Below are 53931 nucleotides of genomic sequence, written 5' to 3'. Positions count from 1 at the left end.
GTCCGGCCCCGGTGACGGAACTCACCGACCGGTGGCTCTTCGTCCGGCTCTCCGAGACGGTTGCCGAGGTCACCGCCGCGATGGAGGGCTACCAGTTCGACCGGGCGCTCAGGGCGATCCGGGAGTTCGCCTGGAACACGCTCGCCGACGACTACATCGAGATCGCGAAAGGGCGCCTCTATACGGACGAGGGCGGCAGGGCAAGCGCCTGCAGCGCGCTCCGGACGACGATGGACGTCCTCTGCCGCCTGCTTGCCCCGATCATCCCGCACTTCGCGGAGGAGTGCTACCACAACCTCACCGGCGAGAGCGTGCACAAAGAAGCCTGGCCGGACTTTTCATACGCCGACGACGAAGCGCGGCGCCACGGCGATCTCCTGGTGAAGACGGTCGCCGAACTCCGGCGCTACAAGCACGATAAGGGCATGGCGCTGAACGCCCCGCTCGGCCACGTCATGATCTACGCGCCGGAGCCGGTCGACGATGCCGGAGACACCGGGCGCGCCCTCAATGCCGATGCCTCCTGGAGCACCGGCACGCCCCGGCTCGAGGAGGTCATGAGCGGCGTGGACTTCAACATGGCGGTGATCGGACCGACGCTCAGGAAGCAGGCGCGGGGGTTCATGCAGGCCGTGGAGGCGCTCCCGGCGGAACTGCTCAAGAACCCGCCTGCAACCGTCACGGTCGACGGCGAGGAGATCCCGGTGCCGGCCAATTCCTTCACGCCGAAGGTCGCCTACCGGGTGGCGGGAGAAGAGGTGGACGTCCTCACGCTCGGGGACGTCGTCGTGACGATCGGGCACCAGCCCTGATCTCGTCGGCGATGAACCGGGCGACTTCTTCTTTTGGAAGGAGCGCATCGACGATGACGAACCTTGAAGGGTCGGCCGCCGCAAGGCCCAGGTAGTTCTCCTGCACCCGCGATAAGATTGCGGCGTTCTCGAAATACTCTCTCTTTTTCTCAGGGCCAAGCCGTGAGACGGCATCTTCTATCGGCAGAACCAGGAGGAACGTTCTATCGGGCCGGATCGACCACCCCTCGTGAATCCGGAAGAGCCAGGAGAGCGGGTCGGGGAGGACGCCGTCGAGGACGACCGGCTGGTAGGCGAACCGCGAGTCGGCGTAACGGTCGGAGACGACGAGCCTTCCCTCATCGAGCGCGGGCCGGATCAGGGTATCGATATGCGCGGCGTGGTCGGCGCAGAAGAGCAGGGCCTCGGTGATCGGATCCATCCGCTCGGCGATCGCCCGCCGCACCGACTCGCCGACCCAGGTGGCGCCGGGCTCCCGGGTGAAGAGGGGGTCGAGGTCGGCGAGCAGTTCATGGAGACGGGCAAGAAGCGTGCTCTTGCCGCTCCCGTCGATCCCCTCGATGGTGATCAGCATGGGTGTCCCCTCCGGAGCCACTCGATCGGCACCGTGCCGCGGTGAACGGCCGTCGCTATGATCGCCCCGTCGAACCCGGCGTCGGCGAGGAGACGGATGTCGTCGGTTCCGGCGACCCCGCCCCCGTAGAGGAGGCGGCCGGAGTAGCACGCCCGCAGTTCTTCGAGTTCCTCCCGGTCGAGGCCCCGTTCCGTCCCCACGGCGCCGATGTTGAGGAGGATGCACCCCTCAAACGAGAACGCCGATGCCCGGGCCAGCATCTCCGTCGGGGAGATGCCCCAGGGGAGCACCCGGCCGCCTTTGACGTCGATGCTGAGGTATCCGCCCGGGTAGGCCGCGAGGTCTTCGATTGCCGTTGCGGCCGTCTCGGTGCCGACGACCGGTGTCACGCCGGGTACTGCCGCGCATTCGGCGGGCGACCGGAAGCCCCGGTCGAGGTAGCACCGCTCGACCATGGCGGCACAGCGCCGGACGAGGTCGTCCTGCGGCGCCCTGCCCTGGAGACGCTCGAGGTCGGCGATGTAGAGATACCGGGGCGCGAGCGCGGATAGGTAGGCTTCCGGTTCGGCCGAAGGGGCAAGCCCCCAGGTCAGCGGCCGGTAGCCGGCGCGATCTCCGGACTTTCCGTGCACCACGAGACCGCCTGCCAGATCGACTGCAAGAATCAGTTCCATGTCCTCAACGTAATCACTATTAGGGAGAAGGATCATTAATTTCTATGCAATTACTCGTCAGTCCAAGCAGCATTGAGGAGGCAAGAAGCTCGCTTTCCGCTGACATCATCGACGTAAAGAAACCCTCGGAAGGGTCGCTGGGCGCGAATTTTCCCTGGATCATCCGGGGAATCAAGGAGATCGCCGGCAAGAAGCCTGTCAGCGCTGCAATCGGGGACAATGAGTATAAACCGGGAACCGCAGCTCTTTCTGCATACGGCGCAGCGCACGCCGGTGCCGATTACATCAAAGTCGGCCTGATGTTCGACGGGGACGACCGTGCCCGCGAAGTCATCGAGGCGGTGACCACGGCGGTGAAGCGCGAGTTTCCCGAGAAATACGTCGTCATCGCGGCCTATGCCGATTTTGCGAGGATGGGCACGATCCCGCCGTTCGCGATCAGTTCTCTGGTCGCTGACGCCGGGGCCGACATCGCCATGATCGACACCGGTATTAAGGATGGGAAGAGTCTCTTTGAGTTCATGGACAAGGAGACACTGGACCAGTTCACCGCGCGGAACCGGGAACTCGGGTTGCAGACGGCTCTTGCCGGCTCGCTGAAGTTCGAGGACCTCGATGCCTTAAAGCGGATCGACCCCGAGATCATCGGTGTCCGGGGGATGGTCTGCGGAGGCGATCGCTCAACGGCGGTCAGGGCGGAACTGGTGGAGAAAGCAATGATGATGCTCAGGTGACGTATGTACAGCGAGAAGATGGAGATGGAAACAACATTTACGTTCGACGACGTGCTTCTTGAGCCCGCCGAATCATGGGTCGAGCCCGACGAGGCCGATGTCAGGTCGCGGTTCTCGCGCAATATCCCCCTGAATATCCCTCTCGTGAGCGCCGCCATGGATACCGTGACCGAGTCGGTGATGGCGATAACCATGGCCCGCGAAGGCGGCATCGGTGTCATCCACCGGAATATGCCTGCGGATCGCGAGGCCGCCGAGGTCAGGATCGTCAAGCAGGCCGAAGACCTGATCGAGCGCGAGGTCGTGGCGGTCGATCCCGAGGCCACGGTCACCGACGTGGAGCGGATCATGCGGCAGTACGGTATCGGGGGCGTGCCCGTCATCGAGAACGACAAGGTGATCGGTATCGTCAGCCGCAGGGACATCAGGGCGATCCTCCCGAAACGCGGCGAGGCGAAGATCACCGGCTACATGACGAAGAAACTGATCACGGCTTCCGAGGACATCACGGCGGAGAACGCGCTCGAGACGATGTATGCGAACAAGGTCGAGCGTCTCCCGGTCGTGGACGCGGAAGGGTGCCTGGTCGGCATCATCACGATGCGGGATATCCTCGAAAAGAGGCAGTATCCCCGCGCGAACCGCGATGCCAACGGGAAACTCCGGGTCGCCGCCGCGGTCGGCCCCTTCGACTTCAACCGGGCGATGATGCTCGTCGAGGCGGGGGTCGACGCCCTGGTGGTGGACTGCGCTCACGGCCACAACATGAACGTCGTCAAAGCGGTCGGCGAGATCAAGGCGAGCGTCGCCGTCGACGTGGTGGCCGGGAACATCGCGACGAAGCGGGCGGCCTCGACCCTTGCCGGGATGGTGGACGGGCTGAAGGTCGGTATCGGGCCGGGCTCCATCTGCACGACCCGGATCGTCGCGGGCGTGGGCGTGCCGCAGGTCTCCGCGATAGCAAACGTCGCGGAGGTGGCGCACGAGGCCGACGTTCCAGTGATCGCCGACGGCGGCATCCGCTACTCCGGGGACATCGCGAAGGCGATCGCCGCAGGTGCGGACTGCATCATGGCGGGCAGCCTCTTTGCCGGCACCGACGAGGCGCCGGGGAGGGTCACGACGATCAAGGGCCGGCGCTACAAGCAGTACCGCGGGATGGGATCGCTCGGCGTCATGAGCAGCGGCGAGTCGAGCGACCGCTACTTCCAGAAGAAGGAGATTGGGAGAACCAAGTTCGTCCCCGAGGGCGTCGAGGGGGTCACGCCCTACGTCGGCCGGGTCGCGGACGTCATCTACCAGCTCGTCGGCGGCCTGAAGTCCGCCATGGGCTACACGGGTTCGAAGACGGTGGCGGATCTGAAGAAAAATGGCAGATTCCTCAGGATCACGTCTGCGGGGTACGGCGAGAGCCACCCGCACAACATCATGATCACCGACGAGGCACCGAACTACCGCCTCTTCGAATGATCTTTTTTTATGGTTGAATCACTAACATTTAGTAAATATGCTCGAGGGCAGTGAGGTTTCCCGTCTCCTCGATATCCTGGGAAACCGGAACAGGCGGCGAATAATAGAACTGCTGAGACAGAAACCGTGTTTTGTGACCGAGATCTCCGAGCGGTTGGTGCTCAGTCCGAAAGCGGTGATAGAACACCTGCAGTTGATGGAGCGCGAGCAGATCCTCGTATCCTGCCAGGATGAACGCAGGCGAAAGTATTACTACCTCTCACATGACATCAATGTCATCGTAAACCTGCAGAAGCAGGACGGGGTTACGCTCCCCTCCGTTGAAGAGAACCAGAGAACACGATTTGCAAGAAACCTCGGGGCATTCAGGAGGATGGTTCGGGCCCACGACGAACTTCTGGATAACCTCGAACAACTGGAGCGGGAGATCGAATCGAGGTTCGCCGAGGTCATGCGCATGCGGGGGAACTTCGTCACCGACGACGGGGATATGGAGATCATCCTCGCCCTCTCCCATGCCGACCTGCGCCTCGTGGAACTCAAGGAAGTGAGCAGCCTGTCCACGGATGAGCTGAAACAGAGATTGGGCAACCTCGTACGCAAGGAGGTTGTCGAGCAGATCAACGACCGATACCGGATACGTGGTACACATGGCGAATAACCCATACGACGAAATGTTTCGAGACATCGCGCGGCTGATGGAGAAGATCTTGAGCGAGATGCCGCCCTGCGACCCGAAGATCATCGGGTTCACCATCATCGGCGGAATGCCCGATGGAGCTTCCTACCCCGATTTCGCCGGAGACGGGGAGGGCGAGTCCGACGTCGAGGTGGTCGAAGGGGACGACTGCATCTACATCACCGCGGTGGCGGATGCCCGGGCGGACGGTGCCCCATACGTTACGTTCCAGGAAGACTCCGTGACCCTCTGCACCGGCGGTGACGAGGAGACGGTCATCGATCTCGACTGCGAGATCGACATACTGCACAGTTTCTACAACGTGCAGCACGGCGTGATCGATGCCGTCTGCCGGAAGAAGAGCGCACCGGGCGAGGTCGCCCGGTCCTGATACATCTTACTCTTTTGCAGCGGACACCTGCGGGGCCTTGCCGGGATCCGGTGCTTTGCCAACCCTGACACCGGGTATGGAGCGGGACGGTCGCATACCGGTCGCGACGGACGGAGCGCCCGGAACTTGTCTTGACTTCGCGCTCTTCGCGTGAGGCTGTATCGTTATCTGTACCTGTTTGCTCACGCGAAGCCGCGAAGGGGAGTCGCTCTCGGATAACCGATCTTCGCGCTCTTCGCGGCTTCGCGTTCTTCGCGTGAGACTGTATTATTATCCCCCCTGCAAGTAACTCACGCGAAGAATGACGGATCAGTGAAGCGCTGTATCCACACCGGCATCGCGGAGCGCCTCGATGATTGCCGCCCGGACGCCATCCGTCGTCTCGCCTTCGAGCGCCTTACGAAGCGCTAAAACCGCATCCTCGCCGCCGATGGTGCCGAGCGAGCGGGCTGCGCTCCGTCGAACGAACTCGTTCTCGTCGTCTCGCATCCGCCCGAGCAGCCCGACCGCCCGGGAGTCGCCGAGCAGCCCGAGCCCCTTCGCCGCCATGTAGCGGACGTGATCTTTTTCGTCGTCGAGGGCGGCAACGAGGGGCGCATACGCCTCGCCATCGCCGAGCAGCCCGAGGGCCTCCGCCGCGCGATACCGCACCTTCCAGTCGCCGTCCGATAGCAGGGCAATGCAGGCGGGCACGGCGGGTTTTCCCGTCGCCACGAGCCCGTGCATCGCTTCCGCCCGGACGGTCTTGTCCCGGTCGGAGAGCCGGGAGATCAGGGTCTGCAGGTCCAAACGGTCGTCTCCAGGTTCAGGGGATATGCTATGTGTCATGGTTCCATCACTTCCGCAGCGTGAGCCGGGACGTACATCACACGTTGAGACGGATTTGTAATAAGTGCTTAGGGCCGCCGGGTCCGCTGCAGGCACCGTATCCCTGCGGCCCCCTTCTACCGTCAGGTCAGAAATCTGGAAGCATATATAGCCAGACTTGCCAGAACAAAGAGACCCGTCCCGAGGATGAGCGTCCCCAGAGCGTTGAATAAGGGATCGCTCGCGATCCATTTTCCTTGAACGTGCATGACACCGGATACTGCATCAAGGTATATATATTTTACCTGGAGAATAAAAATAAATCCTACTATATAACCATTCTCAATAACGATACCTGCCGGACTACGAGTTCGAGGATTATTGCGGGTTAAGAGAGGGTTCCCGGTGCGTCCCGGGAGGATGCCGCCCGCCTTCTACGGGAGACGGATCGCTCTGTTGAAACCGGGAAAAGTGAAAGAAAGTGACGCCCAGGACGGAATTCGAATCCGTGTCGACGGCGTGACAGGCCGTCATGATAGGCCACTACACTACCTGGGCACTCAATGTTCGAGGTGATCCCGCCTCCCGGATTCGAACCGGGGACATCGCGGTAGCCGCGCAGTTCGCCCGAGAGCGAAGACCATACTACAGCCGCGCACTCTACCAGTCTGAGTTAAGGCGGGTCTCTGCTCTAATAATGTTAGATCGAGTGGTTATTAAAGATTTCGCAGAATCCACGGGGGACGCTAGAACGCGGACGTTATTCTTTATATACAACCTCGAATAACGAGTAAGTATGAACCCTACAAACGCTGAAGCACGCAGGAACGCTGAAGCGTACTGTCTTCTTCACCGATAGCCGTGCGAACAAGAACGTCACTGTTTTCGACACCACACTGCGCGACGGTGAACAAACACCGGGCATCTCGTTCACGCTCGAAGAGAAACTCGGTATTGCTGAACAGCTCTCCGGAATAGGAGTCCACGCCATCGAAGCGGGCTTTCCCGCATCCTCGGATGCCGAACGCGAGATAGTCCGGGCCATCACGAACCTCGGGCTCTCCGCACAGGTCTGCGGCCTTGCGCGGTCGCTCCGGGCCGATGTGGATGCGTGCATCGACTGCGGCGTCGACATGGTCCACGTCTTCATCCCGACCTCCGACGTCCAGCGCGAGTACACGATCAAAAAGACCCGCGAGCAGGTCCTCGAGTCCACCGGCGACATCATCGCGTATGCGCGCGACCACGTCGACCGGTGCATGTTCTCCGCGATGGATGCCACGAGGACCGACTGGGATTACCTGATAGAGGTATACCGTGTTGCGGTGGACGCCGGAGCGACGATCATCAACGTGCCCGACACGGTCGGCGTGATCACCCCGACGGCCATGAAACGCCTCATTGAGCGGATCGACCGCGAGGTGAACTGTCCGATCGACGTCCACTGCCACAACGACTTCGGGCTTGCGGTGGCGAACACCATCGCGGCGGTCGAGGCCGGCGCCTCCCAGGTGCAGGTGACGGTGAACGGCATCGGCGAGCGGGCGGGCAACGCCGACCTCGCGCAGACGGTGATGGCGCTCTCGTCCATCTACGGTATCGATACCGGTATCCGGACGACCGGCCTCGTCGAGACCTCGCGGCTCGTCGCCCGCTACGCGGGGCTGAGCATCCCGGCAACGTACCCGATCGTCGGCGAGAACGCTTTTGCCCACGAGAGCGGGATCCACTCCCACGGCGTCATCACCCGTTCGGACACGTTCGAGCCGGGGATCATGACGCCGGAGATGGTCGGGCACCGGCGCAGGCTGAAACTCGGCAAACACGCCGGGAGGCATGCGGTCAAGCAGATGCTCGCCGAGGTGCACATGGAGCCCGCCGACGAACAGCTCGACGAGATCGTCCTCCGGGTGAAGGCGATTGCCGGCAAGGGCAAGCGGGTGACGGACGCGGACCTCTACGAGATCGCGGAGAGCGTCATGCAGATCGCGCCCGACGAGAAGACCCTGGAGCTCCGGGACGTCGCCATCATGACCGGCAACCACGCCATCCCGACGGCAAGCGTCAGGGCGACCGTCGATGGGGTCGAGCACATCTTCTCGAGCGTCGGCAACGGCCCGGTGGACGCGGCCGTGCGGGCGATCCTCGGGATCATCCCGGCCCCGGTTCACCTGAAGGAGTTCAGCATCGAGGCGATCTCCGGCGGCACCGATGCTCTCGGGCACGTTACCATCGCCGTCGAGGACGAGCGGGGCCGGGTCTTCGATGCCAGCGCATCGAGCGACGACATCATCCTCGCATCGGTCGAGGCGGTGATCAACGCGATCAACCTCGTCTGCCGGACGCACAAGCACGACCGCGAACAGGAGGAGTGAACGACTCACTCCTTGTTCTGGTCTATCTCCGGATAAGCCCGGTTACCAACAGAGGTCTTTGGATTATCCATACATCGCCAAAGACGAATCATCGGTGATGTGGCCTCGCGCGAAGGCGCGAAGACGCGAAGTCTGGATGGGCATCGACAACCTCCCACACCTCGCACCTTCGGTGCTCGAACTCCGTTCCTCTAGGAACGTCGTTCCTACCGGCGCTCATGCTCCTTCCACTACAGGGAAGTAACACTTCGCTTTCTTCGCGCCTCGGAGCCTGATGGCTTCTCCTGCTCTGTTTCTATCGGAACATCGCACCTCACACCTACGGTGCTCCAACGCCGCTCCGGAGAACGATGTTCTGAAAGAACAGAGTTCGAGAGGACTGCAGGTCTTCGAGGCGTGAGCGATAACGAACGTAAGCAGCGTTAGGTGCGAGGAGCGTCGCTCTTCGCGTGAATCGAGAGAGAATTTCAACAAAGCCCTTTTCAAAAAAAATTGACGGATCAGAGGGAGCCGGGAGGCTGCTGTTTTCCTTCCAGCGCTCCCCTGATCTGCGAGGATAACTGCTCGAACCTGCCCTGCAGCGCCTTCTCCTGCTTCTCAAGCGACTTGATGCGGAGATCGAGCGTCTCGATGCGTTCGTTCAGGGACGCGAGCACCTGCTCCTTGCTCTTCTGCATCATGACGCTGCCGACGTTCATGAAGACCGCCGCATCCTCGGGGACGTCGGCCAGGTCTTCGACCGCGCGCCTTGCTTCGCGGATCGTCATTTCATACTGCGCTTTCTGCGATACCACGGTCTGGAGCTGCTGCTGCATCTGCTGAAGCATCGCCAGCTGGTTCTGCACTTTTGGCGGGATGTTTTCCATATTCATCTACTCCTCAAATGGGATGAAGATCGGTGACAGTATCTCGGGTGGCGGACAGCGGCCTTCCCGGCCCTCTGCCCTTTCTCTACATGATAGGGGCGTGAAGCCTTTAAAATATGAGGGTTCAACGGGGGGATCTTCGGCCTGCGCCCGGCGTCTGCCCCTTTACGGGGACGCACCGGACGGGACGGCAATCTCCCGCATCTCGACTGCTATCGTGATCAGCCGAAGCCAGGTGTTTAAGGCCGCCCTGAGCGCGGGTATATCGGTGGCGCTCACCTCGAGGACGAGCGTATCGTCGTCCGCGAGCCCGACCCGGACGGACGACCGGTCGCCCACGTCGCCCATCTCCTGGCAGACGGAGAGGTAGAGGGCGCGGGCATCGGGGGTCGCGAACCGGAAGACTGCCGTATGCGTCATGGAGCCACCTCCAGGGTGTAGCGCCTTCGTTGCGTCCCGTCAAAGACGATCCGGTGTCCCGTAAGGGACTCCCCGGCAAACACGACGTCGGCGTGATCCTTGAGCGCCTCGTACACGAAGCGATCCGAGACGAAGAGTCCGCGGGCGATCGTTCCGGCCCGCTCCTCGACGGTAAACGACCGGACCCGGATCTCCGCCGCCGGTTCTCCGCCGTCATACACCTGAATCAGAAAAAAAGGGCCGGATTTCGAGACGATCAGAACCGGCCCGTCATGGGAAAAGAGGTCGCCCATGCCCGCTTTGCCGCGGGTGACGTATTCGGCGCCGATCGAGAACGCCATGTCCCGCGCAAGGGTGCGCACCTCGGGAGCCGGTTTACGCGACGTCGTGACGACCGTCATCGAGCCTTCAGATCTTTTATTCCGGCTCCGCGTTCCTTGAAGAGGATGCGGTGCCCACAGTAGGGGCAGCGTATATTGACGTCAATCTCCACTTTTTGTTTACAGCGAGCGCACTTATAGGCAGCCACGACCGGTTACCCCTCCTTCTGCAGCGACCGCTCGATGCTCCGCGCGGCGATGCGCATCGCCGGCGTCTCCGGGACATAGCTGCCGCCTGCAAACTTGAATCCGCACTTGCGGCACGTCCAGATGCCCGTTCCCTCACGCTTGACCGCTACCTGATCGCAGCGGGGGCACGCATGGCTCGCGCGGGAGACCGCCTCGATCTGGTTGACTCTCTTCCGGATAAACCGGCCATACCTCGGGCCGAAACGCCCGGAACTTCCGACTACCCTGCCCTTTGCACTCTGTTTGCGACTTGCCATTTCGCGTACCTCTTGTATGTCCTCTAATTTTTGTGCTGTCGATTAATATAGTTACTCACGACACCCGTTCGACGATCCGGGTCTCCGCATTCCCCTTGGAAACCTTGTTCACCAGGTCGTAGAACTCCTCCTGGATACCCGCTGGAATTCTGACGACCGCGATCCAGGATCCGTCCTTCTGCCACTCATCCCGTTCGAGTGTCCCCGCGGTCGTGATCTCGTACGCCCTTGCGGTATAATCCGCCGGGATCTTCACGGCGATCCGGATCTCCTCGAACCGGATGGGGAGGAGCGGGCGGAGCGCCTTGACCACGTCTTTGACCTGCTCCTCGACGGACTTGAAGGGGTCGATGTTCACCCTCGCCTCTTCCATCGCAAGTTCGATGCGCTGCGGCGGGTGAGGGAACCCTGACTGCGGGTTGACGGCGTTCCTCGATATGAACGTGACGACCCGGTTCCGCTTCTCCGCGATGAGGTGACGGCGCTGCTCCGCCGTAAGGTGGATCTCGCCCTTCTGGATGATCCGGAGCGCTGCCTGCTCGAACTCGGTCGTCTTGAAGACCTTCAGGAGAGCCTCTTCGGAGGCCCGTTCGGCATGGGCGGCGTTCGAAAAGATGGAGTCGGCGGCGACGACATTCTCCAGGTCGATCTCTTCGCCCTGCCGGATGCGCATGGCCTGGTTGGGGTCGACGAGGACCTCGAACCGTTCTCCGTGGCTCTCAAGCCGCGCTACTACTGCCTGGTCGAGAGGAATCATACGGATGACGCTCACTCTTCGAACTGGTCGACGTATGCCTTTACCTCGTCCTTCTCCAGTTTCCGGAACTCCCGGGTCTCGATGGAGACGATGCCGATCTCGATGGCGCCCACGTCGAGCTTGCCCTCCGTCGCGGCGTGCAGGGCCTTGATCCCGAGCCCGATGGCGCCGGCGAAGTCCGCATCCTCCCGGTACTCGTCCTCGAATACCTTCATGACGGCAGGTCTGCCCGTGCCGATGCCGGTCGCCTTGTACTCGAGCAGCGTGCCGCTCGGATCGGTCTCGAAGAGACGGGCCTCCCCGTCGCTGACTCCTGCGATCAGGAGAGCGGTCCCGTAGGGGCGTGCACCGCCGAACTGGGTGTAGGTCTGCATATGGTCGCAGAGCTTTTTCGCGAGGGTCTCGACGTTGATCGGCTCGTTGTAGGAGACACGATTGATCTGTGCCTCGACCCGGGCCCGGTCCACGAGAGACCGCGCATCGCCGACGAGGCCGGAGGACGCAACGCCGATATGCGAGTCAATCTTGAAGATCTTCTCGATGGAGACTGGTTCAAGGAGACGGGACGTCACCCTCTTATCGACGATCAGCACGACGCCTTCGCTGCATTTGATTCCGACGGCCGTCGTGCCTCGTTTCACCGCTTCTCTGGCGTACTCGACCTGGTAAAGCCTTCCGTCCGGGCTGAACACCGTGATCGCCCGGTCATATCCCATCTGATATTGTGGTTGCATTATCGTTCCTCCAAATCGCCTTCGGTGAAAAACAATGACTTCTGATGCTTAATACCTTTTTCAACCAAATCAACCTTTTGACGCGGATAGCGATAGACCGCGAAATAAGTTTCCCCGATCTTCACTTCCCCGTCCCCGGAGAGATGCTGGATCGGTCTCATCCGGCGCCGCAGTGCATGGATCGTCCCCGAGGTGGCGACCGTCCGGAGCGCGATCCGCTCGTCGGCGACCGTGGTGACCGTTGCAAGCGCGACGGCGATATCCTTCTCGGTTCCCCGCCGGCACCGGACGACGACGTATCCCCCTTCGCAGAAGACCACCGCGGGCTGCGCAAGGCCGGAGGCCGCATCGCCAAGGAGCGAGGTCGCGGCCTCGATGACCGCGAGGTAGACCTGTTTCTGGTCTACCTGCACTCCGTAGGGGAGGATCCGCGCCAGGATGTAGCGCCGTTTCGTCCGCATCGCCGGCGGTCTCGGCCTCATTCGACCACTCTCACGGGGCGGTGCGGCTCGACGATCCGGCCGACGGACGAGAACGCTTCGGTCACTTCCGCCCCGGTCATGCCGAAGAGTGCGCAGAGACCGCGGATCTCGCGAACCGATCGCTGTCCGAGTATCGACCGGGCGTCCGACGATATCGTCAGCGGGAAGCCGTATCGGCGCTGCAACGAGAGGATGTCCGCATACCGCTGCAGCGCCCTCTGGCGCTTCGTCCCGCGGAGGTGGATGATGGGAGCCATCGAGATGTCCACCGCCACGCCCTGCTCCGCCGCCGTCCGTGCGGCGACGTGGTCGAAGGCGTTTCTCCGGGTGGCATGGATGCTCCTGACGACATTGACCTCTTTGACGGAGACGACCGCCCGGTTGAAGGAGATATCCCCGGCGTCGACGTAGACGATGTCGGCCCGCCGGACGGCGGGATCGCGCACCCGTTTGAGAACCTCTTTTACGGACGAGGCACCGATCACGGCTCCCCGGAGAACCTCGATGCCGGGAGGCCGATGCGCGGCATCTCCGATAACGACGACGCTATCGAACCCGAGTCCTGCCGCTTCGAGCGCCATGCGCGCAACCGTCGAGTCACCGGCAGGATAGGGATGTATACCGGCATCTGTGATCTTCATCGTGGGTAGGCCGTATGAAAAAAAAGTAGTTATTTGCCGCGGTTCGCGTGAGAACGGATGCTCGGGCGCGTCTTCTCGGTTCCACGCCCGCGCGTCCGCATCCCGCGCCCCTTAATGCCGGCGGAGGTCTTGCCGCGCTCTGCCCGGCCCCGGTGAGCCGGGTTCGCCAGCCATGCGAGGTTGCGGTCGCTCTTGATCGACGGGTGGTGCCCGTCGACCATGATGACCTCGAACCACTTGGAGCGTCCGTCCTCACCGACCCAGTAGGAGTTCAGGGCTTCCATGTTCGGGAACTTGCGGGATGCGCGCTCCTCGGCCATGCGCTGCAGGCTCTTTGCCGGGGTCATCCGGCGCATGCCCATGCGTGCGGTCCTGCGCCCGCGGATGTACCGGGGCTTCCTCCGGCCGCCGCGGCGGACCTTGACCCGCACGACGACGATCCCCTGCTTGGCCTTGTAGCCGAGCGACCGGGCCCGGTCTATCCGGGTCGGGTGCTCCACGCGCACGATACTCCCTTCGCGCCGCCAGGTCTGGAGCCGCTCCCAGAGGAGGGCTTTCACTTCCGACCGGTCGGGCCGCTTCCATGCCTCACGTACGTAGGCATACATCGATTTTGCCATGTTTAGAATCACCTCAGGTTCAGCGTTTCCGCCACATTCCTTTCCGGGACGTATCCCGTGGTTCCTAACAGGTTGACGGGAGCACAAATAAAGGATTCCCCCGGGGTCCCGCGCCCACCGGGGGCTCCGGCATATTGACTCGCCTTATTCTGAGATTTTGCCTCACGCGAAGAGCGACGGATGGGACATCCGGAGTTTGAGAAGACCGAAGGTCTTCGAAGTGCGACGTTCCGCAAGAACGGAGTATGAGCACCGAAGGTGCGAGGTGCGACGTTCCGCAAGAACGGAGCATGAGCACCGAAGGTGCGAGGTGCGAAGGACGCGAAGCCGCGAAGGAAAGTTGCAGCACTCCTCTACCGAACTTCGCGTCCTTCGCGGCTCGCACCTACGGTGCTCAAGCTCGCTGCGCTCGCACTTCGCGTGAGTTAATGGCCTATAAGCGATGATACGGCCTCACGCGAAGAGCGCGAAGCCGCGAAGGAGAGTTTCCGGTAACCCATCTACCGTTCTTCGCGGCTTCGCGTGATACCGGATCCTTCACACAAAGGGGCATGTGGGAAGATCGATTCCGCAGTGCATTACACTCCCTTGCGCTTCTCCACGACGCGGATGGCATCCATCCGGGTGACGGGATACTGCCCGTTCTCGTCTTTCTCCGCCGACTTCACCATGTCCCAGACGGTGAGGAGGGCGACGGAGACGCCGGTGAGCGCTTCCATCTCGACACCCGTCCTCCCGTAGGACTTCACGCGGGCGGTCGCCTCGATGTAGCCGTCGCCCTCCTCGAAGTCGATGGTGATGCCTGCAAGCGGTATGGGGTGGCACATGGGGATGAGGCGCGGCGTATCCTTCACCGCGAGGGTTGCCGCCACCCGTGCGGTCGCTAAAACGTTGCCTTTGACTGTAGTCCCTTCCCGGATGGCGCGGAGCGTCTCGCTCCGGAGGTAGATCCTGCCGCTCGCAACCGCTTCCCGGACGACCTCGGTCTTTCCCGAGATGTCCACCATCTGTGCGCGGTCGTTCTCGATGTGGGTGAAGACCGGGGTCTTACCGTGTTCGCCGGACTCGCTCATGTGTATCGCAGGAGATCTTCTCTTTTTCAGGGGATAAAAGAAGGCGGCTATCGGGAGGTCATTCCGGTGCGGGGGGCCGGAAGAGGATCTCTGGAATGTAGTCAGGCATATCGGTCGCGAGCAGGCCGCTTCCCCGCCCCTCCGCGGCAAGCATGCCGGCCCTGCCGTTCACGTACGCGGCGAGGCAGGCGGCCTCGAACGCGGGAAGATGGCAGAGGAGCGCGCCGGCGATGCCGGCTAAGAGGTCGCCCGTCCCGCCGGCGGTCATGGCGGGGGTGCCGGTCCGGTTGAACCTGACCCGCGAACCGTCGGATACGACGTCGACCGGGCCCTTGAGCAGGATGGTCCCGGTCGTTGCGGCGGCCTTCACGCACCGGCCGCGCGCGACAGGACCCGCCGGGGGCTCCGCCCCGGTCATCCGGGCGAACTCGCCTGCGTGCGGGGTGTAGACCGTCTCTTTCGCCGCCGGTAGGGGGCGGGCGAGCGCATCGGCATCAAAGACCGCCTTCTCCGCCGCCTCCGCGACGGCGAGCACGACGTCGTGGCTCTCCTTCCCGAGGCCCATGCCGCAGACGACGACATCCGCCCGGTCGACGAGGGAGAGGATCGTCTCCAGGTGGTCGACGGTGATCGCCTTCCCCTCCAGCCGCTCGTAGATCAGGTCGGGCATGGGGATGTACGCAGGCGAAGCCACCCGCACGATGTCGGCCCCGGCGCGGAGCGCTCCCATCGCCGCGATGTAGGGCGCCCCCTGGTAGGGCCCGCCCCCGACGACGAGCACCTCGCCGCCGGCGCCCTTGTGGGCCTCCGATCTCCGTGACGGGACAAGCGTGAGGTCTCCCGGGCCGGTGAATACCTCCGCCTCGAGCGGGATGCCGATATCCGCGACGTCCGCGCCCTCAACCTTCGGGCGGTGGAACGAGAGGATCCGGCTCGCACGGATGCCGGGGGTGGGGGTGTCGACGGCGAGGACCGGGGCGCCGCTTCCGTTCGCCCGGGCGACGAGGGACGCGAGCGGTTCCCGCACTGCGCCCGACGCTCCGGTGCCGAGCATCGCATCGACGATGACGTCGGCGCCGTCAAAGAGGCGGGAGAGCGCCTCGACGTCTGCGGCACACCGGACGGGGTGGAGGGCAACGGAACAGTGCCGGAGGAGAGCGAGCTGGGCGGCGGCCGAGGCAGTCGTCGAGCCGCAGTCGGGATAGACGACGTCGACCGCATCGAGGTGCTGGAGGTAGCGGGCCGCCACCATCCCGTCGCCGCCGTTGTTTCCCCTCCCGCAGAGGACGAGGACCCGGGAAGGACCTTGGGCGAGGACGGCGTTCGCGACCGCCCTCCCGGCGCTCTCCATCATCAGAAGCGACGGGTAGCCGAGCGCAACGGCGTTCCCCTCGACCGCTCTCATCCGCCCGGCGTCGATAACGCCGGTCTCCAGAAACTCCCGCATATCGCTTGTCGTCATGTCCCGTCCCTCCAGGAGCATTGTCTGATCGGTGCTTGGCTTTTCTTTCTTAGATAGTTTTAGTTTCTGACTGGAGAAACGCCGGGAGGGCTGTTGGTTTAAAGCAGCGTTGACAGGCAACACCCACGGGTGCCAGGATTGTTCTCGACCGCACGTGCCTCACGCGGATTTTCCGTGGAAGTCGCACCTTTGGTATTCGAGCTCCTGCCCGTAGGACAGTCGCATTCCGTTAGAACGTCGTACCTTCGGCCAGCTGCCAGTCCAGGATCTCAGGTTTTCTCCGGCTCCGATTCTTCGCGCCTCACGGTGCCCACGCTCCCGGCCTCCGATCAGTTGCGTAACGAACCATCGCCTATCGCCACGCACTGCCCCCGCACCCTGGGGAGGGGTGCGATGGGCCGCAGGGCCGGAGCATGAGCACCGAAGGTGCGGGTGAGGAGGCCGAAGGCCGGGCGGGGTGCGACGGACGGGACGTCCGGAGTTTGAGAAGACCGAAGGTCTTCGAGTGGGGGTCACAGGAAGAGCCTTACCGGGTAGAGACAGGGGAGGGGGGATGCTCCCCCCTCCCCGCGAGCCGCCTCCCCCAGTGGCGATATCCGGTGGGAATCCGTGTAAGGGCATGTGCAACCGGGAGGAATGTAAGCACCAGTGGGTGCGGGTTACATGGTCCGTCGTTTGAAGACTCAAGCCACTCATGCTCCAGTTCTCCATTTCGCCGACCTCCCCAAACCTTCGCCCTCTCCGCACCCCCATGCTTTATTGACACTTCACGACGCACTACTATGGAGATGGGCTTCGAGAACGATCTGCGGAGAGCGGCGGATATCATCGGTGATGCGGAGTCGGTGACGATCGTCTCCCACATCGACGCCGACGGCATCAGCACGGAGGCGATCCTTGCGCAGGCGCTTGCCCGCGAGCAGAAGCCGGTCGAATCGGTCTTCGTCCGCCAGCTCGAACCGATGGCGATGCGCCACGTCCCGAAGGACAGCTCCCTGAAACTCTTCGCCGACCTCGGGGCCGGGCAGCAGAGCCTTCTTGAGGAACACGGTCTCTGCGCGGACGAAGTCCTGATCCTCGACCACCATGTCGGCCAGCCCTCCGGCACGGCCTACCCCCAGGTGAACAGCCTTGACTACGGCATCACCCGGATGAGCGCCGCCGGGATCGCGTATCTGGTCGCGAAGGCGCTCGATTCCACGAACATCGACCTCGCGAAACTCGCCGTCATCGGGAACGTCGGGGACATGATGGCCCGCGAGAACTGCGGGCTGGTCGGTCCGGCACGCGAGATCGTCCAGGACGGCGTGGAGTACGGCAACATCCTCGTGCGGGGCCGCGACCTGAACTGTTACGGGACGTCCACCCGCCCGCTCCACGTCTGCCTCGGCTACTGCGACGACCCCTATATCGACGGGATCTCGAACAACACGAACGCAGCACTCCGGTTCCTCGAGCGGCTCGGCGTCGAACTGAAGAACCCGCGGGGCGGGTGGCTCGTCTGGGAAGAACTCCCGTTCGAGGACCGGCGCACGATCATCAGCGCCCTTGCCCAGCAACTCATCGCCCACGGGAGGGAGACCGACCGCCTGCTCGCCGAGACCTACATCTTCCCCGACGAACCGGAGCGGACGCCGCTCCGGAACGCCTCCGAGTACGCCACCCTCCTGAACGCCTGCGGCCGGTGGGCAAAACCCCGGATAGGGAGCAGCATCTGCCACGGGGAGCGCGGGGAGGCCTATCGCGACGCTGAGCAGATGCTCGCCCACCACCGGACGGTCATCCGCGACCTGCTCCAGTACATCCTCGATACCGGCGTGACCGAGTTGTCCCACCTCCAGTACGTCCACACCGGCAACCGCTTTCCCGACACCATCGTCGGGATCGGGGCAGGCATGGCGCTCTCCAAACTGAACTGGAAGAAGCCCATGATGGTGCTCGCCGCGATGGTGGACGAGCCGGAGGTGACGAAGGTCTCGATGCGGACGAACGAGTGGGTGCTCGGCCGCGGGGTCGATCTCTGCGAGGCGCTCATCGAGGCGTCGGCAGAGGTCGGCGGCGCAGGCGGCGGGCACCGGATCGCCGCCGGAGCATTCATCCCCCACGATACAGAAGAGGAGTTTGTTGATGGTGTCAACCGAATACTCAAACGACAGTTCGCTTCGGCGGATCCGGACGATAGCTGACTTCCAGTTCGGCGCAGGAGCCGGTGCCGCGATCTTCCCCGACGAGTGCGCCTTCCAGTTCTCGACGACCGGGCGCATCCGCCAGGTGCGCCTCGGAAAGGAGAGGCTTGCGACCGTTCGCGCGCAGGACGGCCGCCTGACCCTCGGGATAGCCGCAGCGGAGCGCCTTGCCGCCCATCTCGCCTCCCCGGCCTACCGGGTGGCGGTGCAGGAGGACGTGGCGCCGTTCGTCGCTGACGGGAAGAACGCGATGGCGAAACACGTCGTCGCTGCCGACGAGGGCATCCGTGCAGGAGACGAGGTGCTGGTGGTGACCGGCGACGACGTCCTCCTCGCCACCGGAGCGGCCCTGCTCTCCGGGCGGGAGATGCTGGCATTTAATTACGGTGTAGCGGTAAAAGTACGGCAGGGGAGAGGTTCCGAATGTTTCCAGGAAAGATAAACCCGAAAAAGATGAAGCAGATGATGAAGCAGATGGGCATGGAGATGGAGGAGATCGAGGGCGTCGAGAAGGTCGTCATCTACACTCCCGCGGGAAACTACGTCTTTGACGATGCCCAGGTCGTTGCGACCACCATGCAGGGGACCACCACCTACCAGCTCACGGGGGAGGCCCGGTTCGAGGAGGCCGTCCCGGAGATCCCCGACGACGACGTTGCCCTCGTCGCATCGCAGGCCGGGGCAACCGAGGAGGCCGCACGGGCGGCGCTCGTCGAGACCCGCGGCGACATCGCCGAAGCGATCCTGAAACTCGCGCAGCAATGATCGAGACCGGCGAACGTCTTCTGCTCGTCGGCAATGACCGCGAGTACTTCGTGACGGCGGGCGAAGGAAAGTTCTCCACCGACCGGGGGATGATCGATCTATCGGCGCTCGTGGGCATGAACCCGGGAGAAGAGATCCGGACTCACCTCGAGATCCCGTTCACCGTGCTGCGCCCCCGGCCAACCGACTTCTTCGTCCACGCAAAACGGAGCGGCGCGCCTATGCTCCCGAAGGACATCGGCATGGTGATCGCCTACACGGGGATGAACCGCGACGACCATGTCCTCGACGCCGGAACCGGGAGCGGCGTCGCCGCAATCTACTTCGGGAGCATTGCCCGTAGCGTGAAGACCTACGAGGTGCGGCCGGAGTTTGCCCGGCTCGCGGAGAAGAACATCCGAAACGCCCGCCTCGATAACGTCGAGGTGGTCGCTGCCGATATGCTCGAAGCGACCGGCGAGTTCGACGTCGTGCACCTCGACCTCACGATAACGCCGGCACACGTGGAGCACGCCTTCTCGCTCCTCTCGCCCGGCGGCTATCTCTCCTGCTACACGCCGTTCCTCGAACACACGTTCGTCGCGCTCGACGCCGCAGCGCCGCTCTTCCGCGACGTCCACTGCTACGAGTGCATGGAACGGGAACTGACGCGCTCCGCCCGGGGAACCCGGCCGTCGACCCGGGTCGGCCACAGCGGCTACATCACGGTCGCAAGAAAGTGAACTGCCCCTGACTGGAGTCAGGGGTGTGATGCGATCAGGACATGGCGTGGACAGGGCGAGAGCGGGTGAAAAATAAAATTCGTTCTTTTTCCGAAAAGGAGCACCCGCTTCACTTGATAAGAATTTCAGCGGATACTTTGATAGGATTTACAGGGGATATTCGCCCGTTATTATTGGTAAGCATTATGCCTGAGAAGAATGCGGTAATAGATTTGAAGTCGTCCGATTCGAGTACAAAGTAGAGCGTATGCTCAGTTGGACAGGAATACGCTCCGTGAACCTTTACACCGAGTTTTTTCGCTGAATCCTCCATTCCATCGATCCAGAGCCTGGTTTCAGGAATGAATTCCTTCCTTGCAAGACAGAGTTCAGGCGTATGTACGAGAGTAGCCACAAACATCATGGTCCTCACCACAGCCCAGAACACTATCGTGCTTTATAATACCATTACCCACCATGGGATCCGGCCAAGACCCTTGAAGCAGTTCGTGAACAGACGAGAAAGGTGGTTGATCGACTGTTGCAGGGTTACGGGAGGGCGAGCGCCCAGTCCCTGCAGCGTACGACGTGGTCATGTTAACCCACCTCCAGCAGGGTACATTGCGGGGGATGAACGTGATCCTGACGAAGGGGCGCCATATCCACCCCCATGCGGAGGAGGCCCCATTATCATGCCGCCAACGAACTCTGCCAGATAGGGGGTTTCATTCCTTCAGCGGGTGTTCCCACCCGGTATAGCCGCAATAGATGCAGCAGTCCCCATCGCAGTGCCTGCACCTCTGCGATGGCTGCGGCACCATCACCGTGCCTTTTTTGTTGCAGTACATGCACCCGGCCCCCTCGCAGTGGCAGCAGACCTCAGGCGCGTACTCTACATTCTCCTCAGACATGTGCTCCAGCTCCAGATGGTAGTATGAGGCGGGCGGAGATGAGAAAGGTTGTCATGGGGGTAGACCCACGCACCCGAAAAAAAGGTATTTAGTGGGTGCGCGGCGAACCATTATGCAGGAGAGAAGAGGGGCGGAATAATCCGGGCTCCCGTGCCGGATCAAATGCCCCGGAAGGTAGCCGCACGATGTATCACATTATCTCGATCCGCGATTTTGAAAGGAGCGATCTCGATTACCTGCTCGACCGGGCGCAGGAGTTCGATACCGGCAATTATCGGCCCGGAATGCTTGACGAAAAACTCGTTGCGCTTCTCTTCTTCGAGCCCAGCACCAGGACAAGGATGTCGTTCGCGACGGCGATGGCCCGGCTCGGCGGAAAGTCGATCAGCGTCGACTCCGTGGAGGCGAGTTCCATCGTCAAGGGAGAGACGCTCGCAGACACCATCCGGGTGATAAGCAGCTACGTGGACGCCATCGTGCTCCGGCACCCGAAAGAGGGGGCGGCCAGGCTCGCAAGCGAGTTCGCCTCGGTGCCGATCATCAACGCCGGCGACGGCGCGGGGCAGCACCCGAGCCAGACGCTGCTCGACCTCTACACCATCAGGCAGTCGATGCCGGTCGACGGGATCGACGTCGGGCTTTTAGGGGATCTCCGCTACGGCAGGACGGCGCACTCGCTCGCACTTGCCCTCTCCCTCTACGGCGTCACGCTGCACACGATTGCACCGGGGGGGCTCGAGATGCCGGCAAACATCGCCCTTGAACTCCGGGAGCGCGGCATGGAGGTCGTCGAGCACCCGAACGTCGAGGAGGCGATCCGGGAACTCGACGTCCTCTACGTGACGAGGATCCAGCGCGAACGGTTCCCGGACTCGGCATCCTACTACAACGTCGCGTCCAGTTACCGGATCACGACCGACCTGCTCGACGGCGTGAAAGAGCGGCTGATGATCCTCCACCCGCTCCCGCGCGCGGGAGAGATCGACCCGGCGGTGGACCGCACGCCGTACGCACGCTACTTCGAGCAGGCGAGGAACGGCGTCCCCGTCAGGATGGCGCTCCTCCACGAGGTGATGAGATGAGCCGGAAAGATCCCTCAAGAGGGCTGCTCGTCAGCCCCATCAAGAACGGCACCGTCATCGACCATATCACGGCCGGCGAGGCGCTGAACGTGCTCCGGATCCTCGGTATCACCGGGTCGACCCGGGAATGCCTGAGCATCGCGACGAACGTCGAGAGCAAGCGGATGGGGAAGAAGGATATCGTCAAGATCGAGAACCGCGAGCTCCGGACGGAGGAGGTCGACCGGATCGCCCTGCTTGCGCCGCATGCGAAGATCAACATCATCCGCGACTACAAGGTCGTGGAGAAGAAGGGTGTGGAGATCCCGGAGATCCTCCGGGGCGTGGTCAGGTGCCCGAACCCCGGCTGCATCACGAACACGAACGAGCCTGTCGCGAGCACGTTCGAGGTGCTCGACAAGGGGTTGCACTGCCTCTACTGCGACTGGCTGATCAAGGACGATATCGCAAACCACATCATCTGATCAGGCGTCCGTGCCGGTCGATCTCGCCCCGGCAGATACGGGTGCTCGAGATCCGCCGGCCGTCCTCGGCGAGGACGCACGAGATCTCGTGAAGGTCCACCTTTCTTTTCCCGCGCTCGCGCCGGATTTCGTTGATCTCCACGGCGACCGGGAAGGTCTCCTCGGAGACGACGAGGATATCGAAGTCCGCAACGATGGCGCTGCCGTAGCGGTCGGCAAGCGGTTCGACCGTCCACGTTGCGGTGTAGCCGTGTTCGCGGATAAACAACGTGATGTTCTCAAGCCGTTTTTCGTAGGTGTGGACGGGGTGCACCTTTGCACCGGCAAACTCGTCGGTCGTCAACCCGATGATCACCTCTCCATCGGGCCCGGCAAGCTCGAAGGAGCGGGAGAGGAGTTTCCGGTGCCCGGCATGCAGGGGATCGAACGTCCCCCCGACCATCACTTTCATCCAGAGGCGTTAGCCGCGAGGGGTTTTATGGGTAGTGATCGGTGGTGGGGGTGCGAGGGTTCGTAGAACCGGAGCATGAGCACCGTCAGGTGCGAGTTGTCCCCGTCTCCACGGTTCACTCTATCAATCGGGCACGAGGAAAAAAAGAATAAAACGCCTCTCCGGCCACGTCAGTATTTATACCAGCGCCCCTTCTCGTCGTACTCTCCCTGCTGCATCTGGGAGACGCCCGCGTGGTTTCTGAAGAAACTCGCCTTGTAGGCGTAGAGGAAGACCGAGAAGAGCACGATCACGACGGCATAGACGATCGCGGTGATCCATATCCCCTCCGTCCCGATGAGCGCGAGGAGATCCTCCGGCATCACAGCCTGGAGTTCGTCGGGGCTCATGGTGGTGAGCGGTTCGAGTTTCTCCAGGAGGAGAGCCGTCCAGGCAAAGAGGGCCAAAAAGCCGAGCACCGCGAAGACGACGATGTTTGTCAGGTAGAAGACGAGAACGCTGCCGAGGTTGTTCATGACGAACTCGATGCTCCGCCGGATCGACTCAAAGACGCCCGTCTCTTCAAAGACCGCCACGGTGTCGTAGAAGAACGTGAAGAAGGCGATCGAGAGGATGACCCCGAGGAGGAGCGGAGCCATGGTTGCGGCGGCTCCGGCACCGATGAGCGCGAGCGGTATCGCGAGCAGAATGATGGTCAGGATGACCGCGAAGAAGATGACCAGCGCCGGGAGGAGTATCCGGAAGTAGTAGGTCTTCCCCGACTGCACGAACTCGCCGACGGAGAAGTTCTCCGCACGGATCGTGCCGTAGACGCCGCCGGCTAAAAACGGCGTCACGAGAACCTGCAGGAGCGCCAGAGGCTCCGTGTAGAACGCCCCGCCGTAGATAGGGATGACGAGGTTGAGAACCGCGAGAGCGCCCATGACGAGGCCGACCGACCAGAGGACGGGGTGCTGCCGGAGGAGTCCGGCGGCACCGGTGACCGATTCGAGCGTCATGTTCACCGGTTCCTCGGCATGGCGACGATCTCGCGCACCTGCAGGTCGAAGAACGTTGCGGTATGCGCGGGACGGATGACGCAGACGGTATCGGCGCCGGTCGCAGTGCCTCCGACCGCGACCACCTCTTCATCGACGCCGACCGCTCCCTGATCCGCCGCGATGAGGACGCACTCCACCGCGACCTTCAGGCCGACCGCGACAGTCCGCCGCAATGCCTCGGCGATTGCTTCCGTGCGGGAACTCCCGCCGAGTTTCGGCGAGCGGGATATCGCGCGCTCGAGCCCGGAGAGCGCGTGCGTGCCGGTGACGATCTTCGCGCCCTCCGCCCGGAGAGTCCCGGCTGCCTCCGGCGAGAACTCCCACTCGCCGGGCTTTGAGAACCCGACCGCGTGGGTGACGACGATCAGTTCGAGGTCCGTTCCCGCCATTGCATCCCGGAAGGCAAGCGCCGTCCGGCCGCTGCTGCTCGCGACAACGATCTTTTTGACGCCGAGTTCCCGCGCCCGCTCGACGGCGAACCGGGCGGCGTCGCGAGTGTTCTCTCCACCCGGCGCATCGAAGTAGTAGGTATTCCGGGTTACGAAGCCCATGCAGTCATGTTGTCGTTGCTCCTAATTGAATCTCCCGTACCGATGATTGGGGCTGCAACGGAACGGCCGGGGTCGCTACGGCGGGGAAAGAAGGTGATAAATGGTGGATGGCCCAACACTACTCTCAGCCGAACGGTGCGGTAGGAGTTCTCATGATCACACTGGCCATTGCAGGAAAACCAAACTGTGGGAAATCGACGTTTTTCAGGGCAGCGACCCTTGCCCAGGCGGAGATCGCCAATTATCCGTTCACGACCATCGACGCAAACCACGGCGTCGCGTACGTCCGGACAGCCTGCCCGTGCCGGGAGATGCAGGTTCCATGCGAGAACTGCCGGGACGGGGTCAGGTTCATCCCGGTCGGGCTGATCGACGTGGCGGGCCTCGTCCCCGAGGCGCACCTCGGGCGGGGGCTCGGCAACCAGTTCCTCGACAACCTCCGGCAGGCGGACGCCGTCATCCAGGTCGTCGATGCCAGCGGGTCGACGGATGCCGAAGGGAACCCGATCGATATCGGTTCGCGCGACCCCATAAAGGATATCGAGTTTCTCCAGTACGAGATGTCGATGTGGATGTACGGCATCCTCTCGCGTAACTGGGCGAAACTCCTGCGGCAGGCTCAGGCGAGGGACTTCTCCCTCGCGGCGGCGATTGCCGAGGTCTTTGCTGGTCTCGGGATCACCTACGAGCACGTCCGCGACGCTACCGGGGCGGTCGGGATCGAACTCCGGACGGCGGGGGAAGAAGACCTGATCCGGTTCTGCCGTGAGTTGATGGCGATCAGCAAACCGATGCTGATCGTCGGGAACAAGGCCGACCTGGCGCCGGAGGGGTGCCTTGAGCGGCTTGCGAAGCACGACGTCATTTTTGCGAGCGCGGCAGGCGAGCTTGCGCTCCGGATGGCCGCGGAGGGGAAGTTCGTCCGCTACCTCCCCGGCGACCGGAACTTCATCGAGAACCCCGGGGCGAACCTCAGCGCCGCGCAGCGTGCCGGGCTCGCGAAGGTCGCGGAGTTCATGCAGAAGTTCGACGGCACCGGCGTTCAGAAGGCGCTGGACGCCGCGGTCTTCACCCTCCTCGACCGGATCGTCGTCTTCCCGGTCGAGGACGAGCATAAACTCACCGACGGCAAGGGCAGGGTTCTCCCCGACGCGTTCCTCATGAAGCGCGGGTCGACCTCCCGCGACCTCGCCTACCAGGTTCACACCGATATCGGCGAGGGGTTCCTGTACGCCATCGACGCAAAGACCGGGATGCGGATCAAGGATACTCAGGAACTGAAGAACGGCGACATCATCAAGATCGTCAGCGTCCGGAAGTGAGTTCCTGTGCACGGGGAGAGACCGCCCCTTCCCCGTGCCCCGGGGAGCGAACCGGCATCTCCGGAGCACCGGTACAAATCGGAAGACTTTTATATGGATTTGAGGAATATTCGATCATCATGAGCGGCGAGGTCTACCAGGCGCAGGTCCTCCGGAACTTCTTCGACACCATCACCGGAACGGACAGGAACCTGACCCGGATCTACATGTGCGTGATGAGCCTCGCCAAGCTCCGGATGGAGTCCCCCGAGAGGATGACGTTCCTCGTGGACCAGCTCCGCAAGTCTAGGCAGAAGCGGGAACTCTCGGTCGATATCATCGATTATATGTGCGACGTGGCGCGCGACCTCGAACTCGCCACCGTCCAGACCGCGTTCGGCGTGAAAGACATCAATGCGGTCGCCGACGAGTTCAGCGGGATCAGCCTGGACTCACTCTGATATTTTTTCCCGGAGACGGCCATTCGGCTACCTGGGGGTATCTCGATGCAGGCTCCTCCTTTTAGCGGTCCCCGGCCATCCCGCCCTTAGCGGCAATCTCATTCAGTGTCTCGCGCGAAGCAGCGAAGGCCACATTTTGCTCTATCGGGAGGACGGAGAGAAAACGCCGATACTCCCGAGGTTCACCGTCCGGGGAGATGTTGGAGAAAGTGCGGTGTCCCGGCTTGCGTGGGGGTTACGGCTTTCGTGGGGGTATCGCCATGCACTGCCCCCGCCCCCGGGGGCGGGGGAGGAGCGCCGGAGGCGCGGGTGGGGTGGGGGCTACCGGAAGGTCTTACAAGGTAGAGACAGGGGGGGGGGGGGGCCCCTCCCCGTCGGCCCCTCCCCCAATGGCGATACTCCCACGGTCCACTGCCCGAGGAGACTCGGGAGAAGAACCGTACACGGCTTTCCACCAGCAATCGCCACGCACTGCCCGCCCCCTTGGGGGCGGGAGGAGCGCGAAGCGCGGGCGGTGGGGGCTGACAGTATCCTCGAATCAGGTAGAGACAGCCCCTCCCCAAATGGCGATATCCCCACGGTCCACTGCCCGAGGAGACTCGGGAGAAGAACCGTGCACGGCTTTCCACCGGCTATCGCCATACACTGCCCCCGCCCCTCGTGGGCGGGGGAGGAGCGCCGGAGGCGCGGGCGGGGTGGGGGCTACGAGAAGATCTGTATGAGGTAGAGACAGCCCCTCCCCCAATAGCGATATCCCCATGGTCCACTGTATGGAAAGATGCTGGAGAAAAAGTGGAGTTCTGGCTCGCTCCGGAGGATTGGGCGGGAATTACAAGAAGACCCTTACAGAATAGAAACCCAAAAAGGAGCGGCGTCCCGGTTCGCTCCAGGATATGACCGTGGCATATGCCGCCCCGGCAACAGTAGGCACCGCTATCGTACTGAGACCGCGGAGGAGATCCCCTCGGTCAGCCCGCTCATCGGGTCAGTTTCTCTTTATACCCTTCCAGGATCTGGATGATGAAGCGCTGGTGCTCCTCCAGCGCCTGCTCGTCGTCGGGGGAGGTCTCGATCCCGACGACGTAGAGCAGGATCAGCGCGTTGTCGAGGTCGAGAACGGTCGGGTCATCGACCTGGTCCTTCGAGAGACGGACGGCGAGATCGTCGTAGTCCTCCTCCGTGAAGACATGCTCAGGATTCGTCGTCACCCTTGAGTCGGCGAAACCGCCTGCACGCTCCCTGAGGATCAGGAGTGCACGCTCCAGCAGAGCGGGGCGCGGGGTGATCGCGTCGAGCCGGGCAAGCGCCTCCGTGCTCTTCTCCATCGCGTTCGGATAAAGCCCGAACTTATACGTCAGCAGGGACTGTGCGACCAGATGGCCGGTCTCCTCGTCTATCCGGGCGAGGAGCGGGCCGACCCGGTCGATATATTCGTTTAACATCTGCTTCATTGTCTTCTCCTGTAGTTTCGGCGCGTTAAACACTTTCTCTACCCGAACTGCAAGGAAGGTGATCGTTGCCGCGAAGACCGCCTGCACGATTACGCCGCCCGAACTGATCTCATTGGGTATGACCAGAATGAGAAGTGCGAAGAGCGGCGTGAAGAGCGAGACGAGATCCCGCCGGGGTTTGTGGTAGGCCTGGTAGCAGAGGATGCACGAAGCGATCACGCATCCTGCGACACCTGCCCAGACGGCATAGGGAAAGGCGACGGATGCGAGCAGCAGTTCGATCCCGATTCCCAGAAACGAGACTGCAGGGACTGCTAACCAGAGGCGTGGCTCTGTTCCGGGTGTTGTGGCGTTGTTCGTCATCGACCGTCCTTGTACCATAATTATGCGCAGAGGGTAAACAGGGTTTCGCCCGGTGGGAGCGGCGTCTCGCTGATCAGGGGGACGGAAGTTCGGGTACCTCGACCTCCGTATCCCGGCCGGCGAGTGCAGCCGTGCGTGACCGGAGATTCTCGCCCTCGGCAGCATACGAAGCCTGCAGCGTCTCCCGCTGGCTCTCCGCGCGCCCCTTCGCGGCGGCCTTTGCCTCGGCCTCCCGGCGCAGTCCCGGGAGCGCGGTCTCGAGGCACTGCTCCTCGACCACCACCAGGAGCGCGGCCCGGGCTTCCTGCTCTGCCGCCCGCTTCACCCGGACGTCCTGCTGCTGCTCCAGCGCCCGCTTCATCGCGGCGGGCAGGGTTTCGGCGTCGGAGAAGAGGCGGAGTTCGTCCTGGTTCTTGAGGGGGAGATCCCCCTGCCCGATCATGGCGAGAACGACCGGCATCGCCTCTTCGGTCGGGCCGACCGGGTCTTTTCCATCGTCCGCATATGCGTCGAGCGTCCGGTCGATTGCCGCGGCAGCCGTGCTGTCCCCCGTCTTTTCTGCTACCTTCCCGCCCTTCCGGAAGACGTGGGTGGCGGTGGTCAGGAGAGTCGCCATCTCCCGTCCGGCCTCCCTGTCCGTGGCGTCGAGTGCCCGGATCTTCTCCTCGATCTCCTGCTTGCGGACATAGTCCGGGCGCTGTTTGAGGGCGGCAAGTTCCTCTTCCGCCTTGTGGATCGCGCTCTCCGCCTCCGCGAGCGCCGCCCCGTAATCCCGCATCTGGCCGTCGGCGGCGGCGTACTCCTCGCGGATCCGGACGATGGACGCATGCGACTCCCGCACGTCCTCCACCCGCTGCCGGTCGGCGCGCGCCCGACCGATTGCCTCGGTCATCGTGTTGACCTCCCGCCCCAGGTCTTTGACGGCTGCGCGCACCTCCTTCATCTCGTCCGGGTAGACGGAGGAGAGGTACTTCCCCTGCCCCTTCAGCGCCTTGAGCGAGCCCTTCAGGATCTCGGCGGCGGTCGCGTAGAACGTCTCGGGGTCGCCGGAAGGATCGCGGGAGAGGATCTGCGTCATGGACTTCGTGAACCCCGGTAGCGCCTTCCTGGAGATGTCGCGGAGCCGGGGGTGAACCTCCCCGTCGCCTTCGGCCGTCTCCATCCCGGCGACCGCTTCCCTGAGGTGATCGAGGATGCCGCGGATCGCCTCGCGCGACGGATTCGTCGCACCGGAGAGTTCGCGCCCGATCTCCTCCTCGCGGGCGTCGAGCCACGCGGGAAGGCCGTCGAACGAGAGTTTCAGGCTCCCTTCCTCCGGTTCGGTTCGCCGGAAGAGGTCTCGCAGTTGCTTGAACATGATTCATCCGATTAGGACGGGCTTACTCATCAGGGTTCCGCCCATCAGTCGCTCCCCGCGATCCGCTGCAGCCGCTCCACGCCGTGGATCTCGCGGATGACGTCCACCACGGCCGGGGGAACCAGGTGCTCCCAGGGTTCGCCGTCGAGCATCCGTTGCCGGATGACGGTTCCGGAGTGCGTCAGCCGCTCGTACATATCGGGCGACTGAACGTCGACCCCGGCCTCGGCGAAGAGCTGCATGACGAGAGGGTTCGACGAGTAGACCGTATCGAACGGCGGGGTCATCGAACGGACGTGGGCGGCCCAGAGAGCATTGCGCTGGACGTCCTCGATCGGGATGACGTAGAACGGGCAGTCGAGGTCGGCGAGCGACCGGGTGAGCATCAGCACCCGTTCCCCTGCCGTGAAGGGGTTCGCCACGGTATGGGAGATCTGGGCGCTCCCCACCCCGATGACGATCTCGTCGGCAGAGCTGGCTATCCGCTCCAGCACCGACTGGTGCCCGTTGTGGTAGGGCTGGAATCGTCCGACGTAGAAACCCCTGCTCATTCCCGGTTACCCCCGTGTGCGACCTGCGCGGCGAACGCGCCTGCCGTGAACCCGGCATCGATGTTCACGACCGCAAGCACCGAGCATGCCTGGAGCATGCTCGCAAGTGCCGCCTCGCCGCCGCCCATGTAGCCGTAGCCGGTGCTCACGGGAACGCCGATCACCGGGCGGTCGACCAGCCCCGCGACGATCGCGGGGAGCGTCCCTTCCCGCCCGGCGGCCACCACGAAGACGTCGGCCGGGATCAGGTCACGGAGCGCCGAGAAGAGGCGATGAATCCCCGCCACCCCGACGTCGTAGGCTGTCCTGACCTCGCACCCCATCTCCTCGGCGATCAGCCTCGCCTCCTCGGCAACGGGGATGTCGGACGTCCCTGCCGTGAGGATGGCGACGGTTCCCCGCCGGGGAACGGGCCCCTCCCCCGTCGAGAGGACGACCGCCCGTGCCGCCTCCCGGTGCTCCATCCGGACCTCCGGCGGCAGCCGGGCGCGCAGGGCATCGAGGTGCTCCGCCGAGACCCTCGTCGCGATGCACCTTCCGGCAGCCTTCACCTGCGCGAGCATGATCCCGGCAAACGCCTCCGGCTCCTTACCCTCGGCGAGCACCACCTCGGGCATCCCGCAGCGCACGCTCCGCCCGGCATCGATCCGGGCCATGCCGTCGATAACCTCGATGCGGAGCCCTTCGAGGGCGTTCGCCGCCTCGTCCTCAGATACCTCGTCGTTACGATACATCCGGAGGATGTCCTTGATGGTGGCATTCGGCAGCATAGTTCGATAACAAAAATAGGGGTGGAAGTATAATATTACTTCATCTCATGTCCTATCTTGCCTACGTCGCAGGGTTCGGCGTTGCCGTCACCGCTTTCCTGTGGCTCCGCGACCTGCGGATATTCTCCCGTACAGGCCTTGCCGGATACCGGAAGGCGGCGTACCTCGGGGTTCCCTTCACGGCGCTTGCCCTGCTGGGCTTCTTCGTGACCGCATACGCCGAAGCGTGGGAGTACCTCGGCCTCGGGCTGGTTCTCTTAGCCCTCTATCTCCAGGGCCGGGTCGAGAGGGAGAACGTCTGGCTGCACGGCGAGGGTGCCCGCAAGCGATTTTTCGGCAGTGCGGAGCGCATAAATGATAAGGGTTCGCGCAAGAGACTTTAATTCAGGAGAATACCGAATGCTTCAAAAACCACGGGGAACACGGGACTTTTTACCCGACGAGATGGAACGGCGGCGGCTGATCGAGCGGCGGATGCGGGAAGCGGCCCGCCGGTGGGGATACCGGGAGGTCTGCACACCCGACTTCGAGAACCTTGAACTCTTCACAATGAAGTCCGGCGAAGGGATCATCCAGGAGATGTACGTCTTCGAGGACAAGGGCGGCAGGCAGTTGACGCTCCGGCCCGAGGTGACCGCGGCGGTGCTCCGGATGTACGTCAACGAGGGCAAAGTGCTCCCGAAACCGATCCGCTGGTGCTACTTCGCCGACTGTTTCCGCTACGAGCGCCCCCAGAAAGGCCGTTACCGGCAGTTCTGGCAGTTCGGCGTCGAGCTGATCGGGGCGGACACTCCATCCGCCGACGCCGAGGTGATCATGCTCGCCGACGACACCCTCCGGTCGACCGGCGTCACCTTCGACCTCCATGTCGGCCACCTCGCGCCGATGAAGCATCTCCTCTCCGGGCTCGACCCCGGCGACCAGCGGGCGATCATGGCCTACCTCGACAAGCACGACCCGCAAGGGCTCGAGGCGGCGCTGGTCGAGAAGAACCTTACCCACCTTGCCGAGCCCCTCGCGGCGCTCGGAGAGTGCCGCACCGTCTCCGAGGTCTTCGAGGTCGCCGGCGACGTCCCGGAGCGCGCGCGGATCGAAGAGACGTTCTCGCTCCTCGACTCCCAGAACATCGACTACCGGCCCGACTTCGGGATTGCCCGGGGGCTCGACTATTACACCGGGATGGTCTTTGAGGGGTTCGCGAAGAACCTCGGCGCGGAGAACCAGATCCTCGGCGGCGGCACCTACCGGCTCGCCCACCTCTTCGGCGGCGACGACGTCGCGTCCTGCGGGTTTGCTATCGGTTTCGACCGTGTCATGGTCTCGATCGGGGACTTTACGCTCGCGCACGAACCCGTCGTCGGCGTCGTCTGCACGCCGGAGGGACGGGCGCGGGCGCTCGAGGTCGCCCGGGCCTTCCGGGAGGCGGGGATCCGGGCCGAGGCCGACCTGATGGGGCGGGGGATGGGCGCCCAGCTCGCTCACGCCGCAAAGACCGCAGACTTCGCCGCGGTCCTCGGGAAGCGCGAGGTCGAGGCGGGGACGGTGACCCTCAAGGACCTCCACTCCGGCGAGCAGCAGGAGAGGAGCCTCGAGGACGCCATCGCTGAGGTAGCGCGGCATGGTGCTTGCTGAAGACCTGGCGAAGCAGCAGCGGAGCATCAGCATCGCGGAGTTCTTCGAGAAGAACAAGCACCTGCTCGGCTTCGACTCCCCGACGCGCGGGATCATCACCACCATCAAGGAAGCGGTGGACAACGCCCTCGACGCCTGTGAGGAGTCGGAGGTGCTCCCCGACATCTTCGTCGGCATCAAGAGGGTCGACGCCGAGGTCTACCGGATAACCGTCGAGGACAACGGCCCCGGCATCGTGCCGGAGAACGTCCCCCTGGTCTTCGGAAAACTCCTCTACGGGTCCAGGTTCCACCAGATCCGGCAGAGCCGCGGGCAGCAGGGTATCGGGATATCGGCGGCGGTGCTGTACGCGCAGCTCACCACCGGCATCCCGACGCTGGTCGTCTCCCGGACGGGGGCGAAGGCGAGAGCGCACCGGTTCGAACTGATGATAAAGACCGAGACGAACGAGCCGGAGATCGTCAGCCACGAGGAGATCGACTGGGACCGGACGCACGGGACACGGATCGAGATCCAGTTCAAGAGCACCCTCGCCGCGAAGAAGCGGCTGGCGGACTACCTCCGCCTGACGGCGATCGTCAACCCGCATGCCCGGATAACGGCCGATATCGACGGCGAGGTGACGACGTTCGAACGGGTATCGGGCGAGGTCCCGCCCTGCCCGAAACCCATTCTCCCCCACCCGCACGGGATCGAGTTCGGGGCGCTGAAACGGATCGCGGCGGCGAGCACCGGGACCGTCGAGGAGTTCCTCGTCGGCAGTTTCTCCCGGGTCGGGAAGAAGACCGCAGACGAGATGATCGCGCTCGCCAAACTCAAACCCTCACGGAAGGTGAACAAACTCGATGCCGACGAGTTGAAGAGGCTCCTCGAAGCGATGCAGGCCGTGAAGGTTCCGGCCCCGCCGGCGCAGCAGTGCCTCTCCCCCATCGGGGAGGACCTGATCTGCCGGGGGCTTGAGAAGGAGATCCAGCTCGACTTCGTCAAGGCCCGCACCCGGCCGAGCGCGGTCTACGGCGGGCACTCGTTCATCATCGAGGCGGCGATCGGTTACGGCGGCAAGGTTCCCCCCGAAGGTACCGCCCAGCTCTTCCGGTTCGCAAACCGCGTCCCCCTCCTCTACCAGCAGGGCGCCTGCGCGATCACGAACTGTGTCTCGCAGGTGAACTGGAAGGGTTACGGTCTCTCGCAGCAGGGCCTTCCCATGGGGCCGATGCTCATCATGGTCCACGTGGCGTCCACGAACGTCCCCTTCACGAGCGAGAGCAAGGACGCGGTCGCGTCCATCCCGGAGATCGAGCGCGAGATCGTCCTCGTCCTCCAGGAACTCGGCCGGGAACTCAAGACCTACCTTTACCGCCGGGACAAAACGAAGCAGCAGGACAACCGCGCCCGGGCGATATGCTCGATCATCCCCGATATCGCCGCAAAGGTGAGCGAGATCGTGGAACTCCCCCTCGTCGACACCTCCCCGATCGAGGGCAAGATCATGCGCAAGGTCGTCGCGAAGAAGCGGACGGTCGACGGGAAGGTCTGTATCGACGTCAACAACTACACCGCGAAGGAAGTCCCCCTTGTCCTCTACAACCTCTCCCGCGATGAGGCCGCGGACGCGGTGCCCCGGCCGGACTTCGTCGACAATATGGACGGGGAGTACAACAAGGTCTGGCGGCGCACCCTTGGCGCCGGCGAGGCCTGGCAGATCGTCTACACGGGATCGGGCGACGGTTCGGTCGATCTGCGCGGCGTGGAGGATAACGTGAAAGTGGTGGTGGATCTCGATGTCTAGGGAAGAGATGGATGCGCTGGCAAAGGAGCGGCTCGTTGGTATCGCCCGTGGATGGTACGACCAGATGCGGGACGGTGTCGTGCCCTATATCCGGCTGCCGACGCGGACGAAACGAAATCTCGCCTACGACGACGAAGGCGAGGTCTGGAAGTACGGCGAGAAGGAGAGCACCCGGGCGGCGACGAACGAGAAAGGAGCAGTCCATATCCTGAAGATGGCCTATCTCATCGGGTTCTTGAAGCAGCAGCTCGTGGAGAACCGGTCGTCGACCTTGAGAGAACTCTACTATATCTCCGAAGGGTGGAAGAAGGCGAAGTTCACCGCCCAGGACGAGAGCAACCTCCTGATCGAGGATCTCGAGATCATCACCGACGTCCAGCGGGAGGCGTTCCACCTCCGGCCGGAGGAGGACGGCGCCTCGCTCTTCGGGCCGCTGCGGATCCGGGAGACCACCCGCCGGGGCGTCAAGGAGATGCACTGCCAGGAGGACGTCGGGGAGGCGGGCTACCCCATCCCGAACAACGTCGATAACCTCGACTTCGTCGACCACGACGCGAAGTTCGTCATCGCCATCGAGACTGGCGGTATGTACGCCCGTCTGATGGAGAACGGGTTCGACGAGGAGTACGGGGCGATCCTGGTCCACCTCAAGGGGCAGCCGGCACGCTCCACGCGCCGGGTCTTACGGCGTCTCAACGACTCGCTCAACCTTCCCGTGGTCGTCTTCACCGACGGCGACCCCTGGTCCTACCGGATCTACGCGAGCGTCGCCTACGGCTCTATCAAGAGCGCCCACATGTCGGATATCCTGGCGACCCCCCAGGCGCAGTTCATCGGGGTGCAGCCCTCCGACATCTCCGACTACAACCTCCCCGCCGACCACCTCACGGAGCAGGACATCAACGCACTGAAAGCAGAGTTGACAGACCCCAGGTTTGCAACCGACTACTGGCGCACCCAGATCAACCTGCAGCTCGATATGAAACTGAAGTCGGAACAGCAGGCGTTCGCGAGCCGGGGGCTCGACTTCGTGACGAAGGAGTACCTCCCAAAAAGGCTCTCGGAGATGGGGATCATCTGAGCGTTATGGGGACTTCTCCCCAGCTCCTTACCCGGACGGACGAAGGGCCGGTTCCCGGCCCGCGGCCGTCACAACACGCAGTCGTGGCAGTCCTGCGCCCCGCATGCCCGGTTCTCGATCTTCCACCGGAGCGCCCACCGCTTGATATCCTTGATCACCTCGACGAGTCCAAGCCCGCTTGCGGTGAGGGTGTACTCGCTTCTGACGGGGACGGTTCCGGCCTCCACGTGCTTCTCGACGAGGCCTTCCTCCTCCAGTTCCTTTAAGCGGGCCGAGAGGACCTTCGCCGTGATCCCCGGGAGCCGCTCCTTCACCTCGGTGAACCGCCGGGTGTAACCGTCTCCTTTGTAGAGTTCGAGGATGATCAGGAACATCCACTTCTTTCCGAGATACTTGACGGTCCGATTGACCGTGCAGACGCTCTGCATGGTATAATTAGAGAAACCTTCTCCTCCTTATACCTTAGTATCTAACAGATACCTTGTATCAAAAAGATATCATGGAGTGACATGAATGTTCTGCAACCAGTGTGAAGAGACGGCAAAAGGCCTTGGCTGCACCGTACGCGGTGTCTGCGGCAAGGAGGGCGAGACCGCCGGGCTCCAGGACGTCCTGATCTACACCCTCAAGGGGCTCTCGGTACGGAACCTCGCGGCGATGAAGAAGGGCGGCGGGAACCCGGGGGCAGGGAGGTTCGTTGCGGAGAGCCTCTTTGCGACCCTGACCAACGTGAACTTCGACCCCGCGCGGTTTGAGGAAGCGATCCAGGAGGCCGCCTGCATCCGCGACGCTCTCCCCCCCGCCGGGAATGCGGAGCCTGCGGCCTGCACCTGGGCCCCGGCAAGCCCTGAGGCCATCGCGGCGAAGGCGCAGGAGATCGTCGCCGCACGGGAGAACGCTGATCCGGATCTCCAGTCGCTCCGCGACCTCCTTGTCTACGGGCTCAAAGGGATAGGCGCCTACTCGCATCACGCCGCCGTCCTCGGCTACGAGGACGAGGAGGTCATGTCCTTCATGCAGGAGGGCCTCGCCGCCACGCTGCAGGACCTCTCCGTCGACGAGATGGTCGGCTACGTCTTGAAGTGCGGCGAAGTCGGCGTGAAGGTCCTCGCCCTCCTCGATACGGCGAACACCGGCTCCTACGGGACGCCGGCGATCACGACGGTCGGCACCGCCGCAGGTGCGCGACCGGGCATCCTGGTCACCGGCCACGACCTCAAGGACCTCGCCGACCTCCTCGAACAGACCGCGGGGACAGGCGTCGACGTCTACACCCACGGTGAGATGCTCCCGGCGCACGGCTACCCGGGCCTCAAAAAGCACTCTCACCTGGTCGGCAACTACGGCGGTTCCTGGCCGTTCCAGCGGGAGGAGTTCGAGCGGTTCAACGGCCCGGTCCTGGTCACGACGAACTGCCTCGTCCCCCCGAAGGACTCCTACCGCGACCGGGTCTACACCACCGGGCTCGTCGGGTATGCGGGGCTGAAACACATCGGCGCGTCGCCGGACGGGAAGAAGGACTTCTCGGCCCTGATCGAGCACGCGAAGCGCTGCAAGCCCCCGGCGGATCTCTCCCGCGGCGACCTGGTCACGGGATGCGCCCACGCCCCGGTCCTCGCCATCGCCGATGCGGTCGTCGGTGCGGTGAAGTCCGGCGCCATCAAGCGGTTCCTCGTGATGGCCGGCTGTGACGGGCGGTACAGCGGGCGGGATTACTACACCCGGTTCGCCAAGGCCCTCCCGGCGGACACGATCATCCTTACCGCCGGATGCGCGAAGTACCGCTACAACAGCCTCGGGCTCGGCGATATCGGCGGCATCCCCCGCGTCCTCGACGCCGGCCAGTGCAACGACTGCTACTCCCTGGTGGTCATCGCCCAGGCCCTCGCCGAAGCCTTCGCCGTCGGGATCAACGACCTCCCGATCTCCTACAACATCGCCTGGTACGAGCAGAAGGCGGTGCTCGTCCTTCTTGCCCTCCTCTCGCTCGGCGTCAAGGATATCACCCTCGGCCCCCGCCTCCCGGGCTTCGTCTCGCCCGGAATCCTGAAAGTGCTCGTCGAGAACTTCGGGATCAGGGGGATCGCGACGGTCGAGGAGGACCTCGAACGGATGGTGCCGGGGAACTGAATCCACTTCCTTTTCTTAAACAATTGGATTTTGTGGGCTCAGGTGGGAGCGTTTCGGGCTATGGAGGAGGTCGTCCCAAAAAGATCTCCGAACCTTCGGCATACCCTAATCGGAGCGCTTACTCCCTATGAATCTGCCATCTGACCCTCATCCCGGACATTGAGGGTGAAACGGCTTCCCATTGGATGCCGCACCTCCGGTGCTCCTGCTCCGGTTCTACGAACCATCGCATATCGCCACTCGGGGAGTGCGACTGGCCGAAGGGTGCGATGGGCCGAAGGGCCGGAGCTGGAGAAAACCGAAGGGTTTCGGGTCAGGAGCATGAGAAGAACGAAGTTCTTCGAGGGTCCGGGGAGGTGCGAGCGGGTGCCCCCTCCCGGTAACGGTGTTCTGGGACAACTCCGAGTTTTGCTGTCTGGGGCTGGAACGTGGGTGGGAAGACAAAGCCCAACCCGCTCTGAGAAGTATCTAAAACGATCGAGAGTTACAGTCTCCTGGAGGATGAGGATGCCATATAGATACGCGATCGAGATAATCTACAGCGATGAGGACGAAGGGTTCATCGCCGTGGTCCCGGAACTTCCGGGGTGCTCCGCATTCGGCGAGACCGAGGAGGAAGCGCTCCGCGAGGTGAAGGTTGCCGTCTCCCTTCGGCTTGAGGCCGCCATCGAAGAGGGCAGGAGAATTCCGGAGCCTGTTGGGATGGAGCGGCTCCGGGATATTCTTTCGGGGACGGGGGCCGCGTGCGGGCCGGGAGCGTGAACGGCAGTCCTCATGCGCGGGCAATCTCTGGGTATTAGACATCCTACAGGGCCAGCACACGGTTTTCCCATATGTCCTTTGACAGGAGGCGACCGCTACAGGATATCCGGTTCTGCCGCAGGGAAGGGTTAATGAGCAGGGATGACGCAACCCTCTTTGCTGACAGGTCTGATTATACGTGGAATCGACCCGCTGCGGGGGGCCGGGTGATGCGGGAGGTGAAAGGAGAAGTGGATGAAGTTGACCGAGAGCGGATCGTCGATCAGCTCCGCCGATGCCTTGATGGCAGGGAGGATATACTGCTTGGATACCTCTACGGCTCTTTTCTCCGCCACGGCGAGTTCCATGACATTGATATAGCGTTGTTTGTCTCCGGGGAGAGAGATCCCTATGAACTCTACAAATATACCATGGGTATCGCATCCGACCTTGAGCGGTGTATCACGCCGAGGTATGAGATCGATCTCCGTCTCCTGAATGATGCGCCCGTCGAGTTCCAGTATGAAGTAGTGAAGACCGGCCGTCTCCTTGTCTCCCGGGATGAGGAGACGCGCATCGCTTTTGAGGCCGACGTGATAGCGCAGTTCCTCGATCTGAAATATCTCTACGATACGATTGACAGAGCTCTCCTCGCCAGGGTGGGAGAATGAGGCTTTTCCATCATATGCGGGAACTGGAGGAGGCTCTGAGGGACTGGGAGCGATACCGGCGCATCCCTGAAGAGCAGTTCCTGCAGGACCGGGATACGCAGAATATGATCCACCATGCCATGCTGCTATCCATTCAGTCGGCAATCGACATAGCGACCGATGTGATTGCAGAGGAGAGATTGAGAAAGCCTTTCACGTACCGGGAGACATTCGAGGTTCTCGCGGGTGAGGGGGTCATCCCCGAACCTCTTGCAAGGGATCTCTCAAACCTGGCAGGATTCCGAAATGTGCTCGTCCATATCTACTGGAACCTGGACCTCAAGCAGGTGTACGCGATCCTGCAGCACGATCTTGCTGTCCTCCGGACATTCTCCGTTATCATGAAGGAGCACATTTCAGAGAGCGATTCTGCCGAACAGGATGGATCTTTTTCAGAGCCCTAGCACCCTCCTCACCCGAACTCCGCGAGCGCCACTACCGGCACCCCCTCCAGGTCATCAAAGACCACCGGATAGACCCGCAATGTCCAGGACTCTTCAAGCAGCCTGCCGTACGAGAGGTCCACATCCTCGAGCAGGAAGATGTGCGGCGATCCGCAGAGGAACGCGCGGTGGGCCTCTGTACCCTCCTCCGGTTCTGCCGGGATGGCGATGGAGATGGCGTCGATCCCAAAAAGCCTGAGGGCGGGGTTCTCCATACGGAGGAAGCCCGGAACCTCGTGGTGCACCCAGGGGTGCGCGTTTGCGTAGGCATCCGGGTCGCTCCCCCGGACCCGGCCGCTCCCGGTCCGGACAAAGAGCGCGCGCGAGGTCCGGATTGCGTCGAGGTGTTCGAGGAGGTCGTAGATCCGGATCGGTTCCGTTCCGGTCTTCGGGATCGCGATGCACCGGGCGGGCTCAAAGACCGCTTCCGGCGCAAGGAGACCCTGGACCGAGCCGCCGCCCGGGCAGAAGTGCCGGGGGAGGTCAATGTGCGTCCCGGCATGGCTGGAGAACGCGATCAGGCTCTTCTCCTCCGCATCGCCCTTTTCAAAGGACTTTGTGCGGGAGATCGCGAGCGGTTCCGTTCCGGGATAGAGGGGCGCTCTCCGGTTCAGGGGGTACGAGATCGGGATGAGCATATGTTCTCCCGTAGGTACTCCCGGAGTTCATGAAGGTTCTCCACGATCCCCTCCACTCCCGGCCGGTCGGTAAACCGGTTCGGGTCGCCGGGCGGGATCCTCGCAACGAACCGAACGCCGGTCGCGCGGGCTGCGTCCCAATCGTTCGGGGCGTCGCCGACGAAGAGGGCCTCATCCGGCAGCGCGCTGGTCTCTAGAAGGATCTCCCTGATGCACTCGGCTTTCATCTTCGGCGAGCCGTAGATCCGGACGAAGTACTTTGTGAGGTTCCGGCGCTGGGCGATCTCCTGCATCTCGCCCTCCGGGGTCGCGGAGACGATATAGAGCGGGATTCTCTGCGAGCAGTCCCTGAGGAGTTCCTCTGCGCCCTCGACGTACGGGACGGTGAGCATGGATTCAAAGATCAGAGCGACGTATTCGCTCGCGAGCCGCTCCTCTGTCTCAGGGGTGAGTTCTTCGTGGAGGATGTTTGCGTAGATGTGGCGGAACTTGTCGTACCGGGACATCCCGCCGTTTTCGAGGTGGAAGGCGATGATCTCGTCGAGGTGTTTTGGGGGCGCGAAGGAGAAGATCTTTTTGAACGCCGCGGTCTTCAGGGGGAGGGATTCGACGATGACGCCGTCGAAGTCGAGGATGAGGGTGGTGAGCATGATAGTTATCTCATCGATTGCCGGCTACTAGTACCTGACGGAAGGACGATGTCCCGGTTGTGCTCCTCTATCTCCTGGTAATCCCGCTGGGAGAGGATTTTAGTATGTCCGCAGAAAAACGGCCCCATCACGGCCCGGATGTACGTCCCAAGAACCGCCTGCCTTCCGCGTGAGCATAAATAAGGTGCGGAGGTTATCCCGGCAAGCGGGTTACGATATACCTTCGTTCGGAATCCGATCGCAGAGTTAGTGAAAATGTCTCGCCTCATTCAGGGAACAAAATGCCAATATAGTTCCTTTTTTGCCCCGGCCTTACTAATCCACCGTTTTACATAGTTATTCACAATACAATATTCATATATTGCGGACGTACAAACTAGTTATTGATTGTCAAGACGGGAAGGTGAGCAATATATCTAAAAAAGCTTTAATAACCGGCATCACCGGACAGGACGGTTCCTACCTCGCTGAGTTTCTCCTCTATAAGGGGTATGAGGTACACGGGATCATCCGGCGGGCATCGACCTTCAATACTCCCCGGATCGATCATATCTACACCGATCCGCACGATACAGGCGCACGGCTTTATCTTCACTACGGCGACCTCTCCGACGACGAGCAGATCTCCCACCTCATCTATAATATAAAACCCGACGAGGTCTACCATCTCGGGGCCCAGAGCCATGTGCGGGTCAGTTTCGATATCCCCGAGTACACCGGGAACGTCACCGGGCTCGGGACGACCCGGCTTCTTGAGATGATCAGGAGGAGCGAGAACGGGACGAAGTTCTACCAGGCTTCGAGCAGCGAGATGTTCGGAGCGACACCGCCGCCGCAGAGCGAGGAAACAACATTCTGGCCGCGGAGCCCCTATGCCTGCGCCAAACTCTATGCCTACTGGATGACGCGGAACTACCGTGACGGTTACGGGATGTTTGCCGCAAACGGGATTCTCTTCAACCACGAATCCCCCCGGCGGGGCGAGACGTTCGTGACGAGGAAGATCACCCGGGGGATCGCCCGGATTCTTGCCGGCAAGGAGAAGTATCTCTACATGGGGAACCTGGATGCCCGGCGGGACTGGGGATTTGCCCCGGAGTACGTCGAGTGCATGTGGAGGATCCTCCAGCAGGAAGAGCCCGAGGACTTCGTCATCGGGACCGGGGAGAGCCATTCTGTCCGGGAGTACCTTGAAACTGCCTTCTCGTACGCAGGCCTCGACTGGGAGGAGCACGTCAGGATCGATCCCCGGTACTTCCGGCCGACCGAGGTCGAAGACCTCATTGCGGATGCCGGGAAGGCCCGGAAGAAACTCGGCTGGAAGCCCTGCGTGACGTTTACCGACTTAACGAAGATCATGGTCGACGCGGACCTGAGAGAGGCAGGGCTTGAGCCCCCCGGCGAGGGGGACGCGTTCCTCGCCCGGAAGTATCCGGACCGGTGGTGGACAAAGGATTGAAGCGGCCGAGGGTCTGTTTCTACACGAGCGACTTCGGTTACGGCCACGCGACGCGGGATATTGCTCTCATCCGGGAACTGCAGAAGAGCCTGGGCGCTGAAGTGGTCGTCAGGGCTGGTTCTCCCGCTGATTTCATGTCCTGCTCGCTCCCCGGTGTCGAGGTCCTGCAAAGGCCAAACGACCCCGGGGTTGTGATGGACGGTGCCGCCGTGGCCGGGGAGAGGACGCTTGCGGCGGTGGAGCAGTGGGTCGCCTCCTGGGAGGAATGCATCGCCGCCGAGATGATCTTCCTCCGTGACCGCGGGTTCGATCTCGTCCTCTCCGACATCGCCCCGCAGCCCTTCCTTGCCGCGGAAGAACTCGGAATCCCGTCGCTCGGTGTCTCGAACTTCACCTGGCATCTCATCTACACCCGCCTCTTCGGAAAGACCGAACTGACCGACCGGATTGCCGAAGCCTACCGTGCCGCAGACGTCGCTCTTCTGCTCCCGCTCCACGAACCCATGGCGGTCTTTAAGAATCGGCGGGAGGTGGGGCTCGTGGCGCGGGCAGTGACCCGGAACCGGAAGGAGATTCGGCGGCTGTGCGGTCTTTCGGAGGAGGAGCCGCTCGTCTACCTCGGCGGCGGGCAGTCACTTGACCCCACTGTCTTCCGGGGCGTTCGATCTGCACTTGCCGGGTGCACCCTCCTCGTCCCGTCGTGGACTGACCTGCCCGGTGCGGTCAGGATTCCGCCCGGTGAGACCGAGACGCAGGACTGGATTGCCGCCTGCGATCTCGTCGTCTCAAAGCCCGGCTACAGCACCATCGCCGAGGCGATTCAGGCCGGTGTCCCGATGGCCCTCTTCAGCAGGGAGGGGTTTGCCGAGGACGACTACCTCATCGGGGATGTTAAGGTTATGGGGATCGGGAGAGAAGTCCCGGCGGCGGCCGTCCTCGACGGCTCGTGGGCAGATGACCTGGAATCCCTGATGGAGCTCCGGGAGAACTTCGGAAAGATCGATGGTCTCTTCAGGAGTGACGGCACAAAAGAATGTAGCAGTATAATCGGTGAGATCCTATGAGGTTTGGGGACGGGATGGAGGTCCTCGTCACGGGTGGTGCCGGGTTCCTCGGCTCATCCCTCGTGAGGACGCTTGAGAGGCACGGATTTACGAAAGAGAGTATTCGGGTGCCCCGGAGCCGCGATCTTGACCTGCGGCGGTGGGAGGACTGCGTCACCGCGGTCCAGGACGTCGACCTTGTCATCCACCTCGCGGCGAAGGTCGGGGGGATCGGCTACAACATGGCAAACCCGGGCTCCCTCTTCTACGACAACGCCATCATGGGGATCCAGCTGATGGAGGCCGCCCGGCAGGCAAGCGTGGAGAAGTTCGTCGCCGTCGGGACGATCTGCGCCTACCCGAAGTTCACGCCGGTTCCGTTCCGGGAAGAAGACCTCTGGGAGGGGTATCCCGAGGAGACCAACGCCCCCTACGGTCTCGCAAAGAAGATGCTCCTCGTCCAGGCTCAGGCCTACCGGCAGCAGTACGGCTTTAACGCGATCTACCTCCTCCCGGTGAACCTCTACGGTCCCGGTGACAACTTCGACCCTGCGAGTTCGCACGTCATCCCGGCCCTGATCAAGAAGTTCGTCGAGGCGGTGGAGACCGGTGCGGAGAGTGTCGAGGTCTGGGGGACCGGCGCGGCTTCCCGCGAGTTCCTCTACGTCGACGACGCCGCCGAGGGGATCGCGCTCGCCGCCGAACGCTACGACAGGCCCGACCCGGTGAACCTCGGGGCGGGTTTCGAGATCACCATTCGCGACCTTGCAACCCTCATCGCCGATCTCACCGGGTTTACCGGCGAGATCGTCTGGGATACGGCGAAGCCGGACGGTCAGCCCCGGCGGTGCCTGGACGTCTCGCGCGCGGAGCGGGAGTTCGGGTTCCGCGCGAAGACGGGCTTTGAGGATGGGTTGAGGACGACGATTGAGTGGTACAGGAACGAGAGAGTATGAAGATCTCCATCATCGGCTGCGGGTATGTCGGGTGCGTGACCGGGGTATGCTTTGCCGACTTGGGCCACGATGTGGTCCTCGTCGATGTCGACCCGGCAAAGGTTCGGGCGATCACTGCAGGGCAGTCTCCTATCTACGAACCCGGGCTTGAGGATCTAATCCGGAAGAACCGCGACCGGATCAGCGCGACCACGGACCTTCGAGTTGCTGTTGGATCGACCGACATCACCTTCGTCGCGGTCGGGACGCCCTCACGGGAAGACGGGGCGATCGATCTATCCTACATCCTTACCGCGTGCGAAGAGATTGGGCAGGCCCTCAAGGAAAAGGAGGCTTTCCACACGGTCATCATCAAAAGCACGGTCTTTCCCGGGACGACGAAAGAGATGGCCGGCCCGGTTCTTGAGAGGGGCTCCGGGAAGATGGCCGGAAAAGACTTCGGTCTTGGCTCAAACCCAGAGTTCCTGCGTGAAGGAAGCGCTGTCCGGGACTGCCTCTCCCCGGACCGCATCGTCATCGGGGCCGATGATCCCAGGACTGCCGGGATCCTTGGCGACCTCTATGCGCCGGTCGGGGCCGCGGTGCTTGTAACCCCCGTCACGACGGCAGAGATGATAAAATACACGAGCAATGCCGTCCTCGCGGCGAAGATCAGCCTTGCCAACGAGATAGGAAACCTCTGCAAACGGCTTGGCGTGGACTCACGTGAGGTCTTTACGGTGGTAGGGATGGACGGCCGGGTAAGCCCGGCATTCTTTAGGACGGGGATAGGGTTCGGCGGTTCCTGCTTCCCGAAGGATGTCCGGGCCCTCATCGCCGGGGCGAGAGCGCACGGCGAAGACCTGAAGATCCTCAGGGCAGTCCTTGAGGTCAACGAGGAGCAGCCCAAAAGACTCCTCTCTCTCCTCCAGCGGCATATCCCCGATCTTCAGGGGAAGACGATCGGGGTTCTCGGGCTCGCATTCAAGCCCGATACCGACGACGTCCGGGAGAGCCGGGCCATCCCGGTCGTTGCAGATCTTCTCGCTGCAGGGGCCCGGGTGGTCGCCTACGACCCGGCGGCGATGGAGAACTTCCGCCGTGTCTTCCCGCAGGTCACGTATGCGCCCGCCCCGGACGAGGTGCTCGAGGCCGATGCCGTACTCATCCTCACCGAGTGGGGGGAGTTCGAGGGGCTTGATTACCGGGGAAGGATCGTCATCGACGGCCGCCGGCTTGAGAAGGCAAAGGATGAAGCAGCCGTCTACGAGGGGGTGTGCTGGTGATGGAGGTCAAGAAAGCTGTTATTCCTGCGGCCGGCCTCGGCACTCGGTTCCTCCCTGCGACGAAGGCCATGCCCAAGGAGATGCTTCCCCTCATCGACCGGCCGGTCATCCAGTACGTCGTCGAGGAGGCGATCGCCTCGGGGATCGACGATATCCTGATCATAACCGGCCGGGGAAAGCGCGCGATCGAGGATTACTTCGACGACTCCCCGGAACTGGAACTTCACCTGAAGGAGAACGGGAAGGAGAAACTCCTCAAAGTGGTGCAGGATGTTTCGTCTCTTGCGGATATCCACTATATCAGGCAGAAGGAACCGAAAGGACTTGGCGACGCGGTGCTTCGGGCAGAGAAGCATATCGGGGACGAGCCCTTCGCCGTCCTCCTTGGCGATGATATTATCCGGAATTCAACCCCATGTACACGGCAGTTGATCGATATATCCGGGCGGTACGACGCGTCGGTGCTGGCTGTCGAGGAGGTTCCCCCGGAGAAGATCAGCAGTTACGGGATCATCCGGGGCAGGGAGTTTTTAGACTCTCTCTACATACTCGAAGATATCGTCGAGAAACCCTCTGTTGAAGATGCTCCTTCGAACATCGGCGCAATCGGGAGGTATGTCTTCACCCCGGAGATCTTTGATTGCCTGAAACGCACGGCGACAGGGGTCGGAGGGGAGATTCAGTTGACGGACGCGATACGGATGCTCATGCAACAGCAGCAGGTGTATGCCTACGCCTTCGAGGGCAAGAGGTATGACACCGGGGACAAGGCAGGCTACGTACAGGCGATCATCGACTTCGCGCTCGAGAGGCCTTCGCTGAGGGAGGGGGTCATGTCTCATCTCCGGGAGGCGATGAAGGTAGAGCGCTACGCTGACAGGATTCACGGAATTAGAGAACCATGACCGAGCACACCTCAGACTTCGAACTGGTCATCCGCCCGAAGTATGGTCTCCTTGACCTGAACTGGAAGGAGCTGAAGGAGTACCATGAACTCCTCTTCTTCCTCGCGCTCCGCGAGATCAAGATCCGTTACAAGCAGACCGTCATGGGTGCGTCGTGGGCGGTGCTCCAGCCGCTCTTCACGATGATTGTCTTCACCCTGATCTTCGGCGGCCTTGCGCAGATGCCATCGGAGGGGATCCCATACGCCCTCTTCTCCTACTCGGGCCTCCTCCTCTGGACCTACTTCCAGAATGCATTGTCCGGAGCGGGGAACAGCCTGGTCGACAACGCTCCGCTCCTCTCGAAGGTCTACATGCCGAGGCTATTCATCCCGACGGCACCGTGCCTTGCCGGGATCGTGGACTACGGGATCGCCATGACAATCCTCGCCGCCATGATGGTCTACTACCAGTTCGTGCCGACGGCCGCGATCCTCCTCCTGCCGGTGATCGTCCTCCTGACCTTCCTCCTCGCGGCGGGGACCGGCTACTGGCTCTCATCGATCTGCGTGAAGTACCGGGACGTCAAGTTCGCTCTCCCGTTCTTCGTCCAGCTCCTGATGTTCGTCTCCCCCGTCATCTACCCGACAGACATCGTCGGCGGGAACCTGCAGTGGCTCCTCTCCCTCAATCCGCTCACCGGCCTCCTCAACGCGCACCGGGCTGTCCTTCTCGGTCACGTCCCGGTGGACTACGTCGGCCTCGGCGTATCGGCGGCGATCACGCTTGCGGTATTCGTCAGCGGCGTCCTGTACCTCCGCCGGACAGAGAAATACTTTGCGGACCTGGTGTAACATGACATCCCGAAAAGAGAAACCGATCATCGAGGTAAAGAACCTCTCCAAGCAGTACCAGATAGGGATGGACCGGACTTACAAGCGGTTCACGGAGAGCTTCACGAACGCCGTGCGACATCCGATCAGGACCCTGAGTGGCCTCACTGAACCGAAGGACACCTTCTGGGCGCTCAAGGACGTCAACTTCGAGGTCGAGCGCGGCGAAGTCCTCGGCATAATCGGGCGGAACGGCGCCGGCAAGAGCACGCTCCTCAAGATCCTCTCCCGGATCACCCACCCGACCGAGGGCGAGATTGTCATGCGGGGCCGGGTCGGCTCCCTCCTCGAGGTCGGCACCGGCTTTCACCCCGAACTCACCGGCCGGGAGAACATCTTCTTCAACGGCGCCATTCTCGGCATGAAGAAGCGCGAGATCGAGGAGAAGTTCGACGAGATCGTCAAGTTCTCGGGCGTCGAGAAGTTCCTGGACACCCCGGTTAAGAGGTACTCGAGCGGGATGCAGGTGCGGCTCGCGTTCTCGGTAGCGGCGCACCTGGACCCGGAGATTCTGCTGGTGGACGAGGTGCTGGCGGTGGGGGACGCCGAGTTCCAGAAGAAGTGCCTCGGGAAGATGGGGGAGGTGGCGAGCGAGGGGAGGACGGTGCTGTTTGTGAGTCATAATATGGCGGCGGTCCAGCAGTTATGCTCATCTGGAATATTATTGGATGAGGGGAAAATTGTTTTCAGTGGCACGAAAGATGAGGCAGTTCGAAATTATCTCCAATGTAGTGAAAGCGACTCAAAAGGGGATATTGAAACGAGAAAAGACCGACAGGGGAGCCAGTGGCTAACATTTAGTCGAGTTTCTCTTTTTAATTCCGATGGCAATGAGATCAGCCGTATCTTATGTGGACAAGATGTGTACATTAGGTTCTATTATCAATCCAAAAAACAGGTTCTCAATGCATCGGTCCTCGTTGCTTTTAATATTAGCAACAGTTTGGGTTATCTTTTAGCCAACCTTAATTCTGCGGATTCCGGGCCAAATCAATTTAATATTTACAAGGACGGATATTTTGAGTGCTATTTACCAAAATTTAATCTTAGATCTGATGTCTATGAATGTACGTTATTCTGTGCAATTAATGGAGAAATTGTTGACTGGGTTAGAGGTGCCTTCAGAATTAATGTTGACGATGGAGACTATTATGGAACAGGAAAATTGATTGAACGTGAACAGGGGATTGTTCTAATGGATTGTTCTTGGGACTCCAAGAATGAAGATCATCTAACATATGAGGAGCGGAAGAGAGTTGGAGTATTTGAGGTGTGATGATTGTGTTGAATTATAAAATATCGGCAATGAAGCAAGCAATACAGTTTTGTAATCATCCTATTTATCGAAAAATTCGCGGTATTTTGAGCATTTGTAAGTATATATGGTTCCATGGCTTTACCCAACCATCTTGGTTACTAGACTATTATGGAAAGAAGTTAGGCGGTTCCGTATCCTATAAAGAGAAAGTGCCAATGGATTGTAATAAAAATCCTCTTCCTTGGTATACATATTCCGCTATCGAATATCTTACGCAGTTCGACTATTCAAAATGTACAGTCTTTGAATATGGTTCTGGAAATAGTTCTCAATTTTGGGCTCAGCGAGCTTTGAGGGTCACAAGTGTTGAATCCGATAAAGATTGGTATTGGATTGGAAATCAAAATATTCTGTCAAACCAAAAACTACTGTTAAGTACTGAACAGATAGATTACATCAACTCTATTCATTTGGAGAATACTTGCTATGATGTGATCGTGATCGATGGCAAATATCGATATAATTGTGCAGTTGAAGCAGTGAAAAGAATAAAGAGTGGAGGAATTATCATATTGGATAATTCAGATTGGTTTCCGAATGCAACAAGACTCTTACAGGAAGCTGGATTAACACAGATCGATTTCATTGGTGTTGGTCCTGTTAACATGTACTCTTGGAGTACCTCGTTGTTCTTCCAAAACTCGTTAGAAATTCCAAGAATTATTAGCACTGGAAATGTCAAAGTGATTGGTGGACTTGTTCAGGTGGGAGAGGATGACAGGTTATTATAGATCTTTTCGCAGTCTGCTTAATAACGCAAAAAAGAGGGCGAGTAACACTCAATTACCGCTCTTTAGAAGATCTTTTTCACTGGATCAACTCGATATAAAGTTGAAATCATATATTGACTTTACGGACGGTTTTTTCATTGAAGTTGGTGCTAATGATGGAATAAGTCAAAGTAACACATTATATTTTGAGAAATATATGGGATGGAAAGGATTACTAATCGAAGCTATTCCTGATCTTGCAGATAAGTGTCGTCAAAACCGTCCAAGATGTATTACTGAAAACTATGCACTCGTTGCATTCGATTATCCCGAAGATACAATTGTGATGAATTATTGTAATTTGATGAGTTGCGCACAAGATGCATTTCATGATGAGGCGACTGCTCGTCATTATATTGAATCGGGGATAAAATATCTCAGGGAAAATGAATCTTCATATAAAATACAAGTGGCTGCCAGACCACTTTCTGTTGTTCTGGACTCCCATAACCTGAATCACATTGATTTACTATCCCTAGATGTCGAAGGTTATGAGGTCGAGGTTCTTAGGGGGATTGACTTTGATCGGCATGCTCCTAATTATCTCCTTATTGAAGTTCGACCCGAACATAAAAAGAATATAGAGGAAATAATTGGAAAAAAGTATAATGTTTTAGATGTTCTAAATTCAAATGAACTTTATTCGGATATCCTTTACTCTCTTCAGGAGTGACTCCATGGAGTGGCACATAAATCAACAGTGGTGGGGCAGAAAAAGATGGCAAAACAGGTAATCATTACTGGCGGAGCTGGTTTCATCGGCTCTCATCTTTGTGAGAGACTTCTGAATGCAGGAAACGAAGTGCTCTGTGTTGATAACTTCTTCACAGGCAGTCGCCAAAATGTGGCACATCTCCTTGAGAACAAAAATTTTGAGATCCTGCGTCACGATATCACCTTCCCGCTGTACGTCGAAGTGGACGAGATCTACAACCTTGCCTGTCCTGCAAGCCCGGTGCATTACCAATTCAACCCGGCACAGACCACCAAAACCTCGGTGATGGGGGCGATCAACATGCTGGGGCTGGCGAAACGGCTGCGCATTCCTATTCTCCAGGCGTCGACGAGTGAAGTGTATGGAGATCCGACCGTTCACCCTCAACCCGAGACCTACTGGGGGAATGTCAACCCCATTGGGCCACGTGCATGTTACGATGAGGGGAAACGCTGTGCGGAGACACTGTTCTTTGACTACCGCCGTCAACACGGGCTGGATATCAAAGTGGTTCGCATCTTCAACACCTATGGCCCCAGGATGCACCCCAATGACGGGCGAGTCGTCAGCAACTTCATCGTCCAGGCCCTTAGAAATGAGGAGATCACGGTCTACGGTGACGGATCGCAGACCCGCAGTTTCTGCTATGTAGATGATCTCGTAGACGGCATGATGCGGATGATGAAGACAGAGAAAGGGTTCATCGGCCCTGTAAACCTGGGGAATCCCGGCGAATTTACCATCCTGGAACTGGCAGAAATGGTCATCGCCATGACCGGATCGAAGAGCCGGATTGTGTTTAAACCGCTTCCAGAGGATGATCCAAAGCAGAGAAAACCGGCCATAGATTTGGCTGAAGAGAAGTTGGGCTGGACGCCAAAGGTTCAATTGGAAGACGGGTTAAAGAGAACAATAGAATATTTTGAGAGGGTATTGCAGAATGAATGAATCTGACACGTTTAACCCCCCACTCCCTTTGAGGACTCCGGTACTATTTCTGGTCTTCAACAGGCTCGATACTACCAAGCAGGTTTTTGAAGCGATCCGCCGGGCAAAACCTCCAAGATTATATGTGGCTGCAGATGGTCCCAGAGCAGACCACCGGGGTGAAGGCGAAAAAGTCCGGGCTGTTCGGAATTATATTCTGAGCTCTATCGACTGGAATTGCGAAGTAAAAACGCTTTTTCGGGACGAGAATCTTGGATGTAAACGGGCGGTGAGCTCCGCAATCGACTGGTTCTTTTCCCATGTTGAAGAGGGGATTATTCTTGAGGATGACTGCGTGCCTGATCAGAGTTTCTTTCCATTCTGCCAGGAACTTCTTGAACGCTACCGCGATGATAAGCGGATTATGATGATCTCTGGCGACAATTTCCAGTTTGGACAGAAATGTACAGAAAATAGTTACTACTTTTCGCGGTATCCCCATATCTGGGGATGGGCTTCGTGGGAACGTGCTTGGAAGTTATATGATAGCGAAATAAGCACCTGGCCAGACTTTCATAAAAATGGATATCTTGAAGATACTTTATCTGAGAAAAGAGCGGTTAAGTACTGGGAATCCATTTTCAATTCTGTATATGATGGGTCTATTAATACATGGGATTATCAATGGGTATTTTCTTGCTGGATCCAGGGGGGTCTTTCAATTACTCCAAATCAAAATCTTATCTCAAACATTGGATTTTGCCAATCGAGTACACACACTAAAGAAGGTAGTAATTTTTCCAACCTGCCCACTGGTAGGATAAAATTTCCATTGAAACATCCAAAATATATTATTCGGAATGTTGCTGCAGATGAATTTACTGAAAATGTCTGGTATTCTCGATCAAATAATCCAAAAATGTTATCAAGACTTAAACTAATGAAATGAATATAGAATTTTAAAACTGTGTGGGAAAATATGAAAAAGAGATGTAATATTTGTGAAGGGGTCATGATTCCTGTTTTTTCAGGTCAAATCCTAAACAAACATAAAGTTCAATATTTCCAATGTCCTGATTGTGAATACATTTGTACTGATGACCCCAGTTGGTTGCAAGAAGCATATAAAAATCCAATTAATCGTACCGACACAGGTATATTGTCGCGTAACATCTACGACGCCAAAATAACTTCATGTATTATTTACAGTTTTTTTTCTCAAAACAAGAAATATCTAGATTATGGCGGAGGCTACGGAATTCTTACCCGCCTAATGCGAGATATTGGTTTTGATTTTTGTTGGTACGATCCATATACACAAAACAAATTTGCACAAGGATTTGAGTACTCTCCCAATGGCGATGAAATAGACGTTATTACCTCGTTTGAAAGTTTTGAACATTTTGTCCAGCCTCTTGATGATCTCGAAAAAATTTTTGCTGTATCTCACAATATTATTTTTTCAACAGTATTATTGCCTAAGCCCGTACCGAAACCTGATGACTGGTGGTATTATGGCTTAGAGCATGGACAGCATGTTTCATTTTACTCCCAGAAAACATTACAAACCATAGCCAAAAAATTTAGGGTGAACTGTTATTCGTACAGTTCCATACATCTTTTTACGCCTAAAAAAATAGATAAAAAATTGTGGTTTCTTGTGTGCAAACTGTACTGGTTGATATTTCCATTGGTTAAATCAAAAATGGTCAGTAAAACATTTCGAGATATGGAATACCTTAAAATTAGCAAGGAGGATGAGGTTGCATGAAAATTCTTTACGACAACCAGATCTTCACTCAGCAGAACTATGGCGGCGTCTCTCGGTACTTTTGTGAACTGATGGATCAGTATTCCCAAGATCCAGACATTGAGCAAACTCTCGCCCTGCGTTATTCGCGTAACGAAAACCTTTGCAGTCGCTATGCATTATATCAGCACTGGTCAAGCAGAAGTGAGTTCTTGTGTAACACACATATCTTCCCGGTCATCCGGAAAATTACACGTGTCGATGTATTAAATTACCTGCGTATTAATCAAAGAGAATCAGTACGTATGTTAAAGAAACAGGACTTTGACCTGTTCCATCCGACATACTATGACCCGTATTTCTTGCAGCATCTCCAGCAAAAACCATTCATACTAACTGTTTATGATATGATCCATGAACTATATCCTGGTTACTTCTCCCCCAATGATCCTACAAAAACATGGAAAAAGAAATTGATCGAACAGGCTGAGGCAATCATTGCGATTTCAGAGAGCACGAAGAGCGATATAATAAAATATACAAATGCCGAGCCGGATAGAATCTCTGTGGTGTATCTTGGAAACCCCTTTGAATATCTGGTTCAATCACACCGGGTCAAAAACAATTTTGAGCATCCAGCACTTGAGGAGCCCTATATCTTATTTGTAGGAAATCGGAATGGGTATAAAAACTTTATATTTTTCATTAAATCCGTGGCAAGACTGCTAAAAAAAGATGAGAACCTGCGTGTCTATTGTGCTGGAGGAGGGCCATTTATGCGGCCTGAACTGGAAATACTCAATGAATTGAATATCCTTTCAAAAGTGCGATTTATCAACACAAATGATCTGATTATGAAGCATTTATATGAAAACGCACAGGCGTTCATATTCCCCTCTCTCTACGAAGGCTTTGGGCTTCCCATTCTGGAGGCATTTTCCTGTGGTTGCCCTGCGCTATTAAGTAACTCCAGTTCCCTTTCCGAGGTCGGGGCGGATGCAGCCTGCTATTTCGATCCAAATGATCCGGAATCCCTTCTTCAAAGTATCGAAACAGTTCTTTCCGACGATCATTACAGGGAGACACTTATCAGAAAAGGATTCGAACGATTAAAACTATTTTCCTGGGAGAATACGGCTCAGGGCACAAAAAAGGTCTATGACAATTTATTAAACCAGTAAGTATAGATTTTTTCAAGACTTTGCTCGATAGAATGGGTGGGTTCCCACCCCGTTTCACGGTGAAGTTTTTCATAACTCCCGATGAGTATCGGATTGTCTATCGGGCGGAGGAGATAAGTTTTCTGCTCTATTTCTATCGGTATCTGTGTTAACT

At 60.2% G+C, this 53931-nt stretch carries 63 protein-coding genes and 2 tRNA genes (2 of these 65 running past the window's edge); 35 read left to right on the top strand and 30 right to left on the bottom strand.

Features of this window, described 5'->3' with window-relative positions; all coding sequences use genetic code 11:
- Positions 1-812: the end of a valine--tRNA ligase gene (locus tag MchiMG62_RS09605; protein ID WP_221056764.1), read on the top strand. It extends 1780 nt beyond the left edge of the window; only the last 812 of its 2592 coding nucleotides appear in the window; its start codon lies off the left edge, out of view; it ends in the stop codon at positions 810-812.
- Here the strand turns inward: MchiMG62_RS09605 and tmk are convergent.
- Positions 769-1386 carry a dTMP kinase gene (tmk, locus tag MchiMG62_RS09600; protein ID WP_221056763.1) on the bottom strand — a complete coding sequence of 206 codons (618 nt, stop codon included), beginning with the start codon at positions 1384-1386 and terminating at the stop codon, positions 769-771. The genes MchiMG62_RS09605 and tmk overlap by 44 nt on opposite strands.
- Complete coding sequence (locus MchiMG62_RS09595) at positions 1380-2060, bottom strand: HisA/HisF-related TIM barrel protein (RefSeq protein WP_221056762.1); 681 nt, start codon at positions 2058-2060, stop codon at positions 1380-1382. The genes tmk and MchiMG62_RS09595 overlap by 7 nt, the downstream gene beginning before the upstream one ends.
- Before the next feature lie 44 nt (positions 2061-2104).
- On the opposite strand from MchiMG62_RS09595, the gene MchiMG62_RS09590 reads away from it, so the two are divergent.
- Genes MchiMG62_RS09590 through MchiMG62_RS09575 form a run of 4 tightly spaced genes read left to right on the top strand, consistent with a single transcriptional unit; the run spans position 2105 to position 5334 of the window.
- Positions 2105-2794, top strand: coding sequence for a (5-formylfuran-3-yl)methyl phosphate synthase (locus MchiMG62_RS09590; protein WP_221056761.1), 690 nt, complete (start codon positions 2105-2107; stop codon positions 2792-2794).
- 3 nt (positions 2795-2797) lie between these two features.
- Positions 2798-4264, top strand: a complete 1467-nt coding sequence (gene guaB, locus MchiMG62_RS09585; RefSeq protein ID WP_221056760.1) for an IMP dehydrogenase — start codon at positions 2798-2800, stop codon at positions 4262-4264.
- Between the two features lie 37 nt (positions 4265-4301).
- Positions 4302-4925, top strand: a complete 624-nt coding sequence (locus MchiMG62_RS09580) for an ArsR/SmtB family transcription factor (RefSeq protein ID WP_221056759.1) — start codon at positions 4302-4304, stop codon at positions 4923-4925.
- A 13-nt stretch (positions 4926-4938) separates the two neighbouring features.
- Positions 4939-5334, top strand: coding sequence for a hypothetical protein (locus MchiMG62_RS09575; RefSeq protein ID WP_221056758.1), 396 nt, complete (start codon positions 4939-4941; stop codon positions 5332-5334).
- Between the two features lie 309 nt (positions 5335-5643).
- On the opposite strand, the gene MchiMG62_RS09570 is transcribed toward MchiMG62_RS09575, so the two are convergent.
- The 3 genes from MchiMG62_RS09570 to MchiMG62_RS09560 all read right to left on the bottom strand — a co-directional run bounded on the left by MchiMG62_RS09570 (position 5644) and on the right by MchiMG62_RS09560 (position 6824).
- Positions 5644-6123 carry a HEAT repeat domain-containing protein gene (locus MchiMG62_RS09570; RefSeq protein ID WP_244987669.1) on the bottom strand — a complete coding sequence of 160 codons (480 nt, stop codon included), beginning with the start codon at positions 6121-6123 and terminating at the stop codon, positions 5644-5646.
- Between the two features lie 503 nt (positions 6124-6626).
- Positions 6627-6699, bottom strand: a tRNA-Asp gene (locus MchiMG62_RS09565).
- Between the two features lie 18 nt (positions 6700-6717).
- Positions 6718-6824, bottom strand: a tRNA-Tyr gene (locus MchiMG62_RS09560).
- Between the two features lie 147 nt (positions 6825-6971).
- Between MchiMG62_RS09560 and MchiMG62_RS09555 the strand changes: the two genes are divergently transcribed.
- Positions 6972-8516 carry a 2-isopropylmalate synthase gene (locus MchiMG62_RS09555; RefSeq protein ID WP_221058745.1) on the top strand — a complete coding sequence of 515 codons (1545 nt, stop codon included), beginning with the start codon at positions 6972-6974 and terminating at the stop codon, positions 8514-8516.
- 500 nt (positions 8517-9016) lie between these two features.
- Here the strand turns inward: MchiMG62_RS09555 and MchiMG62_RS09550 are convergent, their stop codons facing one another.
- From MchiMG62_RS09550 to MchiMG62_RS09495, 12 genes are all read right to left on the bottom strand, one after another.
- Entirely contained in the window at positions 9017-9382 is a 366-nt protein-coding gene (locus tag MchiMG62_RS09550) for a prefoldin subunit beta (RefSeq protein WP_054847688.1), read from the bottom strand.
- Positions 9383-9547: 165 nt separating this feature from the next.
- Positions 9548-9802 carry a KEOPS complex subunit Pcc1 gene (locus MchiMG62_RS09545; RefSeq protein ID WP_221056756.1) on the bottom strand — a complete coding sequence of 85 codons (255 nt, stop codon included), beginning with the start codon at positions 9800-9802 and terminating at the stop codon, positions 9548-9550.
- Positions 9799-10203 (bottom strand): Brix domain-containing protein, encoded by a 405-nt coding sequence (locus tag MchiMG62_RS09540; protein ID WP_221056755.1) that lies wholly within the window; start codon positions 10201-10203, stop codon positions 9799-9801. The genes MchiMG62_RS09545 and MchiMG62_RS09540 overlap by 4 nt, the downstream gene beginning before the upstream one ends.
- Positions 10200-10331 (bottom strand): DNA-directed RNA polymerase subunit P, encoded by a 132-nt coding sequence (locus tag MchiMG62_RS09535; protein WP_011844513.1) that lies wholly within the window; start codon positions 10329-10331, stop codon positions 10200-10202. Before MchiMG62_RS09535 ends, MchiMG62_RS09540 begins: the two co-directional genes overlap by 4 nt.
- A 6-nt stretch (positions 10332-10337) precedes the next feature.
- The gene (locus MchiMG62_RS09530) at positions 10338-10628 is read right to left on the bottom strand and encodes a 50S ribosomal protein L37ae (RefSeq protein ID WP_221056754.1); all 291 of its coding nucleotides are present in this window, start codon (positions 10626-10628) and stop codon (positions 10338-10340) included.
- 55 nt (positions 10629-10683) lie between these two features.
- Positions 10684-11385, bottom strand: a complete 702-nt coding sequence (locus MchiMG62_RS09525; protein ID WP_221056753.1) for a ribosome assembly factor SBDS — start codon at positions 11383-11385, stop codon at positions 10684-10686.
- An 11-nt stretch (positions 11386-11396) separates the two neighbouring features.
- The gene (psmA, locus tag MchiMG62_RS09520) at positions 11397-12119 is read right to left on the bottom strand and encodes an archaeal proteasome endopeptidase complex subunit alpha (protein WP_221056752.1); all 723 of its coding nucleotides are present in this window, start codon (positions 12117-12119) and stop codon (positions 11397-11399) included.
- Complete coding sequence (locus MchiMG62_RS09515) at positions 12119-12601, bottom strand: Rpp14/Pop5 family protein (RefSeq protein WP_221056751.1); 483 nt, start codon at positions 12599-12601, stop codon at positions 12119-12121. The genes psmA and MchiMG62_RS09515 overlap by 1 nt, the downstream gene beginning before the upstream one ends.
- On the bottom strand, positions 12598-13242 hold the full coding sequence (locus MchiMG62_RS09510; protein WP_221056750.1) for an RNase P subunit p30 family protein: 645 nt from the start codon (positions 13240-13242) through the stop codon (positions 12598-12600). Before MchiMG62_RS09510 ends, MchiMG62_RS09515 begins: the two co-directional genes overlap by 4 nt.
- A gap of 29 nt (positions 13243-13271) precedes the next feature.
- Positions 13272-13862: a 50S ribosomal protein L15e gene (locus MchiMG62_RS09505; protein WP_221056749.1), complete on the bottom strand. Its 591-nt coding sequence runs from the start codon at positions 13860-13862 to the stop codon at positions 13272-13274.
- Between the two features lie 578 nt (positions 13863-14440).
- Positions 14441-14935 carry a cyclic pyranopterin monophosphate synthase MoaC gene (gene moaC / locus MchiMG62_RS09500; protein WP_221056748.1) on the bottom strand — a complete coding sequence of 165 codons (495 nt, stop codon included), beginning with the start codon at positions 14933-14935 and terminating at the stop codon, positions 14441-14443.
- A 58-nt stretch (positions 14936-14993) separates the two neighbouring features.
- Entirely contained in the window at positions 14994-16397 is a 1404-nt protein-coding gene (locus MchiMG62_RS09495) for an NAD(P)H-hydrate dehydratase (protein WP_221056747.1), read from the bottom strand.
- Positions 16398-17185: 788 nt separating this feature from the next.
- On the opposite strand from MchiMG62_RS09495, the gene recJ reads away from it, so the two are divergent.
- The 4 genes from recJ to MchiMG62_RS09475 are packed head-to-tail and all read left to right on the top strand — an operon-like array spanning position 17186 to position 20070.
- On the top strand, positions 17186-18583 hold the full coding sequence (recJ, locus tag MchiMG62_RS09490; RefSeq protein ID WP_221056746.1) for a RecJ family nuclease: 1398 nt from the start codon (positions 17186-17188) through the stop codon (positions 18581-18583).
- Positions 18525-19025 (top strand): PUA domain-containing protein, encoded by a 501-nt coding sequence (locus MchiMG62_RS09485; protein WP_221056745.1) that lies wholly within the window; start codon positions 18525-18527, stop codon positions 19023-19025. The genes recJ and MchiMG62_RS09485 overlap by 59 nt, the downstream gene beginning before the upstream one ends.
- Positions 19007-19348: a nascent polypeptide-associated complex protein gene (locus MchiMG62_RS09480; protein ID WP_221056744.1), complete on the top strand. Its 342-nt coding sequence runs from the start codon at positions 19007-19009 to the stop codon at positions 19346-19348. The genes MchiMG62_RS09485 and MchiMG62_RS09480 overlap by 19 nt, the downstream gene beginning before the upstream one ends.
- Positions 19345-20070 carry a methyltransferase domain-containing protein gene (locus tag MchiMG62_RS09475; RefSeq protein WP_221056743.1) on the top strand — a complete coding sequence of 242 codons (726 nt, stop codon included), beginning with the start codon at positions 19345-19347 and terminating at the stop codon, positions 20068-20070. The genes MchiMG62_RS09480 and MchiMG62_RS09475 overlap by 4 nt, the downstream gene beginning before the upstream one ends.
- A 109-nt stretch (positions 20071-20179) precedes the next feature.
- Here MchiMG62_RS09475 and MchiMG62_RS09470 read toward each other — a convergent pair whose 3' ends face one another.
- Together MchiMG62_RS09470 and MchiMG62_RS09465 are read right to left on the bottom strand one after the other, a co-directional pair.
- Positions 20180-20485 carry a hypothetical protein gene (locus tag MchiMG62_RS09470; RefSeq protein ID WP_243670424.1) on the bottom strand — a complete coding sequence of 102 codons (306 nt, stop codon included), beginning with the start codon at positions 20483-20485 and terminating at the stop codon, positions 20180-20182.
- Between the two features lie 289 nt (positions 20486-20774).
- Positions 20775-20960 (bottom strand): hypothetical protein, encoded by a 186-nt coding sequence (locus MchiMG62_RS09465; RefSeq protein ID WP_221056742.1) that lies wholly within the window; start codon positions 20958-20960, stop codon positions 20775-20777.
- Between the two features lie 185 nt (positions 20961-21145).
- Between MchiMG62_RS09465 and pyrB the strand changes: the two genes are divergently transcribed.
- A complete protein-coding gene (gene pyrB / locus MchiMG62_RS09460; RefSeq protein WP_221056741.1) occupies positions 21146-22042 on the top strand; it encodes an aspartate carbamoyltransferase in 897 nt (298 codons plus the stop codon).
- On the top strand, positions 22039-22506 hold the full coding sequence (gene pyrI / locus MchiMG62_RS09455; RefSeq protein ID WP_074370564.1) for an aspartate carbamoyltransferase regulatory subunit: 468 nt from the start codon (positions 22039-22041) through the stop codon (positions 22504-22506). The genes pyrB and pyrI overlap by 4 nt, the downstream gene beginning before the upstream one ends.
- Here pyrI and MchiMG62_RS09450 read toward each other — a convergent pair.
- The 3 genes from MchiMG62_RS09450 to MchiMG62_RS09440 all read right to left on the bottom strand — a co-directional run bounded on the left by MchiMG62_RS09450 (position 22499) and on the right by MchiMG62_RS09440 (position 24548).
- Positions 22499-22957, bottom strand: a complete 459-nt coding sequence (locus MchiMG62_RS09450; RefSeq protein ID WP_221056740.1) for a phosphopantetheine adenylyltransferase — start codon at positions 22955-22957, stop codon at positions 22499-22501. The two genes, pyrI and MchiMG62_RS09450, sit on opposite strands and share 8 nt — an antisense overlap.
- Before the next feature lie 170 nt (positions 22958-23127).
- Positions 23128-23955 (bottom strand): DUF7847 domain-containing protein, encoded by an 828-nt coding sequence (locus tag MchiMG62_RS09445; RefSeq protein WP_221056739.1) that lies wholly within the window; start codon positions 23953-23955, stop codon positions 23128-23130.
- Positions 23956-23957: 2 nt separating this feature from the next.
- Positions 23958-24548, bottom strand: coding sequence for a pyruvate kinase alpha/beta domain-containing protein (locus tag MchiMG62_RS09440; protein ID WP_054848243.1), 591 nt, complete (start codon positions 24546-24548; stop codon positions 23958-23960).
- A gap of 152 nt (positions 24549-24700) precedes the next feature.
- Between MchiMG62_RS09440 and MchiMG62_RS09435 the strand changes: the two genes are divergently transcribed.
- Positions 24701-25870, top strand: a complete 1170-nt coding sequence (locus MchiMG62_RS09435) for a redox-regulated ATPase YchF (protein WP_221056738.1) — start codon at positions 24701-24703, stop codon at positions 25868-25870.
- Positions 25871-25989: 119 nt separating this feature from the next.
- The gene (locus MchiMG62_RS09430) at positions 25990-26310 is read left to right on the top strand and encodes a hypothetical protein (RefSeq protein ID WP_054848245.1); all 321 of its coding nucleotides are present in this window, start codon (positions 25990-25992) and stop codon (positions 26308-26310) included.
- Positions 26311-27287: 977 nt separating this feature from the next.
- On the opposite strand, the gene MchiMG62_RS09425 is transcribed toward MchiMG62_RS09430, so the two are convergent.
- The 4 genes from MchiMG62_RS09425 to larB are packed head-to-tail and all read right to left on the bottom strand — an operon-like array spanning position 27288 to position 30802.
- Entirely contained in the window at positions 27288-28142 is an 855-nt protein-coding gene (locus MchiMG62_RS09425; protein WP_244987668.1) for a hypothetical protein, read from the bottom strand.
- Positions 28143-28197: 55 nt separating this feature from the next.
- On the bottom strand, positions 28198-29481 hold the full coding sequence (locus tag MchiMG62_RS09420) for a hypothetical protein (protein WP_221056737.1): 1284 nt from the start codon (positions 29479-29481) through the stop codon (positions 28198-28200).
- Between the two features lie 44 nt (positions 29482-29525).
- Positions 29526-30032 (bottom strand): nicotinamide-nucleotide adenylyltransferase, encoded by a 507-nt coding sequence (locus tag MchiMG62_RS09415; protein WP_221056736.1) that lies wholly within the window; start codon positions 30030-30032, stop codon positions 29526-29528.
- Positions 30029-30802 carry a nickel pincer cofactor biosynthesis protein LarB gene (gene larB / locus MchiMG62_RS09410; RefSeq protein WP_244987667.1) on the bottom strand — a complete coding sequence of 258 codons (774 nt, stop codon included), beginning with the start codon at positions 30800-30802 and terminating at the stop codon, positions 30029-30031. The genes MchiMG62_RS09415 and larB overlap by 4 nt, the downstream gene beginning before the upstream one ends.
- Before the next feature lie 47 nt (positions 30803-30849).
- Here larB and MchiMG62_RS09405 point away from each other — a divergent pair, with 47 nt between their 5' ends.
- Genes MchiMG62_RS09405 through MchiMG62_RS09390 form a run of 4 tightly spaced genes read left to right on the top strand, consistent with a single transcriptional unit; the run spans position 30850 to position 35304 of the window.
- The gene (locus tag MchiMG62_RS09405; RefSeq protein ID WP_221056735.1) at positions 30850-31185 is read left to right on the top strand and encodes an ABC transporter permease; all 336 of its coding nucleotides are present in this window, start codon (positions 30850-30852) and stop codon (positions 31183-31185) included.
- A 16-nt stretch (positions 31186-31201) separates the two neighbouring features.
- Positions 31202-32434, top strand: coding sequence for a histidine--tRNA ligase (hisS, locus tag MchiMG62_RS09400; protein ID WP_221056734.1), 1233 nt, complete (start codon positions 31202-31204; stop codon positions 32432-32434).
- Positions 32421-34223 (top strand): DNA topoisomerase VI subunit B, encoded by a 1803-nt coding sequence (locus MchiMG62_RS09395; protein WP_221056733.1) that lies wholly within the window; start codon positions 32421-32423, stop codon positions 34221-34223. Before hisS ends, MchiMG62_RS09395 begins: the two co-directional genes overlap by 14 nt.
- Positions 34216-35304, top strand: coding sequence for a DNA topoisomerase IV subunit A (locus MchiMG62_RS09390; protein WP_221056732.1), 1089 nt, complete (start codon positions 34216-34218; stop codon positions 35302-35304). Before MchiMG62_RS09395 ends, MchiMG62_RS09390 begins: the two co-directional genes overlap by 8 nt.
- Before the next feature lie 68 nt (positions 35305-35372).
- Here the strand turns inward: MchiMG62_RS09390 and MchiMG62_RS09385 are convergent, their stop codons facing one another.
- Positions 35373-35732 carry a winged helix-turn-helix transcriptional regulator gene (locus MchiMG62_RS09385; RefSeq protein WP_221056731.1) on the bottom strand — a complete coding sequence of 120 codons (360 nt, stop codon included), beginning with the start codon at positions 35730-35732 and terminating at the stop codon, positions 35373-35375.
- Positions 35733-35817: 85 nt separating this feature from the next.
- Between MchiMG62_RS09385 and hcp the strand changes: the two genes are divergently transcribed.
- The 4 genes from hcp (at position 35818) to hepT (ending at position 39289) form a co-directional block, all read left to right on the top strand.
- Entirely contained in the window at positions 35818-37434 is a 1617-nt protein-coding gene (hcp, locus tag MchiMG62_RS09380) for a hydroxylamine reductase (protein WP_221056730.1), read from the top strand.
- A 507-nt stretch (positions 37435-37941) separates the two neighbouring features.
- Positions 37942-38196 carry a type II toxin-antitoxin system HicB family antitoxin gene (locus tag MchiMG62_RS09375; protein WP_221056729.1) on the top strand — a complete coding sequence of 85 codons (255 nt, stop codon included), beginning with the start codon at positions 37942-37944 and terminating at the stop codon, positions 38194-38196.
- A 131-nt stretch (positions 38197-38327) separates the two neighbouring features.
- Positions 38328-38846: a nucleotidyltransferase domain-containing protein gene (locus tag MchiMG62_RS09370; protein ID WP_244987666.1), complete on the top strand. Its 519-nt coding sequence runs from the start codon at positions 38328-38330 to the stop codon at positions 38844-38846.
- A gap of 14 nt (positions 38847-38860) precedes the next feature.
- On the top strand, positions 38861-39289 hold the full coding sequence (hepT, locus tag MchiMG62_RS09365; protein WP_244987665.1) for a type VII toxin-antitoxin system HepT family RNase toxin: 429 nt from the start codon (positions 38861-38863) through the stop codon (positions 39287-39289).
- A gap of 8 nt (positions 39290-39297) precedes the next feature.
- On the opposite strand, the gene MchiMG62_RS09360 is transcribed toward hepT, so the two are convergent.
- Both MchiMG62_RS09360 and MchiMG62_RS09355 read right to left on the bottom strand, forming a co-directional pair.
- On the bottom strand, positions 39298-39966 hold the full coding sequence (locus MchiMG62_RS09360) for a cyclase family protein (protein ID WP_221056727.1): 669 nt from the start codon (positions 39964-39966) through the stop codon (positions 39298-39300).
- Positions 39939-40616 carry an HAD family hydrolase gene (locus MchiMG62_RS09355; RefSeq protein WP_221056726.1) on the bottom strand — a complete coding sequence of 226 codons (678 nt, stop codon included), beginning with the start codon at positions 40614-40616 and terminating at the stop codon, positions 39939-39941. The genes MchiMG62_RS09360 and MchiMG62_RS09355 overlap by 28 nt, the downstream gene beginning before the upstream one ends.
- 403 nt (positions 40617-41019) lie before the next feature.
- Here MchiMG62_RS09355 and gmd point away from each other — a divergent pair, with 403 nt between their 5' ends.
- Genes gmd through MchiMG62_RS09290 form a run of 13 tightly spaced genes read left to right on the top strand, consistent with a single transcriptional unit; the run spans position 41020 to position 53777 of the window.
- Positions 41020-42075: a GDP-mannose 4,6-dehydratase gene (gmd, locus tag MchiMG62_RS09350; protein ID WP_244987664.1), complete on the top strand. Its 1056-nt coding sequence runs from the start codon at positions 41020-41022 to the stop codon at positions 42073-42075.
- Positions 42072-43139 carry a glycosyltransferase family protein gene (locus MchiMG62_RS09345; RefSeq protein ID WP_221056725.1) on the top strand — a complete coding sequence of 356 codons (1068 nt, stop codon included), beginning with the start codon at positions 42072-42074 and terminating at the stop codon, positions 43137-43139. The genes gmd and MchiMG62_RS09345 overlap by 4 nt, the downstream gene beginning before the upstream one ends.
- Positions 43136-44074 (top strand): GDP-L-fucose synthase family protein, encoded by a 939-nt coding sequence (locus tag MchiMG62_RS09340; RefSeq protein ID WP_221056724.1) that lies wholly within the window; start codon positions 43136-43138, stop codon positions 44072-44074. The genes MchiMG62_RS09345 and MchiMG62_RS09340 overlap by 4 nt, the downstream gene beginning before the upstream one ends.
- Positions 44071-45339: a UDP-glucose dehydrogenase family protein gene (locus tag MchiMG62_RS09335; protein WP_221056723.1), complete on the top strand. Its 1269-nt coding sequence runs from the start codon at positions 44071-44073 to the stop codon at positions 45337-45339. Before MchiMG62_RS09340 ends, MchiMG62_RS09335 begins: the two co-directional genes overlap by 4 nt.
- Positions 45339-46244, top strand: a complete 906-nt coding sequence (galU, locus tag MchiMG62_RS09330; protein WP_280636151.1) for a UTP--glucose-1-phosphate uridylyltransferase GalU — start codon at positions 45339-45341, stop codon at positions 46242-46244. Before MchiMG62_RS09335 ends, galU begins: the two co-directional genes overlap by 1 nt.
- Complete coding sequence (locus tag MchiMG62_RS09325; protein ID WP_221056721.1) at positions 46241-47077, top strand: ABC transporter permease; 837 nt, start codon at positions 46241-46243, stop codon at positions 47075-47077. Before galU ends, MchiMG62_RS09325 begins: the two co-directional genes overlap by 4 nt.
- Before the next feature lies 1 nt (position 47078).
- Entirely contained in the window at positions 47079-48392 is a 1314-nt protein-coding gene (locus tag MchiMG62_RS09320; protein ID WP_221056720.1) for an ABC transporter ATP-binding protein, read from the top strand.
- A 29-nt stretch (positions 48393-48421) separates the two neighbouring features.
- Positions 48422-49165 (top strand): O-methyltransferase, encoded by a 744-nt coding sequence (locus MchiMG62_RS09315; protein ID WP_221056719.1) that lies wholly within the window; start codon positions 48422-48424, stop codon positions 49163-49165.
- Positions 49125-49877, top strand: coding sequence for an FkbM family methyltransferase (locus tag MchiMG62_RS09310; RefSeq protein ID WP_221056718.1), 753 nt, complete (start codon positions 49125-49127; stop codon positions 49875-49877). Before MchiMG62_RS09315 ends, MchiMG62_RS09310 begins: the two co-directional genes overlap by 41 nt.
- Positions 49878-49922: 45 nt before the next feature.
- Positions 49923-50867 carry a UDP-glucuronic acid decarboxylase family protein gene (locus MchiMG62_RS09305; RefSeq protein WP_221056717.1) on the top strand — a complete coding sequence of 315 codons (945 nt, stop codon included), beginning with the start codon at positions 49923-49925 and terminating at the stop codon, positions 50865-50867.
- Positions 50860-51795: a hypothetical protein gene (locus MchiMG62_RS09300; protein ID WP_221056716.1), complete on the top strand. Its 936-nt coding sequence runs from the start codon at positions 50860-50862 to the stop codon at positions 51793-51795. The genes MchiMG62_RS09305 and MchiMG62_RS09300 overlap by 8 nt, the downstream gene beginning before the upstream one ends.
- A gap of 30 nt (positions 51796-51825) precedes the next feature.
- Positions 51826-52617, top strand: coding sequence for a class I SAM-dependent methyltransferase (locus MchiMG62_RS09295; RefSeq protein WP_221056715.1), 792 nt, complete (start codon positions 51826-51828; stop codon positions 52615-52617).
- The gene (locus MchiMG62_RS09290) at positions 52614-53777 is read left to right on the top strand and encodes a glycosyltransferase family 4 protein (RefSeq protein WP_483414102.1); all 1164 of its coding nucleotides are present in this window, start codon (positions 52614-52616) and stop codon (positions 53775-53777) included. The genes MchiMG62_RS09295 and MchiMG62_RS09290 overlap by 4 nt, the downstream gene beginning before the upstream one ends.
- On the opposite strand, the gene MchiMG62_RS09285 is transcribed toward MchiMG62_RS09290, so the two are convergent.
- Positions 53753-53931, bottom strand: partial view of a GDP-mannose 4,6-dehydratase gene (locus tag MchiMG62_RS09285; RefSeq protein ID WP_221056713.1) — the 3' portion only. 793 nt of this gene lie beyond the right edge of the window; only the last 179 of its 972 coding nucleotides appear in the window; its start codon lies off the right edge, out of view; its stop codon occupies positions 53753-53755. The two genes, MchiMG62_RS09290 and MchiMG62_RS09285, sit on opposite strands and share 25 nt — an antisense overlap.

This window comes from Methanoculleus chikugoensis (genome assembly GCF_019669965.1).
Classification (GTDB): Archaea; Halobacteriota; Methanomicrobia; order Methanomicrobiales; family Methanoculleaceae; genus Methanoculleus; species Methanoculleus chikugoensis.
This window is presented reverse-complemented; position numbering and strand designations above follow the sequence as displayed.

Bases quoted from the DNA above. Each gene is read 5' to 3' on its own strand.
- tmk (WP_221056763.1), bottom strand. From the start codon at position 1,386: ATGCTGATCACCATCGAGGGGATCGACGGGAGCGGCAAGAGCACGCTT.
- MchiMG62_RS09595 (WP_221056762.1), bottom strand. From the start codon at position 2,060: ATGGAACTGATTCTTGCAGTCGATCTGGCAGGCGGTCTCGTGGTGCAC.
- MchiMG62_RS09590 (WP_221056761.1), top strand. From the start codon at position 2,105: ATGCAATTACTCGTCAGTCCAAGCAGCATTGAGGAGGCAAGAAGCTCG.
- guaB (WP_221056760.1), top strand. From the start codon at position 2,798: ATGTACAGCGAGAAGATGGAGATGGAAACAACATTTACGTTCGACGAC.
- MchiMG62_RS09580 (WP_221056759.1), top strand. From the start codon at position 4,302: ATGCTCGAGGGCAGTGAGGTTTCCCGTCTCCTCGATATCCTGGGAAAC.
- MchiMG62_RS09575 (WP_221056758.1), top strand. From the start codon at position 4,939: ATGTTTCGAGACATCGCGCGGCTGATGGAGAAGATCTTGAGCGAGATG.
- MchiMG62_RS09550 (WP_054847688.1), bottom strand. From the start codon at position 9,382: ATGGAAAACATCCCGCCAAAAGTGCAGAACCAGCTGGCGATGCTTCAG.
- MchiMG62_RS09545 (WP_221056756.1), bottom strand. From the start codon at position 9,802: ATGACGCATACGGCAGTCTTCCGGTTCGCGACCCCCGATGCCCGCGCC.
- MchiMG62_RS09540 (WP_221056755.1), bottom strand. From the start codon at position 10,203: ATGACGGTCGTCACGACGTCGCGTAAACCGGCTCCCGAGGTGCGCACC.
- MchiMG62_RS09530 (WP_221056754.1), bottom strand. From the start codon at position 10,628: ATGGCAAGTCGCAAACAGAGTGCAAAGGGCAGGGTAGTCGGAAGTTCC.
- MchiMG62_RS09525 (WP_221056753.1), bottom strand. From the start codon at position 11,385: ATGATTCCTCTCGACCAGGCAGTAGTAGCGCGGCTTGAGAGCCACGGA.
- psmA (WP_221056752.1), bottom strand. From the start codon at position 12,119: ATGCAACCACAATATCAGATGGGATATGACCGGGCGATCACGGTGTTC.
- MchiMG62_RS09515 (WP_221056751.1), bottom strand. From the start codon at position 12,601: ATGAGGCCGAGACCGCCGGCGATGCGGACGAAACGGCGCTACATCCTG.
- MchiMG62_RS09510 (WP_221056750.1), bottom strand. From the start codon at position 13,242: ATGAAGATCACAGATGCCGGTATACATCCCTATCCTGCCGGTGACTCG.
- MchiMG62_RS09505 (WP_221056749.1), bottom strand. From the start codon at position 13,862: ATGGCAAAATCGATGTATGCCTACGTACGTGAGGCATGGAAGCGGCCC.
- moaC (WP_221056748.1), bottom strand. From the start codon at position 14,935: ATGAGCGAGTCCGGCGAACACGGTAAGACCCCGGTCTTCACCCACATC.
- MchiMG62_RS09495 (WP_221056747.1), bottom strand. From the start codon at position 16,397: ATGACGACAAGCGATATGCGGGAGTTTCTGGAGACCGGCGTTATCGAC.
- recJ (WP_221056746.1), top strand. From the start codon at position 17,186: ATGGGCTTCGAGAACGATCTGCGGAGAGCGGCGGATATCATCGGTGAT.
- MchiMG62_RS09485 (WP_221056745.1), top strand. From the start codon at position 18,525: ATGGTGTCAACCGAATACTCAAACGACAGTTCGCTTCGGCGGATCCGG.
- MchiMG62_RS09480 (WP_221056744.1), top strand. From the start codon at position 19,007: ATGTTTCCAGGAAAGATAAACCCGAAAAAGATGAAGCAGATGATGAAG.
- MchiMG62_RS09475 (WP_221056743.1), top strand. From the start codon at position 19,345: ATGATCGAGACCGGCGAACGTCTTCTGCTCGTCGGCAATGACCGCGAG.
- MchiMG62_RS09465 (WP_221056742.1), bottom strand. From the start codon at position 20,960: ATGTCTGAGGAGAATGTAGAGTACGCGCCTGAGGTCTGCTGCCACTGC.
- pyrB (WP_221056741.1), top strand. From the start codon at position 21,146: ATGTATCACATTATCTCGATCCGCGATTTTGAAAGGAGCGATCTCGAT.
- pyrI (WP_074370564.1), top strand. From the start codon at position 22,039: ATGAGCCGGAAAGATCCCTCAAGAGGGCTGCTCGTCAGCCCCATCAAG.
- MchiMG62_RS09450 (WP_221056740.1), bottom strand. From the start codon at position 22,957: ATGAAAGTGATGGTCGGGGGGACGTTCGATCCCCTGCATGCCGGGCAC.
- MchiMG62_RS09445 (WP_221056739.1), bottom strand. From the start codon at position 23,955: ATGACGCTCGAATCGGTCACCGGTGCCGCCGGACTCCTCCGGCAGCAC.
- MchiMG62_RS09440 (WP_054848243.1), bottom strand. From the start codon at position 24,548: ATGGGCTTCGTAACCCGGAATACCTACTACTTCGATGCGCCGGGTGGA.
- MchiMG62_RS09435 (WP_221056738.1), top strand. From the start codon at position 24,701: ATGATCACACTGGCCATTGCAGGAAAACCAAACTGTGGGAAATCGACG.
- MchiMG62_RS09430 (WP_054848245.1), top strand. From the start codon at position 25,990: ATGAGCGGCGAGGTCTACCAGGCGCAGGTCCTCCGGAACTTCTTCGAC.
- MchiMG62_RS09425 (WP_244987668.1), bottom strand. From the start codon at position 28,142: ATGGTACAAGGACGGTCGATGACGAACAACGCCACAACACCCGGAACA.
- MchiMG62_RS09420 (WP_221056737.1), bottom strand. From the start codon at position 29,481: ATGTTCAAGCAACTGCGAGACCTCTTCCGGCGAACCGAACCGGAGGAA.
- MchiMG62_RS09415 (WP_221056736.1), bottom strand. From the start codon at position 30,032: ATGAGCAGGGGTTTCTACGTCGGACGATTCCAGCCCTACCACAACGGG.
- larB (WP_244987667.1), bottom strand. From the start codon at position 30,802: ATGCTGCCGAATGCCACCATCAAGGACATCCTCCGGATGTATCGTAAC.
- MchiMG62_RS09405 (WP_221056735.1), top strand. From the start codon at position 30,850: ATGTCCTATCTTGCCTACGTCGCAGGGTTCGGCGTTGCCGTCACCGCT.
- hisS (WP_221056734.1), top strand. From the start codon at position 31,202: ATGCTTCAAAAACCACGGGGAACACGGGACTTTTTACCCGACGAGATG.
- MchiMG62_RS09395 (WP_221056733.1), top strand. From the start codon at position 32,421: ATGGTGCTTGCTGAAGACCTGGCGAAGCAGCAGCGGAGCATCAGCATC.
- MchiMG62_RS09390 (WP_221056732.1), top strand. From the start codon at position 34,216: ATGTCTAGGGAAGAGATGGATGCGCTGGCAAAGGAGCGGCTCGTTGGT.
- MchiMG62_RS09385 (WP_221056731.1), bottom strand. From the start codon at position 35,732: ATGCAGAGCGTCTGCACGGTCAATCGGACCGTCAAGTATCTCGGAAAG.
- hcp (WP_221056730.1), top strand. From the start codon at position 35,818: ATGTTCTGCAACCAGTGTGAAGAGACGGCAAAAGGCCTTGGCTGCACC.
- MchiMG62_RS09375 (WP_221056729.1), top strand. From the start codon at position 37,942: ATGCCATATAGATACGCGATCGAGATAATCTACAGCGATGAGGACGAA.
- MchiMG62_RS09370 (WP_244987666.1), top strand. From the start codon at position 38,328: ATGAGCAGGGATGACGCAACCCTCTTTGCTGACAGGTCTGATTATACG.
- hepT (WP_244987665.1), top strand. From the start codon at position 38,861: ATGCGGGAACTGGAGGAGGCTCTGAGGGACTGGGAGCGATACCGGCGC.
- MchiMG62_RS09360 (WP_221056727.1), bottom strand. From the start codon at position 39,966: ATGCTCATCCCGATCTCGTACCCCCTGAACCGGAGAGCGCCCCTCTAT.
- MchiMG62_RS09355 (WP_221056726.1), bottom strand. From the start codon at position 40,616: ATGCTCACCACCCTCATCCTCGACTTCGACGGCGTCATCGTCGAATCC.
- MchiMG62_RS09340 (WP_221056724.1), top strand. From the start codon at position 43,136: ATGAGGTTTGGGGACGGGATGGAGGTCCTCGTCACGGGTGGTGCCGGG.
- MchiMG62_RS09335 (WP_221056723.1), top strand. From the start codon at position 44,071: ATGAAGATCTCCATCATCGGCTGCGGGTATGTCGGGTGCGTGACCGGG.
- galU (WP_280636151.1), top strand. From the start codon at position 45,339: ATGGAGGTCAAGAAAGCTGTTATTCCTGCGGCCGGCCTCGGCACTCGG.
- MchiMG62_RS09325 (WP_221056721.1), top strand. From the start codon at position 46,241: ATGACCGAGCACACCTCAGACTTCGAACTGGTCATCCGCCCGAAGTAT.
- MchiMG62_RS09320 (WP_221056720.1), top strand. From the start codon at position 47,079: ATGACATCCCGAAAAGAGAAACCGATCATCGAGGTAAAGAACCTCTCC.
- MchiMG62_RS09315 (WP_221056719.1), top strand. From the start codon at position 48,422: ATGAAGCAAGCAATACAGTTTTGTAATCATCCTATTTATCGAAAAATT.
- MchiMG62_RS09305 (WP_221056717.1), top strand. From the start codon at position 49,923: ATGGCAAAACAGGTAATCATTACTGGCGGAGCTGGTTTCATCGGCTCT.
- MchiMG62_RS09300 (WP_221056716.1), top strand. From the start codon at position 50,860: ATGAATGAATCTGACACGTTTAACCCCCCACTCCCTTTGAGGACTCCG.
- MchiMG62_RS09295 (WP_221056715.1), top strand. From the start codon at position 51,826: ATGAAAAAGAGATGTAATATTTGTGAAGGGGTCATGATTCCTGTTTTT.
- MchiMG62_RS09290 (WP_483414102.1), top strand. From the start codon at position 52,614: ATGAAAATTCTTTACGACAACCAGATCTTCACTCAGCAGAACTATGGC.